The organism is Shewanella sp. A22, assembly GCF_053850585.1.
The window spans coordinates 1-44,576 of record NZ_JBSQBN010000018.1 but is presented as its reverse complement, the minus strand read 5'-3'; the positions used below and the strand labels follow the sequence as shown (position 1 = coordinate 44,576).

30 protein-coding genes are annotated in these 44,576 nt (G+C 41.2%); 13 read left to right on the top strand and 17 right to left on the bottom strand.

All coding sequences use genetic code 11. The features are described from left to right. The first annotated feature begins 364 nt into the window (after positions 1-364). The gene (locus ACWXWT_RS05385) at positions 365-1,084 is read left to right on the top strand and encodes a serine/threonine protein phosphatase (protein WP_456040593.1); all 720 of its coding nucleotides are present in this window, start codon (positions 365-367) and stop codon (positions 1,082-1,084) included. A 101-nt stretch (positions 1,085-1,185) separates the two neighbouring features. On the opposite strand, the gene ACWXWT_RS05380 is transcribed toward ACWXWT_RS05385, so the two are convergent. The 4 genes from ACWXWT_RS05380 to ACWXWT_RS05365 form a co-directional block, all read right to left on the bottom strand. Beyond that, positions 1,186-2,067 (bottom strand): MBL fold metallo-hydrolase, encoded by an 882-nt coding sequence (locus tag ACWXWT_RS05380; RefSeq protein WP_456040592.1) that lies wholly within the window; start codon positions 2,065-2,067, stop codon positions 1,186-1,188. A gap of 127 nt (positions 2,068-2,194) precedes the next feature. Continuing rightward, a complete protein-coding gene (locus ACWXWT_RS05375; RefSeq protein ID WP_456040591.1) occupies positions 2,195-5,269 on the bottom strand; it encodes an efflux RND transporter permease subunit in 3,075 nt (1,024 codons plus the stop codon). Then, positions 5,266-8,517 carry an efflux RND transporter permease subunit gene (locus tag ACWXWT_RS05370; protein WP_456040590.1) on the bottom strand — a complete coding sequence of 1,084 codons (3,252 nt, stop codon included), beginning with the start codon at positions 8,515-8,517 and terminating at the stop codon, positions 5,266-5,268. Before ACWXWT_RS05370 ends, ACWXWT_RS05375 begins: the two co-directional genes overlap by 4 nt. A 12-nt stretch (positions 8,518-8,529) precedes the next feature. Further along, complete coding sequence (locus ACWXWT_RS05365; RefSeq protein WP_456040589.1) at positions 8,530-9,603, bottom strand: efflux RND transporter periplasmic adaptor subunit; 1,074 nt, start codon at positions 9,601-9,603, stop codon at positions 8,530-8,532. Between the two features lie 320 nt (positions 9,604-9,923). Here ACWXWT_RS05365 and rhlP point away from each other — a divergent pair, with 320 nt between their 5' ends. Beyond that, positions 9,924-10,772 (top strand): rhombotarget lipoprotein, encoded by an 849-nt coding sequence (gene rhlP, locus ACWXWT_RS05360; protein WP_456040588.1) that lies wholly within the window; start codon positions 9,924-9,926, stop codon positions 10,770-10,772. A gap of 78 nt (positions 10,773-10,850) precedes the next feature. Here the strand turns inward: rhlP and ACWXWT_RS05355 are convergent, their stop codons facing one another. Next, positions 10,851-12,137 (bottom strand): citrate synthase, encoded by a 1,287-nt coding sequence (locus ACWXWT_RS05355; protein ID WP_456040587.1) that lies wholly within the window; start codon positions 12,135-12,137, stop codon positions 10,851-10,853. 411 nt (positions 12,138-12,548) lie between these two features. Between ACWXWT_RS05355 and sdhC the strand changes: the two genes are divergently transcribed. From sdhC to sucD, 8 genes are all read left to right on the top strand, one after another. Beyond that, positions 12,549-12,944, top strand: a complete 396-nt coding sequence (sdhC, locus tag ACWXWT_RS05350; protein WP_456040586.1) for a succinate dehydrogenase cytochrome b556 subunit — start codon at positions 12,549-12,551, stop codon at positions 12,942-12,944. Next, a complete protein-coding gene (sdhD, locus tag ACWXWT_RS05345; RefSeq protein WP_456040585.1) occupies positions 12,938-13,285 on the top strand; it encodes a succinate dehydrogenase, hydrophobic membrane anchor protein in 348 nt (115 codons plus the stop codon). Before sdhC ends, sdhD begins: the two co-directional genes overlap by 7 nt. After that, positions 13,286-15,052, top strand: a complete 1,767-nt coding sequence (gene sdhA, locus ACWXWT_RS05340) for a succinate dehydrogenase flavoprotein subunit (protein WP_456040584.1) — start codon at positions 13,286-13,288, stop codon at positions 15,050-15,052. 15 nt (positions 15,053-15,067) lie between these two features. Continuing rightward, positions 15,068-15,775: a succinate dehydrogenase iron-sulfur subunit gene (locus ACWXWT_RS05335; protein ID WP_456040583.1), complete on the top strand. Its 708-nt coding sequence runs from the start codon at positions 15,068-15,070 to the stop codon at positions 15,773-15,775. 202 nt (positions 15,776-15,977) lie between these two features. Next, complete coding sequence (sucA, locus tag ACWXWT_RS05330) at positions 15,978-18,800, top strand: 2-oxoglutarate dehydrogenase E1 component (RefSeq protein ID WP_456040582.1); 2,823 nt, start codon at positions 15,978-15,980, stop codon at positions 18,798-18,800. Between the two features lie 28 nt (positions 18,801-18,828). Then, positions 18,829-20,025, top strand: coding sequence for a 2-oxoglutarate dehydrogenase complex dihydrolipoyllysine-residue succinyltransferase (gene odhB, locus ACWXWT_RS05325; RefSeq protein ID WP_456040581.1), 1,197 nt, complete (start codon positions 18,829-18,831; stop codon positions 20,023-20,025). A gap of 75 nt (positions 20,026-20,100) precedes the next feature. After that, positions 20,101-21,267, top strand: a complete 1,167-nt coding sequence (gene sucC / locus ACWXWT_RS05320) for an ADP-forming succinate--CoA ligase subunit beta (RefSeq protein WP_456040580.1) — start codon at positions 20,101-20,103, stop codon at positions 21,265-21,267. Next, positions 21,267-22,139: a succinate--CoA ligase subunit alpha gene (gene sucD, locus ACWXWT_RS05315; RefSeq protein ID WP_456040579.1), complete on the top strand. Its 873-nt coding sequence runs from the start codon at positions 21,267-21,269 to the stop codon at positions 22,137-22,139. Before sucC ends, sucD begins: the two co-directional genes overlap by 1 nt. Positions 22,140-22,181: 42 nt before the next feature. Here the strand turns inward: sucD and ACWXWT_RS05310 are convergent, their stop codons facing one another. From ACWXWT_RS05310 to ACWXWT_RS05300, 3 genes are all read right to left on the bottom strand, one after another. Beyond that, positions 22,182-23,507, bottom strand: a complete 1,326-nt coding sequence (locus tag ACWXWT_RS05310) for an IS4 family transposase (RefSeq protein WP_456040578.1) — start codon at positions 23,505-23,507, stop codon at positions 22,182-22,184. Positions 23,508-24,116: 609 nt separating this feature from the next. After that, positions 24,117-27,992 carry an ATP-dependent RNA helicase HrpA gene (gene hrpA / locus ACWXWT_RS05305; protein ID WP_456040577.1) on the bottom strand — a complete coding sequence of 1,292 codons (3,876 nt, stop codon included), beginning with the start codon at positions 27,990-27,992 and terminating at the stop codon, positions 24,117-24,119. A 77-nt stretch (positions 27,993-28,069) separates the two neighbouring features. After that, complete coding sequence (locus ACWXWT_RS05300; protein WP_456040576.1) at positions 28,070-28,486, bottom strand: CBS domain-containing protein; 417 nt, start codon at positions 28,484-28,486, stop codon at positions 28,070-28,072. A 664-nt stretch (positions 28,487-29,150) separates the two neighbouring features. On the opposite strand from ACWXWT_RS05300, the gene ACWXWT_RS05295 reads away from it, so the two are divergent. Together ACWXWT_RS05295 and tamB are read left to right on the top strand one after the other, a co-directional pair. Next, positions 29,151-30,941 carry an autotransporter assembly complex protein TamA gene (locus ACWXWT_RS05295; protein ID WP_456040575.1) on the top strand — a complete coding sequence of 597 codons (1,791 nt, stop codon included), beginning with the start codon at positions 29,151-29,153 and terminating at the stop codon, positions 30,939-30,941. Continuing rightward, positions 30,938-34,786 (top strand): autotransporter assembly complex protein TamB, encoded by a 3,849-nt coding sequence (gene tamB / locus ACWXWT_RS05290; RefSeq protein ID WP_456040574.1) that lies wholly within the window; start codon positions 30,938-30,940, stop codon positions 34,784-34,786. Before ACWXWT_RS05295 ends, tamB begins: the two co-directional genes overlap by 4 nt. A gap of 83 nt (positions 34,787-34,869) precedes the next feature. On the opposite strand, the gene rplY is transcribed toward tamB, so the two are convergent. The 9 genes from rplY to ACWXWT_RS05245 all read right to left on the bottom strand — a co-directional run bounded on the left by rplY (position 34,870) and on the right by ACWXWT_RS05245 (position 43,739). Further along, on the bottom strand, positions 34,870-35,157 hold the full coding sequence (rplY, locus tag ACWXWT_RS05285; RefSeq protein WP_456040573.1) for a 50S ribosomal protein L25: 288 nt from the start codon (positions 35,155-35,157) through the stop codon (positions 34,870-34,872). A 116-nt stretch (positions 35,158-35,273) separates the two neighbouring features. Then, positions 35,274-35,825 carry a DUF882 domain-containing protein gene (locus ACWXWT_RS05280; RefSeq protein ID WP_456040572.1) on the bottom strand — a complete coding sequence of 184 codons (552 nt, stop codon included), beginning with the start codon at positions 35,823-35,825 and terminating at the stop codon, positions 35,274-35,276. 418 nt (positions 35,826-36,243) lie between these two features. After that, the gene (locus tag ACWXWT_RS05275; RefSeq protein WP_456040571.1) at positions 36,244-36,492 is read right to left on the bottom strand and encodes a hypothetical protein; all 249 of its coding nucleotides are present in this window, start codon (positions 36,490-36,492) and stop codon (positions 36,244-36,246) included. An 18-nt stretch (positions 36,493-36,510) separates the two neighbouring features. After that, positions 36,511-37,248, bottom strand: coding sequence for a DNA-binding protein (locus tag ACWXWT_RS05270; RefSeq protein ID WP_456040570.1), 738 nt, complete (start codon positions 37,246-37,248; stop codon positions 36,511-36,513). 28 nt (positions 37,249-37,276) lie between these two features. Next, positions 37,277-37,819 (bottom strand): core component of ECF transporter, encoded by a 543-nt coding sequence (locus tag ACWXWT_RS05265; RefSeq protein WP_456040595.1) that lies wholly within the window; start codon positions 37,817-37,819, stop codon positions 37,277-37,279. Next, entirely contained in the window at positions 37,812-38,498 is a 687-nt protein-coding gene (locus tag ACWXWT_RS05260) for an energy-coupling factor transporter transmembrane component T (RefSeq protein WP_456040569.1), read from the bottom strand. The genes ACWXWT_RS05265 and ACWXWT_RS05260 overlap by 8 nt, the downstream gene beginning before the upstream one ends. Continuing rightward, complete coding sequence (locus tag ACWXWT_RS05255; RefSeq protein WP_456040594.1) at positions 38,488-39,855, bottom strand: ATP-binding cassette domain-containing protein; 1,368 nt, start codon at positions 39,853-39,855, stop codon at positions 38,488-38,490. The genes ACWXWT_RS05260 and ACWXWT_RS05255 overlap by 11 nt, the downstream gene beginning before the upstream one ends. A gap of 1 nt (position 39,856) precedes the next feature. Further along, the gene (locus ACWXWT_RS05250; RefSeq protein ID WP_456040568.1) at positions 39,857-41,809 is read right to left on the bottom strand and encodes a TonB-dependent receptor plug domain-containing protein; all 1,953 of its coding nucleotides are present in this window, start codon (positions 41,807-41,809) and stop codon (positions 39,857-39,859) included. 511 nt (positions 41,810-42,320) lie between these two features. Then, positions 42,321-43,739: a L,D-transpeptidase family protein gene (locus ACWXWT_RS05245; RefSeq protein WP_456040567.1), complete on the bottom strand. Its 1,419-nt coding sequence runs from the start codon at positions 43,737-43,739 to the stop codon at positions 42,321-42,323. A gap of 254 nt (positions 43,740-43,993) precedes the next feature. Between ACWXWT_RS05245 and ACWXWT_RS05240 the strand changes: the two genes are divergently transcribed. Further along, positions 43,994-44,269, top strand: coding sequence for an HU family DNA-binding protein (locus tag ACWXWT_RS05240; RefSeq protein WP_456040566.1), 276 nt, complete (start codon positions 43,994-43,996; stop codon positions 44,267-44,269). The last annotated feature ends 307 nt before the right edge of the window (positions 44,270-44,576 follow it).

Here is a 44,576-nt window from a genome sequence, read left to right as displayed (position 1 = left end):
AGGGCTTCAGAGAGTTCCATAAAAAAATCCGATAATAAAGATTATCGGATTTTCGCAGACTGAAAAGATCGGTCAACCGATCTGTTCAGATTTTATAGCATTACCGCTTAACTGATCGGCATTACCCGGAAGGGCGTTTTTTTGTTGGCTAATATTTAAAAAGTGAATGTTATTGCAATTAATAACCGCGGTGAAAAATGTATATTTTGTGTTTTTAGATTGTATAAAAGGTATATATGGATTTGCTATTGAAAGCTATAAATTCATAAATAAGCATTAAAAAACATTAATTTAATTGAATTTTATAAAACTGAGGAAGATAATTTAGCAATCAGTAATAGTAAGTCGTTGACTAGGTTGTTTTATGGCTGAGAATGATAACTTCCAACAATATGTTGCTAAAGTCTTTCGCGAACATCGTGGCGAGCGAGTGGTGTCATTTGAGTTTCAGGGTAAGCGCTATTGGTTGAAACAAGTTGAACAGCTTGCTGGCGCAATGCGTTTATTAAAGCAAAACTCTGCAGCAGCATTGAATAAAGAGATTGGTGTATTAACTGCCTTAAGCCGTCGAGGCGCACCGGTACCTGCGGTTGTTGATTTTGGTGATGGTTATATGGTAGTCGAAGATGCGGGAGATACGATTAATCATCTGCTTGACCATATCAATAAAGCCTCATGGCAACCTATTTTAAATGATGCGAGTACTGCGTTAGCCAAACTTCACTGTATGCAGCTTGCACATGGTCGTCCTGCATTACGCGATATTAGTTGGCAGGCGGGGGAAGTTAAATTTATTGATTTTGAAGCAAATCAACAGCATAAATCACTTATATCACAACAGATTCGCGATTTATTGGTCTTTATCCATAGCCTATATCGTTATATTGGTCCAAATAATAGCGTGATTAACCAAGCGATCGATTGTTATCGCTCTGCTGGAGGCGAAGCTATATGGCAAAAAGCGAAACAGTTTTTAGCCTCATGGCAATGGTTATATTATTTTGCTAGACCGTTTCGCAACATGGGTGGAAAAGACTTGAAGCCAGTTTATTGGGTGTTGTGGCATTTTAGACAAACCCTATAATATTGACAGAAATGATTGATATCATATTTTAATGAAAGCTTGCCCTATTGGAGCAAGCTTTTTTAATGGCGAAACAAGACATGGATGATTAAAGCGGGACGTTAAGGTTGTGCAGATAAATCTTGATATAAGGTTTCAATCCACTTGTCGGAAGAAATAAATTTCCAAGACCAAGAAGCGTATTTTGCTGGTACGCCTTGTTTTTTGATGGTGGCTAAATCGTGTCCCATTTCTATTTCACCACGCATCCAATTTATGCTGTCATCAAGCATATGTTTAAATTTTAACAGTGCATTCTTATTCCCTAACGCACCATGACCCGGTATCACTTTCGTTTTGTTATCTAAACGATCGAGTATCATGCTGACGTTTTCTCTATAACCTTTTACAGAACCACCTGCGGCGAGATCTATGTATGGAAAGCGGTCTTTAAAATATAAATCCCCCATATGAATAACATTTGCTTTTTGCCATATCACAACACTGTCCCCGTCGGTATGGCCAGGTCCTAAGTGAATTATCTCTAAAGTATCTTGATTGAAATGAATGGAAATATTCTCAGCATATGTGATAACGGGTAGTGCTGACTCAGGTGTATTGCTGTCTGCTTTGAGACGCTGTAGTACATTATGGTGGGCTAATATCGTACCAGTTTCACCAAAATGGGCGTTTCCTCCCGTATGATCGCCGTGGTAATGAGTATTGATTATGTATTTAGGCAGTCCGGGTTGGATTTCATTAAGTGCGACGGTGATTTTATCGGCTAAAGGGGCAAATTGATCATCTATAATTAAAATACCGTCACTGCCAGCTGAAACACCAATATTGCCACCCGCGCCCGTAAACATATAGGTATTATTAGCCAATTTTTTTGATATAATAGTGACATCACTCATCGTGCCATCTGCAAACAGTGTTTGGCTAAACGTCAGTATTGCAAACGCACTTAATGCGATTATGTTCTGTTGAAATCTCAGTTTCATGTTCGTCCCTTATTTTACGGTCTCGGTGATAATCTATCACCAATACAGTGACATGAGTAAATTAGATCACTTGCCTATTTATGTTATGCCACAGCATGGTCACAATAGGGCTATCAATTTATCATTCTCAACGGCTGGTATTAGTCCAAGGTAGCAGTTTTTGAGCAAATGTGTTGGCTAAGCCTAATCTAATTGCCGCATTATGACGGATGAGATATAACGCTTGGTAACATAGTGGCACTAAATAAAGGCTGGTCACTGTCGAAAAGGTTAACCCACCAATAATAGCTATAGCCATTGGCGAATAAGGTGGTCCGCCACCGCCTATTTGGGTGTCGCCCATGGCTAACGGAACTAAGCCCAACACTGTGGTTGCAACTGTCATTAATACCGGACGCAAACGCGTAATACACACGTTGATTATAGTGTCACTTAGTTTATCTAAATCAGGTGTCATTTGGTTGATTTGATCTACCAGTACAATACCATTATTGACCACGATACCCATTAAAATAAGTATACCAATCATTGACATAACCGACATCGGCGTACCAGTTAACCACAATGCCCAAAATACGCCTGTTATTGAGAACATAATGGAAGTAATAATTGCTGTTGGTAATAGCAGTGACTCAAATAATGCCGCCATAACAATATAAATCATTGCGATAGCCAAAATCATATTCACCGCCATGATTGACTGGTCTTCGTCTTGGCGCTCGAATCCACCTCGGAGCGAGTAGCCGTATCCCTTTGGAAAATTGACTGAATCCATGACTTGGGTAATTTGGGTTTGCGCTTCTTCTGTGGTGAAATCTTCTAAGTTGGCACCGATTGATAAAGCCGTTTGACGATTAAAGTGACGAATAGTATCAAAGCGTGGAACCACGGTAGCTTCGGCTAAACTGTCGAGTGTGTAAACGCGATCGCCTTGGCGAATGATCGGTAATTGTTTAAGCTTTTCGAGCGAGTTTTGCCAGCTTTTGTCATAGGCTAATTCGATCCGTAGTTCACCACTGGGATCATGGCGGAACGAACGTAATTGCGAGCCTCTTAAGGCAATTGAAATGTTCGATGCTATATCACTTAAGGTTAAGTCTAGGCGGGCAGCCATTTCACGATTGATCACCACTACCACTTCTTGTTGGGCGCCATTCACTTCCGAACGTACATCGACCAAGCCTTCTATATTCTCAAGTAATGGCATCACTTGTTCACTAATGCGGATTAACTCTGTTGTCGAGCGTCCAGTGAGCGTCACGCGGATCCCAGTGTTTTCATTGCCCCAGCCAAATTGCGGTGTGGCAATCGAAAACTTAGGAAAGCCTTCACGGATGATTTTCTTTAACTCACCAATGTCAATCGGGATGTCTTTTTGCAATAAAATGGTCGATTGTGCATCTTGTGGAGCGTAGTAACTATAAACTGCATCAATATAAAATTTGTCTTTATTGTTGTATAAATACGTTTCCATGCGATTAATCATGGCTTCGGTCACGGCTAGATTATGGCGACCTTCTAATTGATAATTAATGTATAAACGGTCATTACCTTCACCATCACCTTGATCTTGCTGCACCATACTGAGTGGTAATGCAGTCGATAGCAATATCGCCACCGCGATAATCCCTGAACGTTTAGGTCGGGTTAAGATCCAGGTGAGGCTGCGTTGATAAAAGTGACCTAAGCGGTTATTTTCATTGACTGGCTCAACCGCAAAATGAAAGTGATTAAGCATAAGTGGAATAAGGGTCTTGGCAACTAACAGTGATGCCGCAAGTGAGATACAAATGGCGACAGCAACATGCTCTAAAAAAATTGTCAGCTGCACTTTAACGCCAAATATATTAGGTAAAAACACAATGGCGGTGGTTAATGTTCCTGCAAAAACCGCTAAAGAGACTTTTTCAACGCCCGTTAATACAGCTTGTTGATTGGCCGTTTTTTGACAAGTGTCGTCAATGTGTGCGGTTTGTTTCTCTTGCAGTACGCTTTCGGTCACCACCACCGCATTGTCAATCAACATCCCGACTGCCAATAGTAGGCCCATCATCGACAAAATGTTCAAGCTGTAGCCTAAAAAATACATACCAGCCAATGTCATACACAATGAAATCGGCACAGATGAAATAACCACTAAGGTCATTTTAAGGTTACGCAAAAACAGAAACAGCACCCCAAATGACAATACCGCACCCATTAAGCCAGACCGTAGTAAGTCTTTTAATGACGATTTAACGCCATAAGCTTGGTCTTCCATGATAAACAATTTAATACCATTAAATTGCTGATCTTGCTTAACTTGTTCAATAACGCTTAATACGCGATCAGACACCTCAACTAAATTAGCACCAGATTCTTTAAACACATCAATGCCCACGGCATATTTTTGGTCTAAATGGCGGCCTTCAGTTTTCTCGGGCAGGGCATAGTTCACCATGGCGATATCTTGCAAACGAATACCCGGTACAATGACTAAATTGTTAATATCATCGATACTGGTAAATTCACCTTTGGGGGAGACTTGATACACCCGTGAGCTTTCTCTTAAAGTCCCTGCACTGATAACAAAGTTTTCTGTCAGCAAACGGCTTCGTAAATCGAGGATATTAAGGTTTGCGGCCGCTAACTTATCCGCGTCAAGTCGGATTTCAATTTGTTTTTGTTCAACACCGTAAAGGGTGACTTTTGATACACCATCAACCCGTTCAAGTGGCTTACGCAGTTGTTTATCTAATAAATCAAACGCATTAGAAAGTTCGCGTTCACTCGATATTCGTATCGTAAGTACTGGCATATCGGCGGTAGAAAACTGTTGGATCATCACGCGTTCAACATCTTTAGGTAATAAATGTCTTATAGCGTCTATTTTCTCACGTGCTTCGAGGCTTTTTGTGGCAACATCTTGACCCCACTTCATGTTGAGTCGAATAAAAGCACCGTCTTGAGTTGAATCCGAACGCACCTCTTCAATACCACTCATGGTGGCAAGTGATTCTTCGAGTACTTTGGTGATGTCGCGTTCAACTTCTGCTGGACTCGAACCTTTATACGGGACTTGTACCATAATTTGCGGAATATCAATTCCTGGAAACATCTCTAAAGGCAGCATTCGGCTGGCTGCCATGCCAAATAGCATAATGGCTAAGAAAAACATGCAGGTGGTCACGGGACGTTTTATTGCCAGTTGAGTGATATTCATGCTGGCGTCTCCGTTGCATTAAGCTCAGTTTCATTTGGGACAAACTGTTTACGGTCAAACTGCGCATATAAGGCGGGAATAACCAATAATGTTAGCAGTGTTGACATGCTTAAACCGAAAATGACGGTAATGGCCATTGGCGCACGAACTTCACTGCCATCACCAATCCCTATAGCCATAGGCAATAAACCTAAGGTAGTGGTTAGGGTTGTCATCATGATAGGACGTAAACGGGATTGCGCTGCATCATTAATCGCAGTTAGCTTATCCTTGCCTTCTTGGCGTAATTGATTAATACGGTCGACTAATACAATCGCATTGTTGACCACAATACCAGCCAGCATAATTAGGCCTATAAATACCACCACACTTAAATGGGTACCGGTAATAAATAATCCAATAATGCTGCCTGCAACGGCCATTGGCACGGCAATTAAAATTAACAGTGGATGTAACAATGACTCAAACTGACTGGCCATCACTAAATATACTAAGAAGATAGCTAGAACCAAGGCTATTTTTAACGAATCAAATGATTGTTCCATTTCTTCATTTTGACCGCCAAATCTGGCTTGAATTGAGCTAGGGAACTGCTGTTTAGTCAATATCTGCTGAGCTTGAAGCACCGCTTCGCTTAAATCACCATAAGCCAAATTAGATGACACAATAGCAACTCGCTGTTGACTGATACGGTTAATCGCTGAAGGACCAATTTGCAAATCTATTGTGGCGATAGCACTTAATGGTATCGGTTGGGCGCTATTGGGATTAATAATTAACGATTCAATGTCGCTGATCTGATCGCGTTCGCTTAACTCACTGCGCACTAAAATATCCACTTTACGATCACGTACCGTAAACTGGCTGGCAATAGTCCCACCTACACGTTGGGCAATACGGTTAGCGACTGTCGGTGCATCCATTCCTAACGCAGCTAAACGGGCATGATCAAAGCGAATACTGATCTCTGGTTGACCATCGCGTAAGCTAGTATTGATGTCACTAAAACGGTCAAATTCAGACAAGGCATTGACCAATTGGTCTGCGCTTTGTTTGAGTTGAGCTAAATCGTAACCTGATAACTCAATTTCTAGTGGGGTTTTAAAACTGAATAACTCAGGATGTTCAATTTTAGCTTCTAGTTCAGGAATGTTTCTTGCTGTGTTACGCAATACCTGACTAACGGTATTAAAAGCTAAATGGTCAGCTAATACCACTTGTAGTCGGCCCCAGTTTTCACCGCCGCGAGCGGTATCTGATGTCATTAATCCACCGCTACCCGCCTGGCTATAAGCATGTTTCACATCTTCTCGGTCTTGAATCGACAGCGCTAGTCGCTGTAATACTGCATCTGTTTCACTGACTTCGGTGCCTGGCGGCAATAAAATTTCAACATAAAACTCACCTTGGTTCATCGGTGGGATTAGCTCGACGCCTAACTTAGGCAGTAAACTGCTTGACGCTAGAGTGACTATTAGTGCTAACACAATGGTGAGTACTTGGTGGCGTAAGGCGTAATGTAATACTCGGTAATAGATTGATTCTACTGTGCGATATAAGTAGTTAAATCCGGTACTGATGGGTCTGAGTAATAGCCCAAATACACTACTGACAAAATGGCTTATGACGATAATGGTGGTTAACAATCCAGCTGGTAAGTACTTAAATAGTAGCTTAAATGGAAAGCTCAATACAGCCAGTAAGTAGTAGGTTATTTTTCCTTTTCGGCTTGTTGGTTTAGGCTTTTGGGCTACTTCAGCCGGTTGTGGCAGGCTAGTAAAACCTTGACGGGATGCCAACATGGGAATGGCTGTTAAGGCAACAAATAATGAAGCAAGAAGGGCGAACGTGACGGTGAGAGCTTGGTCTGCAAATAGGGCTCCAGCAATACCGTCGACAAACACTAAAGGTACAAATACCGCCAACGTGGTAAGCGTTGACGCAAAAATAGCTCCAGAGACTTCTTTACATCCAGTGACCGCAGCTTCTATTTTACTCATGCCTTGAGCTTTATAACGGTCTATGTTTTCTAATACCACAATAGCATTGTCGACCAATAAACCAATCGCCAATGCAATACCGCCTAGCGACATAATGTTTAAACTGATATCAGCAAAATACATCATGTTAAAGGTGGCAATAACCGAAAAGGGGATCGAGATTGAAATAATAAGTGTGGCAATAATGTCCCGTAAAAACAGGTAAATCACCAGCATTGCCAATAAGCTGCCGAATAATGCCGCAGAAGTTACTTCATTCACTGCACTTTCAATAAACTCAGATTGGTCGTAAATAATGTTTAACTTATTTTGCCCATTCGCTTGATTGATTTTTTCAAGTTCAGATTGTAGTTTTTGCGCAACAGCAACGGTATTGGCGTCGCCTTCTTTGTATATTGCTAGCTCAATCGATTCTACCTCGCCGATACGAGTAATATCACTGCGTTCTTTGTAGGCATCACTAATCACCGCAATGTCAGATAATCTGACTAAAGTTTGGCCATCTCGGTAGATAATCACTTGCCCTAGTTCATCTAAAGAGTTGAATTGATTTAAGGTTCTGACTAAATATTCTTTATCACCTTGGATCACTTTACCTGCTGATAGGTTGATATTTTCTTCATTGATGCGGCGCTTAATTTGGTCGGCATTAAGGTTTAATTGACTTAGTTTTTGTTGATTTAATTCAATATGAACTTCTTGCTCTAACCCTCCGGAAAGCCTTACGGCAGCAACACCGGATAAGGCTTCTAAACGCCGTTTTAACTCTTCATCAGCAAAAGTTCGCATTTGCTTTAACTGCTCAGAATCGGCATTGGGTACAGAAAAAGCTAAGCGCATGATGGGATCAAGATTGGGGTTAAAACGCAGTAATAATGGTTTATTAATGTCTAAAGGAAGCTCAATGGTGTCGATTTTCTCACGTACTTCAAGGCTAGCCATATCCATATTGGTACCCCATTCAAACTCGAGTACAACATCAGACATACCAGAACGTGAAATTGAACTGATTTTTCGTAGTCCTTTTACCACCCCTACGGCTTCTTCAATAGGTTTTGATACCAGCTGTTCAATTTCAACCGGAGCAGCACCGTCATACGCTGTGCGTATTGTTACACTGGGATAGCTTAAATCGGGTAACAATTTTACTGCGAGGCGAGAAAACCCTACCATGCCAAAAAGCATCACTGCTAACATGAACATCCATACAGTGACGGGGCGTTTAACCGAAGTATTAATTATAGACATTATCCCGCTCCGTTATCGAATAGCTGCGAAGCTAAGTGGGGTAATAATTTCCACTAATGATTGATCTTTTAGGTTTTGTTGGCCGCGGATGACTATTTGCTCCCCATCTTCCACACCCGATAAGATTTCAACCGTATTATTTTCACGGTAGCCCAAGGTGACTTCACGTCGTTGTGCTTTGGTGTCTTTAATGACATACAACGCTTGGGTGTTATCTTGGTTGATTAATGCGTTATAAGGCACGGTCAGGACATCAAGGTGGGTGTCGTATTTCAGTTCAACGCGGGTAAACATACCTGCTTTTAATGTTGCATCTTGATTGGGTACCGCTAGTGTTACTTTAAACGTACCACTTTGAGCATCCACTATTGGACTGATGCGTAACACGTTAGCGGTAATAATTTTAGCGTTTGCAGTTTGATGTTGTTGAATAATACTGGCTTGCTGACCAACACGTAAGCTAGCAAGTTGTTGTTCTGGTAAGTGTAATATGCCGTGAAGTTGGTCTTGATTAACGACATAAAATAGTTCTTGGAACTCTTTGGCCATATTGCCGGTTTTTACATAACGCTCGGCAACGACTCCATTAATAGGTGAGGTAATTTGGCTTTCCTTAACTTGTAGCTCCGCCAAGTCACGTTGTGCTTTCGCCGCTTGTAGATTGAACTCAAGTTTGGCCATTTGATCTTGGCTAATAAACTCTTTGTTGTTCATTTTGTTTAAACGATTTAACTCTTGTTGAATAATTTGCACTTCGGCTTCTGAACGATTGAAGTCATAACGCTGACGCTTGGCATCGATAACGGCTAGCACTTGTCCTTTAGTAACTCGATCGCCTTCTTCTACATTTATTGTTTCAATTATCCCTGCAATCCTGCTCATCACATGGGACTCTTCTGGTGCCTCAAGTGTTGCTGTGGTGCTGTAAAAAGAGGATACATTGCCTGTAGTGACCAGTGCGGTTTCAACTGGGATAGCAAATTTTTCATCTTCTTTTGCTTGCTCTGTTTCGTCACCACAACCGCTAAGTGCTGCGATACAAAATAAAGGAATTGCCATTTTTTTTATGTTGATGAACCTGTCCATGGGAGTACCTGCAAATTATTATTTTTGAATTAAATGACGCTAATGTACTTAGTGTTATGTTTAAGTGGTTAAACGTCACGTTATCATTTGTAACCAATGTTAATACAATTCAATAAGCACTAACCATGCCAAAGTTTTTAATTGTTAAATTACAGTATCTTATGTATATTTGTTGTGCAAGGTTAGTGCTGTTGAATATGTTAAATTAGTGAAAACTATTAACTTTTGGTGTGATTAGTTATTCGTATCTGTTCGTGTTGCAGAAATAAACAGATTCATTGGTATCAATAAATGGAAAATAATCAGTAAAGGAATCGTAAATGAGAGCAACAATATGGTTATGTACATTAGCGTCAGTCATTTTATTGTCTTCATGCAGTATGTTGGTGAGCCAGCAATCTAATAAACAGTCTGTATCGAGCAGTTTAATGGACTTTTTGTATCCCAATAAAAAAGACCGGGCAGAGCATAGTGCCGAAGTTCCACTTCTTACATTGCCCGTAAAAGTGGGCATTGCCTTTGTGCCCTCTTCTGGAAGGCAAAATCAGGCAATTCATAATAAGGATCAATATGAATTGCTGGAAAAAGTGAAAGCAGCTTTTATTCAATATGATTATATTGACCGAATTGAAATCATTCCGAGTACTTATTTGGTTGGTGGCGAAGGATTTACAACATTAGAACAAGTAGGGCGCTTATATGATGTCGATGTGATGGCGTTGGTGTCATATGATCAGGTTACACAATCTGTCGAAAATAATGCTGCACTACTGTATTGGACGATTGTTGGCATGTATGTCATTCCGGGGAACGAAAATACCGTTCAAACATTTGTTGATACCGCAGTGTTTGATATTAAAAGCCGTAAAATGCTCTTTAGGGCTCCAGGTGTGAGTAAACTTGAAAAACGTACCACAGCAATTGGTATTGACGAAACCTTAACGGAGAAGTCAATGGAAGGCTTTAATATTGCAGTAACGGATATGAGCAAAAACTTAGATGATGAATTAGCACGGTTTAAAGTGAGAGTTAAAGAAGAGAAAATTGCCAACGTTGAACATTCAAGCAGCTACAAAGGAAGTGGTGGGGCATTGGATTTAACGGGTTTATTATTACTTATGTTAATTGCCATATTGAGTGTGTTCTTAAGACGTCGAAAAGTGCATTGATTTTCAAACAACATTCACTCAAAAACTCAAAATAAAAAAGCGCCTTTCGGCGCTTTTTAATCACGTTAATTAAAAAGATTAACGTTTATCAACACTCACAAATTCACGCTCAGACTCGCCAGTATATAACTGACGTGGACGGCTGATTTTGTGGCCTGGTTGATCTAACATTTCTTTCCAATGCGAAATCCAACCAACTGTACGTGATAATGCAAATAGCACAGTAAACATACTGGTAGGAATACCAATGGCTTTCATGATGATGCCTGAGTAGAAATCGACGTTCGGGTATAGCTTCTTAGAGATAAAGTATTCATCTTCAAGGGCAATACGCTCAAGTTCCATCGCTACATCCAATAATGGATCAACCACTTTCAGTTCTTTAAGCACGTCATGACAGGTTTCACGCATCACTTTAGCGCGAGGGTCAAAGTTTTTATAAACACGATGACCAAAGCCCATAAGACGGAATGGATCGTTTTTGTCTTTCGCTTTCTCGATATATTCAGGAATGCGGTCAACGCTGCCGATTTCTTCTAACATTTGCAAACAAGCTTCGTTAGCACCACCATGTGCGGGCCCCCATAACGAAGCAATACCCGCTGCAATACATGCAAATGGGTTTGCACCAGAAGAACCTGCTAAACGAACGGTCGATGTCGATGCATTTTGCTCATGATCAGCATGTAATACAAAAATACGGTCCATTGCTTTTTCAACAACAGGGTTCACTTTGTACTCTTCGCAAGGCGTTGCAAACATCATTGACAAAAAGTTACCCGCATAACTTAAATTGTTATTTGGATAGATAAATGGCTGTCCAGTTGAATATTTGTAACACATTGCAGCAATTGTTGGCATTTTTGACACCAAACGGTATGCAGCAATTTCTCTGTGCTCTGAATTGTTAACATCAAGGGAATCTTGATAGAAAGCAGATAATGCACCTGTTACACCACATAGCATTGCCATAGGGTGTGCGTCGCGGCGGAAGCCTCTGAAGAAGAATGCAATTTGTTCGTTAACCATAGTATGTTGTTTTACAGTGGTAACAAATTGTTGGTAATCAACTTTAGACGGTAATTCACCGTATAGAAGCAAGTAACATAAATCTAGATAGGTCGATTCAGTCGCAAGTTGCTCAATTGGATACCCACGGTGTAACAAGATACCTTGCTCACCATCGATATAAGTAATTGCTGACTCACAAGATGCAGTAGCTAAAAAGCCTGGATCGAAGGTGAAATACCCTTTTTTTCCAAGTGTACTGATGTCGATAACGTCAAAACCTTCAGTACCTTTCTTGATAGGTAGATCGATTGAATCGTTTCCTGGTAACTCTAATTTGGCTATATTATCAGCCATACCCCGTTCTCCTTACTTCATTCTTTTATATGAGTGCGGCATGTTAAGCGATGATTACTTTACAGTGGATCGGGATCACATTTCAATTTAAATAAGCGTTTAAATTTGTTAGACCATGGTATATGTCCGCTGAAAACCGCTCTGCGCTTGGATTAGAATAAAAAAATACTAAAAAAACTTATTTTGCATAATGTGAGGTTTGTATTTGACAATTCCCACGAGTATACTTGCCTTCGTCCCTAAGGGCGACGAGCGTCACAGTTTAGGAATGATGAATTTACGAACTAAATAGTGATTTCTCAACTGATTAGATGTTTGAGAGCAGTCTGTCTTTTGTTTAAAAAATGCTCTGCCTTGTGCAAGTATTTAGCATTTAAGCAAAGAATAGATTCATAACAAAAATAAAGCTCAATGGAGCTGAGTGAGCAGAACGTGAAAAAGCAAAGACCTGTCCATCTAGACCTGCAGACGATTCGCTTTCCTGCGACAGCGATCGCGTCAATCTTACACCGTGTTTCCGGTGTTATCATGCTATTTGCTATTGGTATCCTTCTTTGGTTGTTAAATTCGACTTTAACATCAGCAGATGGTTTCGCTAGCGTACAATCCTTGTTTGATAGTTTCGTGATGAAGTTCATCCTTTGGGGAATTCTAACCGCGTTGGGGTATCATTTATTAGGTGGCATTCGTCATTTAATTATGGATTCTGGCCACTGGGAAGAATTAACCTCAGGTACAGCATCTGCTAAGGCTACGTTTGCGTTAGCCGCGGCCTTTTCGATAATTGCGGGGATTTGGGTATGGTAGTAAATGCAGCAAGTTTTGGACGAAGTGGTGTTCATGACTATATTTTATTACGCGCAAGTGCAGTGATTCTCGCTTGTTATACTATTTTTTTAGTAGGTTTTATCGCGTGTAGTGCCCCGTTAACCTTTGAGATTTGGAATGGCTTGTTTAGTGCATTACCAATGAAAGTATTTACCCTAATAACGTTAGTGGCTTTGCTCATCCATGCGTGGATTGGTGTATGGCAAGTGTTGACTGATTATGTCAAGCATACTGCGTTACGCGGTGTATTACAGTTTACCTTTGTTGTGATCGCGTTTAGTTATTTAGCGTCAGGCATTGTAATAGTGTGGGGTGTTTAAGTGAGTATTCCAGTACGCGAATTTGATGCAATCGTTATCGGTGCCGGTGGTGCGGGTATGCGTGCAGCATTACAGATTTCTAAAGAAGGTAAAAGCTGTGCGCTTTTATCAAAAGTATTCCCAACTCGTTCTCATACGGTTTCTGCTCAAGGTGGTATCACCGTAGCATTAGGTAATGCGCACGAAGATCATTGGGAACAGCACATGTATGATACGGTTAAAGGTTCTGATTTTATCGGTGACCAAGAAGCCATTGAATTTATGTGTCAAACCGGTCCGGAAGCCATTATTGAACTTGAGCAAATGGGCTTACCTTTTTCTCGTTTCGAAAACGGTACTATCTACCAACGTCCTTTCGGTGGACAGTCTCGTAACTTTGGTGGTGAGCAAGCTGCTCGTACTGCTGCTGCGGCCGACCGAACAGGTCATGCGTTACTTCATTGTCTATATCAACAAAACGTTAAGCATAAAACAGATGTCTATTCTGAATGGTATGCATTGGATCTCGTTAAAAACGAAGATGGCGTGGTTGTTGGTTGTACAGCCATTGAAATTGAAACGGGTGATATTGTTTACTTTAAAGCCAAAGCGACGATTTTAGCGACTGGCGGTGCAGGGCGTATATATGCCTCAACCACCAATGCTCACATCAATACTGGTGACGGTGTTGGTATGGCTGCTCGTGCTGGTGTTCAGTTACAAGACATGGAGATGTGGCAGTTCCACCCAACGGGTATTGCTGGCGCAGGTGTTTTGGTGACAGAAGGTTGTCGTGGTGAAGGTGGATATCTTCTCAACAAAGATGGCGAGCGCTTCATGGAGCGTTATGCGCCAAACGCGAAAGATTTAGCATCACGTGACGTGGTTGCACGTTCTATGATGACTGAAATTCGTGAAGGTCGTGGTTTAGATGGTCCTTTAGGTCCGCACTGCTTACTTAAACTTGATCATTTAGGCAAAGAAACCTTAGAAGCTCGTCTTCCTGGTGTATGTGAGTTATCACGTACCTTTGCTCATATCGATCCGGCAGATGGTCCAATCCCTGTATTGCCAACGTGTCACTACATGATGGGTGGATTACCCACCAAAGTGAGTGGTCAAGTTGTTCGTATGAATAACGATGGTACAGAACAAGACGTATTAGGTTTGTTTGCTGTAGGTGAAATTGCCTGTGTATCGGTTCATGGTGCAAATCGTTTAGGTGGTAATTCTCTGCTTGATTTAGTGGTATTTGGTCGTGCAGCGGGGCAGCACTTAGGTAAAGCGTTAGACGCAACACCTGATCCCAAAGCGGCTTCAGACGTAGAAATTAGTGCATCGTTGGCTCGTCTTAATCGATGGGAAAGCAATAAAGACGGTGAAGATCCTGCTGTTATCCGTAAAGATTTGCAATTATGTATGCAGTTAAATTTCTCTGTTTTCCGTAGTGGTGAAGCCATGGCTGAAGGGCTAGAGCAGCTTCAAGCTATTAAGAAACGTCTTGATAATGCTAAGTTATCTGATAACTCAACAGAGTTTAATACTCAACGTATTGAATGTTTAGAGTTAGATAATTTAATGGCAACAGCGCTAGCAACTGCTTATGCAGCTAACTTCCGTACAGAAAGCCGTGGTGCACATTCTCGTGAAGATTATTTAGAACGTGATGATGACAATTGGTTATGTCACAGTCTGTTTGATCCAGCGACAAGTGCAATGAGCAAACGTGATGTCAACATGTCACCTAAATTACGTGATGCGTTTCCACCGATAAAACGGACCTACTAAGCAGGAGTTGCAAAGATGAAATTAACATTTGCATTGTATCGTTATAATCCTGATGTAGACACTAAGCCTTACATGAAGGACTACACCTTAGAAGTGCCAGATGGCTCTGATATGATGGTGTTGGATGCGTTAATTAAACTGAAAGAACAAGACTCAACGCTTGCGTTCCGTCGTTCATGTCGTGAAGGCGTGTGTGGTTCTGACGGTGTTAACATGAATGGTAAAAATGGATTAGCGTGTATCACGCCATTATCGACCTTTAAAGGGAAGAAAATTGAAATCCGTCCTTTACCAGGCATGCCGGTAGTTCGTGATTTGGTCGTTGACCTCACTCAGTTCTACAAGCAATACGAAAAAATTAAGCCTTATTTGATTAATGATGAGAAGGCGCCTGTTCGTGAACATTTACAATCACCTGAAGAGCGTGCTCATTTAGATGGTTTGTATGAATGTATTATGTGTGCATGTTGTTCAACCGCTTGTCCATCTTTCTGGTGGAATCCGGATAAATTTATCGGTCCTAGTGGTTTATTACATGCTTATCGTTTCTTGATTGACAGTCGCGATACGGCCACTGAAGAGCGTTTATCTGAGTTAGATGATGCTTACAGTGTGTTCCGTTGTCATGGCATCATGAACTGTGTTGATGTTTGTCCTAAGGGATTAAACCCGACTAAAGCGATTGGTCACATCAAGTCAATGTTACTTAAGCGAGCAGTTTAATGCACGAAACAGAGCAACCTAGTCTGACTAATTAGCTCTGCTAGGAGTCATCTTCAGTTATGAAGATGACTCTTTTGTGTGTTTATGTAATACCTCCTGTGATTATTTTGTTAAGATAATTTCAGTCTACGTGTGATGTAACTTAGGTTACTCACTGTTATGTTTATGGCTAGCACGTGTATCAAGTTTGAAAGGAATAACAATGCACCAAGGCATCATGAAAGCCTGGCTTGAGTCGTCACATTTAAGTGGTTCGAACTCGACCTACGTAGAAGAGATGTATGAAGCCTATCAAGAAGATCCGCAATCAGTCACTCCTGATTGGCAGCTTGTTTTTGATAATCTCCCACCAGTAAACGGTGCCTCAGTAGACGCGCCCGAAACTGCCCACTCTAAAGTTCGTGACTATTTCCGTAGTTTAGCCCTTGAAGGTCGTTTAAAAAATGCGAATAGCGTTAGCGACCCAGAGTTAGATGCGAAGCAAGTAAAGGTCCTGCAACTTATTAATGCCCATCGTTTCCGTGGTCATCAAAATGCCATTTTAGATCCATTAGGATTGTGGAAGCGTGAGGAAGTTCAGGAGTTAGACCCTGCTTATCACGGCTTAACCGTTGAAGACATGCAACGCCAGTTTAATACCGGTTCATTCGCGTTAGGCGGTGAAACGATGAAACTGGCCGATATTATTCATGCATTAAAGAGCACTTATTGTGGTTCGATTGGTGCCGAATATATGCACATTACCGATACCGATGAAAAACGTTGGATCCAGCAACGTCTTGAACCGACATTAGGTAAAGCCAATTATGATAAAAACGTTAAAAAGCGTATTCTTGAAGGGTTAAATGCAGCAGAAGGTATCGAAAAATACCTAGGTGCTAAATTTCCTGGAGCTAAGCGTTTTTCATTAGAAGGTGGTGATGCGCTGGTTCCTATGATGCGCGAAATCATTTACCGAGCTGGTGAAGCGGGTACAAAAGAAATCGTTGTGGGTATGGCTCACCGTGGTCGTTTGAATTTACTGATAAACGTGCTTGGTAAACGTCCTGCTGAATTGTTTGACGAGTTTGCTGGCAAACATGCCGACACACACGGCTCTGGCGATGTAAAATATCATCAAGGTTTTTCATCTGATTTTGAAACGCCAGGTGGAAATGTCCATTTAGCGTTAGCTTTTAACCCTTCTCACTTAGAAATTGTGAATCCAGTGGTCATTGGCTCAGTGCGAGCACGTCAAGATCGTCGTGGTTGTAAAGATGGTTTGCAGGTTATGCCCATTACCATTCATGGTGACTCGGCTATTACTGGGCAAGGTATTGTGCAAGAGACGTTTAACATGTCTCAAACTCGTGGTTTCAGTGTGGGTGGTAGCATTCGGATTGTTGTCAATAACCAAGTTGGTTTTACTACATCTAACCATGCAGACACCCGTTCAACCGAATATTGTACTGACATTGCTAAGATGGTTCAGGCGCCGATTTTCCATGTTAATGCTGACGATCCTGAAGCGGTTGCGTTTATCTCTCAACTTGCTGTCGATTATCGTAATGAGTTCAAACGTGATGTGGTTGTAGATTTAGTGTGTTATCGCCGCCATGGCCATAACGAAGCTGATGAGCCAAGTGCGACACAGCCATTAATGTACGCTAAAATTAAAAAACACCCAACACCACGAAAAATCTATGCAGATAAGTTAATTGCAGAAAACAGTATTCCAGCCGATGAAGTGACAGGTTTGATAAATCACTATCGTGATGCATTAGATGCGGGTGATTGTGTTGTGAAAGAGTGGCGTCCTATGACGTTACATACAGTTGATTGGACACCGTATCTTAATCGCGAATGGGATGAAGATTATGCGGGGGCGATGTCGATGGAACGTCTGCAAAACTTAGCCAATAAGTTAGTTGATATTCCTGAAAATCATACGCTTCAATCTCGTGTTGCCAAGATTTATGGCGATCGTACCGCGATGGCTAAAGGCGAAAAATTATTAGACTGGGGTTTTGCTGAAACCTTAGCGTATGCTTCAATCCTAGAAGATAACAAGCGTGTTCGTATCACCGGTCAAGACTCTGGTCGCGGTACATTCTTCCATCGTCATGCGGTATTGCATAACCAAAAAGACGGTACTACCTATTTACCTTTGCGTAATGTGGCAGACGAACAAGCGCCAATTGATATTATTGACTCAGTATTATCAGAAGCCTCAGTATTAGCGTTTGAATACGGTTACGCGACTGCAGAACCGGGTGGCTTAACCATTTGGGAAGCGCAGTTTGGTGATTTTGTTAACTGTGCCCAAGTTGTGATTGACCAATTCTTGTCATCGGGTGAGCAAAAGTGGGGCCGTTTATGCGGTTTGACTATGCTGTTACCTCATGGTTATGAAGGTCAAGGTCCTGAGCATTCGAGTGCACGTTTAGAACGCTTCTTGCAATTATGTGCTAACCACAATATGCAGGTGTGCGTGCCATCAACTCCGGCGCAGGTTTACCATATGTTGCGTCGCCAAGTTGTACGCCCTATGCGTCGTCCATTAGTGGTGATGTCACCTAAGTCTTTACTTCGTCATCCATTGGCTGTGTCTAGTCTAGAAGAGCTTGCTGAAGGGACTTTCCAAAATATTATTGGTGAGATTGACACCTTAGATGCAAGTCAAGTTGACCGCGTTGTATTTTGTAGCGGTAAAGTTTATTTCGAATTACTTGAAAAACGTCGCAAAGAAAATATCACCAACGTTGCCATTGTGCGTGTTGAGCAGCTGTATCCGTTCCCTGATGTGGAACTGCGTGCGGCATTAGCGTCATATCAACATGTTACTGATTTTGTTTGGTGTCAGGAAGAGCCACAAAACCAAGGTGCATGGTACTGTAGTCAGCATCATTTCTGGGCTAATATTCCGTCAGGCGCTCAATTAACTTATGCGGGTCGTGAAGCGTCAGCTGCACCTGCATGTGGTTATCCTGGGTTGCATGTACAGCAGCAAGAATCATTAGTTAATAGCGCATTAAAACTGTCGTAATAGATAATTTATATAAGGGAAGCTTTCCATGAGTATCGAAATTAAGGTACCCGTATTACCAGAATCTGTTGCTGATGCAACTATTGCTACTTGGCATGTTAAACCTGGTGAGCAGGTGACTCGAGATCAAAACTTAGTTGATATCGAGACTGATAAAGTTGTGTTAGAAGTGGTTGCACCAGAAGACGGTTCAATCTCTGAATTGTTATTCCAAGAAGGTGATACCGTTTTAGGCGAGCAAGTGATTGCAACGTTTGTAGCGGGTGTAGTGTCTGGTCAAGAAGTGACTAAAGCTGAAGCGTCAGCGCCTTCGGCTACGACCGCCACTGAAGTTGCTAACGATGAATCTAATGATGCATTAAGTCCTTCTGTTCGCCGTGTTATTGCGGAACATAATCTTGATGCCAGTAAAATTAAAGGTTCTGGTGTTGGCGGGCGTGTGACCAAGGATGATGTTGATGCATTTCTGAAGTCTGCTCCTGCTAAAGCCGCAGCGCCAGTTGCACCAGTTGCAACATTAGAAGGTCGCAGTGAGAAGCGTGTGCCAATGTCACGTCTTCGTAAAACTATTGCTTCACGCCTCCTAGAAGCTAAAAATTCAACGGCAATGTTAACAACGTTCAACGAAGTTAACATGAAGCCAATCATGGATATTCGTAAGCAATACCAGGATATCTTTGAAAAGCGTCACGGCATACGTTTAGGCTTTATGTCTTTCTATATTAAGGCAGTGACTGAAGCGTTAAAACGTTTTCCTGAAGTTAACGCTTCTATTGATGGTGATGACATTGTGTATCACAACTATTTTGATATCAGCATTGCAGTATCGACACCACGTGGCTTGGTTACACCAGTATTACGTGATACCGATACCATGAGCTTAGCCGAAATTGAAAAAGCGGTACGTGAACTCGCCATTAAAGGTCGTGATGGTAAGTTGTCTGTTGCCGATATGACCGGCGGCAATTTCACCGTGACAAATGGTGGTGTTTTCGGCTCACTAATGTCTACGCCCATTTTGAATTTGCCACAAAGTGCAATCTTAGGCATGCATGCCATTAAAGATCGCCCAATGGCTGTTAATGGTCAGGTTGAAATCCTGCCTATGATGTACCTAGCACTCTCTTACGATCACCGTATAGTTGATGGTCGTGAGTCAGTTGGATTCTTAGTCGCAATTAAAGACTTCTTAGAAGATCCAACTCGTCTGCTACTTGATTTATAAGTTAGTAGATAACCCCTCGTCGCTGGCTCATATTGAGCCAGTTGGATTTGATTAGAAGTATATGGATAGATCATCATGAATTTGCATGAGTATCAGGCAAAATCTTTATTTGCCGAATATGGTTTACCAGTCTCTGAAGGCTTTGCGTGTGATACTGCTCAAGAAGCAGTTGAAGCGGCTGGCCACATTGGCGGAAACTTATGGGTTGTTAAGTGTCAAGTACACGCAGGCGGCCGTGGTAAAGCTGGTGGCGTAAAAGTTACTGGTAGTAAAGACGAAATCAGAGCATTCGCTGAAAACTGGTTAGGCAAGAACTTAGTAACGTACCAAACTGACGCTAAAGGTCAGCCAGTTGCAAAAATTCTTGTTGAAAGCTGTACTGACATCGCCAATGAATTGTACTTAGGTGCAGTTGTTGATCGTAGCACGCGTCGCGTTGTGTTTATGGCATCAACAGAAGGTGGCGTTGAAATTGAAAAAGTGGCTGAAGAAACACCAGAACTTATTCATACTGCTATCATTGATCCGTTAACCGGTCCTCAAGCTTATCAAGCTCGTGATCTTGGCTTCAAGTTAGGTTTAAACCCAACTCAAATGAAGCAGTTCACTAAGATCTTTATGGGTCTTGCGAACATGTTCAACGATTTTGATTTTGCATTATTAGAAATCAACCCGCTGGTTATCACTACCGAAGGCAACCTTCATTGTTTAGATGGCAAAATTGGTATTGATGGCAACGCATTATTCCGCCAGCCTAAAATTAAAGCGATGCATGATCCATCACAAGATGATGCTCGTGAAGCCCACGCTGCTAAATTTGAATTAAACTATGTTGCTTTAGACGGTAACGTAGGTTGTATGGTTAACGGTGCAGGCCTAGCAATGGGTACAATGGACATCGTAAATCTACATGGTGGCAAGCCTGCTAACTTCTTAGACGTTGGCGGCGGAGCAACCAAAGAACGTGTTGCTGAAGCGTTTAAAATCATTCTTTCTGACAGTAATGTTAAAGCCGTATTAGTTAACATTTTTGGTGGTATCGTACGTTGCGATATGATCGCTGAAGGTATTATCGGTGCGGTTAAAGAAGTTGGCGTTAAAGTGCCAGTGGTTGTTCGTCTTGAAGGTACTAACGCCGAATTAGGTCGTGAAGTATTGGCTAAGTCAGGTCTTGATATCATCGCGGCGACAAGTCTAACTGACGCGGCTGAGCAAGTTGTTAAAGCTGCGGAGGGCAAATAATGTCTGTTTTAATTAACAAAGATACCAAGGTAATCTGTCAAGGTTTCACTGGTGGTCAGGGTACTTTCCACTCTGAACAGGCGATTGCTTATGGCACGCAAATGGTGGGTGGTGTTTCTCCTGGAAAAGGTGGTCAAACACATCTAGGTCTTCCAGTGTTTAACACTGTTAAAGACGCGGTAGCAGCAACTGGTGCAACAGCATCGGTTATCTATGTACCCGCCCCATTTTGTAAAGATGCTATCCTTGAAGCAATCGATGCTGGCATTGAGCTGATCGTTTGTATCACGGAAGGTATTCCAACACTTGATATGTTGCAAGTGAAGGTGAAGCTTGAAGAAACTGGCGTTCGCATGATCGGTCCTAATTGCCCAGGTGTAATCACTCCTGGTGAATGTAAGATTGGTATTATGCCTGGTCATATTCACAAACCAGGAAAAGTGGGTATTGTTTCTCGCTCTGGTACACTAACGTACGAAGCTGTTAAGCAAACTACTGATGAAGGTTTCGGCCAATCTACCTGTGTAGGTATTGGTGGTGATCCAATTCCTGGCACTAACTTCATCGACGTATTGGAAATGTTCCAAAACGATCCACAGACTGAAGCGATTGTGATGATCGGTGAAATTGGTGGTAATGCAGAAGAAGAAGCCGCTGAATATATCAAAGCTAATGTAACTAAGCCTGTAGTATCTTACATTGCTGGTGTAACAGCACCAGAAGGTAAGCGTATGGGCCATGCTGGCGCTATTATCGCTGGCGGTAAAGGTACTGCTGCTGATAAGTTTGCTGCTCTAGAAGCTGCTGGGGTCACTACTGTTCGCTCTTTAGCTGACATTGGTAAAGCACTGCGTACTAAAACTGGTTGGTAATATCAGTTGAGTTAATGAAAGGCGCCTTTAGGCTAATGCCGTTCACTTAAGGTGAGCGGCACTTTTTCTTTTTGCTACCGGATACTTGTTTTTACTGACTTTTAAGCAGCGTGGATAACTCCTCTCTCGCTTGCCTTCTAACTTAAATTGTTTGGCATTTCTTTCTATATCTAGGATCAGCTTAGGCACATTTCCTGGTGCATATAACGGCATATGGGTCAGTTTGTTGATGATATGAGAAGAAGCATCTCTAAAGCTAAGTTGATTTGGAAAGACACTTTTAAGGGATTTTGCCATCAAGATCATTTTGTATCTAACCAAATTATAAGCCAATAATAACCCCCATAATTCTTGGTGTATTAACTCAGGTAGATTACTTCTGAGCGTAAATCGACTTTCTAACAAGTACTGTTTCATCTCACGATAACCAAGTTCTATTTCCCACCGATGTGCATATAAATCAACTATTTCAGCACTCGGATATGCCATTGGGTCAAGCATCGAGCTGAGGATGCTTACTTGTTTTCCTTTCACCAGACGGGTGGTTAATCTCGCTTCTATTGTCAATGGAAGTTCAGGGCGCTTCTTTCTTGATTGTGGCGTGGTACTTAGCCTCACGAGTTTATCGTGCTTACCTAAGCTGCGAATTTCCTCATACTGAGTCCCTTTTTTTAACGGCAGCAACCAATGAGTATTTGCGCCTTTTGACCGCCAATCATGCAATAAACCTAAAGAGTAAAAGCCTTTATCAAATAGCGTCAGGCTACTATCGGGGACACGCTCGATGAGCTTGGCAGCTAAGTTCATTTCATTTTCTGCAACGCTGTCAAAGGCGCTATCAACGAGTAAATGGCTACTGAGCTCCATCATACAAACCATGCGTACTTGTGGGTAACCTGACTCACACGCTTTGTTTGCTGTACGCGCAAAGGCAGCACTGTTTTCTTTGGTTTCAGGCGTGCGCCATACCACGCCATCTACACCAAACAGATTCAACCCGCACCAATGTGGATGTTCAGCCCGTTGATGCCAAGTGGCAGCAGAACGATGAAATATATCGCGAACCACATTACTGCCTAGCTTTTTTCTTGCCTGTGTTACAGCGCTTCGAGCGACATAATCAACCTCTTGTGGCAATACAATATCGAGCTTATTAATCAATTGGCGTACGGATTCTGAGCGAAATAGAGACATGCCTATTACAGCCCAAATCATTGAGTCCATAGGGAGTTTACGTCGTCTTAGTGTCGCAACGCCGTTCGACTCAAGGCAAGATTGAATAATATCGGGTTCAAGGACATCAGCGAGAGATGAAAACTCAGTAAGGCGATTAATTGAAGTGCGAGCAAGGGCTTCAGAGAGTTCCATAAAAAAATCCGATAATAAAGATTATCGGATTTTCGCAGACTGAAAAGATCGGTCAACCGATCTGTTCAGATTTTATAGCATTACCGCTTAACTGATCGGCATTAGCCTAAGCTGCTATTTTTATTTTCGGTCTCGGAGTATTAAATGCGATAACGGGGTAGTCAAAACATCAATATGCTCGTTCAATCGTTTTATTCTTCGTCACAAGGTAAAGATTCTAACACATCATCTTTTACTTGATAGTAAGCATTTTCGTATTCATGAACTTCCATAATAACTCCAATCTTTTTAGGTCGTTTTGTAGGGGAAGGCCTGTCTTATTTTATTCAGCAGCATCATGTTACGTAACACTTAACATAACACCACACTGAATCTGGGGATGACATTTACCTTACAGAGAGAAGATTACCAATCACGTTCTTCTTGCTGGCGAGTATATCAATACTCGCCACACATTAAAATAAAAATTACAGAAAACTTTCAGTTACGTATGTTATTTGGTGCAAAAAATGAGAAAATAGCATTTTACCTAGGAAAAAACTGAAAGACTTTCAGTTTTCAATACACAGTCAATGCTATAAACATCGGCTGTGTATTGATTTATCGAGGTTAAACTTGGCTGATATGGTTGAGTATTCGCTTTTCCGATATAGGGTAAGCAGTACCAAGCACTTGAGCAAAACAGGATACCCGATACTCTTCTACCATCCAACGAGCTTCAATCAATGCTTCAGGGATGGGTTGTGAGCGTGGCACTTTGGTTAATTGTGCAGTTAATGCCTCTTGCACTTTATTAATACTGTGCATGTGTAATCGATCACGAGTTGGGTCAACCGGCAGCTTGTCTAGTCTATTTTCAATCGCTTTTAAATAACGGGCCACATCAGTTAATCGTTGCCAGCCACAGTCTTCCACAAATCCTTTATAAACAATGCTATCAAGTTGAGTTTGAATATCACTCATTGCAAAAGCGATGTCTAAGCTTATTTTGCCTTTCAAGCGTTTTTTAATGCGCTGGTAAATTGTTAAGATTTGTTCCACATTGAGAGAAATAAGCTCTGCAGTGGGATTCAGCTCTTGGCGAACCCAGTCTTTCGCTTGCTCAAATTGAGTTTCGTTGCGAATATCTAATTGTTTTTGATCTAATAACTGCTGTACCGCTGCATTAATGATGTCTTCAATCAATATTTGCACTTGCCCGAAGGGATTAAAATACATCGCTAATTTGGCTTTATTGGGCAGCGCTTGTTGCAAATGCTTAACCGGTGACGGAATATTGATCAATAATAAACGACGTAAGCCAACTCTATGATGACGCATGGCCTCATGCTCATCATCAAATAGCTTTATCGACACATCGGTTTTATTGTCAATTAAGGCCGGATAAGCTTTAACTTCATAATTACCTTTGCGTTGTTGATATTGCACAGGTAAATCACCAAACGACCATGTGGTTATCGCCTGCTGTTCAATACCTTTGTCGGCAACTTTACGAATCGCTTTGGCAACAACACCCTGTAATTGGCCTTTCAATGTTTCGAGATCGCGGCCTTGTGCAACTAAACGGCCTTGGTCATCTTCAATCTTGAAGTTCATTTTAAGATGTTCTGTCAATTGAGTTAAATCAAAATCATCTGCTGATATCCGCACACCACTCATGCGTAATAACTGCTTACACATGGAGTCAAGCATCGATAATTCAAATGGTTTCATTGCTTGGTAACAGGCTCTGGCATAATCTGGAGCAGGAACAAAATTCCGGCGTAAGTTTTTAGGTAAAGACTTAATCATGGCCACTAGCTTTTCTTCGCGTAATCCAGGTACTAGCCAGTCAAAATCACTGTCGTCAATTTGATTAATTAATGCCACGGGAATGTGAACCGACACCCCATCATCAACATTACCTGGTTCAAAGTGGTAACTGACTTTTAAAGCTAAATTGGCTTTATGCCACACATCAGGAAAGTCCAACTCTGAAATATGGTCAGCACTGCGTTGCATTAATAACGCTTGACTATAATCGAGTAGGTCTGGTGTTTGTTGACGAGCTTTTTTCCACCAGCTAAAAAACAATGGTGCGTTATAAATGCCTGCAGGTATCAGCGGCTCGTAAAAATCCACTAGAACTTGCTCATCGACCAAAATATCGCGACGACGGGATTTATGTTCTAGCGACTCAATGTCGTTAAGCAATTTTTGGTTATTAACAAAAAATGCTTCTTTTGTTTTTAGTTGCCCTTCAGCTAACGCGCTACGAACAAAGATTTCACGAGCTTCGACGGCATCAATTGGACCGTATTGTATCCGACGACGATTAACGATAGTTAAACCGTACAAAACTTGATTTTCAAGTGCGACTACACTGCCCGCTTTGGTTTCAAAATGTGGCTCTAAGTAGTTCTTTTTCACTAAATGCGATGCTAATGACTCTAACCATTCGGGTTCAATTTTGGCACAACAACGCGCAAACAAACGCGATGTTTCGGTTAACTCTGCCGCCATAATCCACTTAGGGCCTTTCTTGGCGAGTGGTGAACCGGGAAAGACAAAAAACTTACGATTACGAGCACCTAGATATTCGTTATTTTCGCCCTTAAAACCAATATGACTTAATAAACCGGCTAATAAGGCTTTGTGCAGTTGCTCGTAACTGGCAGTATTGTCAGTCACTCGCCATTTAAGATCATGCACAGCCTGTTTAACTTGGGTATATAAATCTTGCCATTCTCGCACACGTAAATAGGCTAAATATTCATCGCGGCATTGCTTCCTAAATTGACTAGCTGACAGCTCGCGTTTTTGATCTTTAACGTGATCCCATAACTTAACCCAACTGGCAAAGTCAGAGTCTTTATCGGCATAACGTCGATGGCACTCATCAGCAGCTTGTTTTTTATCAATGGGTCGTTCACGAGGATCTTGAATCGACAATCCTGAAGTAATTACTAATGCTTCGTGTAAACAACCTGATTTATTGGCTTCTATAACCATTCTAGCAAGTCGTGGATCCAGCGGTATTTTGGCTAAATCTTTACCCAGTGGTGTTAGGACTAAATCTCCACGGTGTTTTTTAACCGCTTGCAGCTCTTCAAGCAGTAAAAAACCATCACGAATATGTTTTTGATCAGGTGGTTGAATAAACGGAAAACCAGCAATATCACCTAACCCAATGGCCAACATTTGCAAAATAACTGAGGCTAAGTTGGTGCGTAGTATTTCAGGGTCGGTAAATTCAGGACGTTGAATAAAATCCATTTCATCGTATAAACGAATACAAATACCGGGTCCTACACGACCACAACGACCTTGACGTTGATTAGCACTGGCTTGTGAAATCGGCTCAATCGGCAAACGTTGTACTTTTGTGCGGTAGCTGTAACGGCTAATACGTGCAGTACCAGGGTCAATCACATAGCGAATACCAGGTACTGTTAACGAGGTCTCAGCCACATTGGTAGCCAATACGATGCGGCGACCGATATGACTTTTAAACACTTTAGATTGCTCACCATAAGATAAACGCGCATATAAAGGCAAGATTTCAGTATCTCGGTATTGCTGTTTTCGCAGTAAATCAGCGGTGTCACGAATTTCTCGCTCACCGTTCATAAAGATCAAAATATCACCGGGACCGGCAGCCATTAACTCATCAACAGCAGCAAAAATACCATCACTAACATCTAAATCTTCGTCACTGTCGCGCACTAACGGACGATAACGGGTGTCAACTTCAAAGGTTCGTCCTGAAACTTCAATAACAGGGGCATTATTAAAGTGCTTAGAGAAACGTTCAACATCAATAGTTGCGGATGTAATAATTACTTTTAAATCGGGGCGTTTTTTAAGAACCTGCTTCAGATACCCCAAAATAAAGTCAATATTAAGACTCCGTTCATGCGCTTCATCAATAATAATGGCATCGTACTGATTTAAAAATCGATCTGAGGTAAGTTCCGCTAACAAAATACCGTCGGTCATCAGTTTGATATAACTGTTGTCGCTCATTGCATCAGCAAAGCGGACTTTAAAGCCAACGACGTCACCTAATGGGCTATTAAGCTCATCAGCGATACGGTTAGCCACACTTCGCGCTGCAAGGCGCCGTGGCTGGGTGTGACCAATTAACCCTCGGGTACCTAACCCTAATTCAAGACAAATTTTGGGTAACTGAGTCGTTTTACCAGAGCCCGTTTCACCTGCAACTATCACCACTTGATGATTCACAATGGCAGAGGCAATATCGTCGCGCTTTTGCGATACAGGCAGTTCGTCAGGATAACTGATGCTAGGTCTAGACTGTAAGCGCTGTTGCGCTTTTGCATAGGCTTGTTTAGCAGCTTCAGCAAGCTGAGTTAATGATTGGGATTTTTTTTCAGACTCGGGTTCTTTATTAACACGATACAAACGACGACGAATTTTAGCCGCATCGGTTTGATAACAAAGATTGAGATACGCCTTGGATAGCGGGTGAAGGTCCGAATTCAAATCTGATTCCCTTGCTTACATCAAAAAAAGCGATCCTAGCAAGGAAAACAGTAGAATGGTATTGATTTTAACGATTGTTATGCTGGAGATAAGTAACACTGTTGCATGTAAATATTCATCGCCTTGAGTACATTAGTGCGATTTATAGTACCTATCACTTTTCCGTCACTTAATACTGGATAAATTTTGGGCTTAGCCCCTAACATTTGTTCGGCTAATGCTAAAATACTGTCATCTGGTTCAACCGTCAATACTGGGCTTTTCATGCAATCTTGAACAGTACTAGTCATGTCACAATGATAACTGCTTTTTAACATTACAGATAAACAATCTTGTTGAGACAAAAAACCAACTAACTTGCCACCACGGTCAACTACAGGCGCACCATTTTTATTACTGTCTAGCAATTTTTCAACGGCAATTGCCAGCGACATATCAGCGCTTAATAGTATTGGACGTCTATCCATATAATCTTTAATTTTTATTGAATCCATATTGTCCCCTAATGCGCCTTGATTAATGACGCGCTTAATAAATCTTATTAGTCAATCTGTGGTGAGCCAACATTCAAGCACTCACTTATTCAGTCTAGTCAATAATGGCTCAGTAGATAGAAAATAAAACCGATTACATTAATCGACATAGATTAAGAGGTTAATAGCCTAAGCGTTGATTGATGGCACCATCAACAGCTCACATCATCAAAACCCATCAGTATTTCACTTTAGCACATATGTCACACATCATTATTATCAGAACTTTTCGTGCAGACCAAACACAATAGCATCTATAGATGTCTTCGCTTCATCTCATACTGATACCCTGTGTCAGCAATTTGCAGTTTCATTGGTTGTCTATTTGCAGCTGGTAATGACTTTTTACGCCACCAAGAATGGTGTGGGATCTGATACAACATTCGCTGATGACACAAGGCAGAAACAGAACACAATTGTTAAATATAATTTATTCATGTTAGGCAAGCCCTTGAAAGTGGTTTATCTTTGTCATTATTTATGCAGATTATTTCACTCATATCATTGCCACTTTTATGCTTTGTAGCGACAATGGTCACCATCATCAATTTGAGAAAATTAGCTTAACTTGTCAACAAAATGCCTTAAATTTAGTCAATTCCTATTCTTATCGTTGGCCTTAGTGATGTCAGGCTATGCGCTGGCCGACAATAATTGGTTAACGATAAAAGTGACAGGCGTTAACAAAAAAATTGAACAGAATATTTTTGCTCATTTAGGCACATTGCCAGAAAACGATGTTCAACGGCGAGCCTTTTTATTCACCGTTGACAATAATACCCATGATGCACTCGAATCTCTTGGGTATTATCATGGGATTTTAGATATTGATGTTAAAGAGAATGACAATGGACCATGGGAACTAGACCTGAACATCACCCCTGGAGAGCCCGTAATAGTTCAATGGGTAGATATACGTTTTCAAGGTGAAATGCTTCAAGACAATACCTTTTCACAATGGCTTAATCGCCTGAAAATAAAACCTGGTGATACCTTAAACCACGGTGCATATGATTTAATAAAATCACAACTTATAACATTGGCATTAGCACGTGGTTATTTCGATGGACGATACACTAAAGCAGAAATTAACATCAACCGTGATGTAAATACCGCCCAAATTAACTTACAGTTTGATTCGGGAAAGCGGTATTTATTTGGTGATGTTAACTTTGAAGGTAGTACACTTAATAATGATATCGTTGAAGCATTAATTCCTTTTAACGCCGATGCGCCCTACGCCACTCAGCTACTAACCGAATTTAATCGAAACTTATTAGATACTGGTTACTTTAGTAATATCAAAGTATTACCGCAACTAAATAAAATCAACACTGGTTTGGTGCCAATTAAAGTTGAACTTACCCCGCGGCCTAGCCATCTCATCGAAGTGGGTTTAGGTGCAGATATTGGCAATAGCACTGAAAATACTGTCGATCCACGTGTACGAGTTACATGGAGAACTCCGCAAATTAACCGTTATGGTCATTATCAAGAAACCAGTGCAGAGTGGTCACCTGAAAGACCTAAGATTTTAACAACTTATACGATTCCATTAACCCATCCTTTGGACGATCAACTCAAAATCAAATTAGGATTATTACGTGACACATACGGCGTTACCCAAGATTATGATGCCGACAAACGTGAATTTAATAATACTGGACAGCTAGAATCTAAAAAGTACTTAATCGGCTTAACCCGCCAAAGGCGCTCTAAAAGTAATTGGTTACATGGTTATTCAATTGAATCAATTAGAGAGTTTTATAATCAACTCGATACCGATTATGATCCACGCTTTTATTTATTAAGCTACAACCTGACAAAAACCGTACGTGGAGACAACACATTAGATCCCAAATCTGGTTATCGTCAAACATACAGCATTGAATACGCAGATCCCTCTTTGGGTTCCACCATCCGCCTTGCCCGTTTACAAGCTCGATTTAAATGGGTCGATACCTTATTTGATAAGCACCGTTTTGTCGCAAGAATGGACTTAGCGGCCAATTTTTCTAGTAAAAATGATATAGATAATATTCCCCCTTCTTTACGTTATTTTGCTGGTGGGGATCAAAGTATACGAGGTTACAGTTATCAAGAATTAGGCCCTTATATCGACTATACCAACACAGATGGAGGCTTATCTCGACAAGTCGTCGGTGGGCGCTATTTGGCCATTGGCAGTGTAGAGTATCAATATTACCTTACCCCGACTTGGCGAGTTGCCACCTTTGTTGATGCCGGTAATGCTTTTGACACACAAAAGTTCGACCCGGTGATATCGGTTGGTGGTGGCCTTCACTGGATTTCACCCATTGGCCCGATCCGAATGGACTTAGGGTTTGGCTTAAAAGAAACCGAAACAGTGGCTCGCACATATCGTTTCCATTTAACCATGGGAACTGACTTATGATAGATAAACATACCGCATCAGCTCATAAAAAAGCACATGATTCAACTAGCCTATCCACAAAAATCTGGCGTAGCGTTAAGCTTTATACCCGAATACTGATTTATGTCCCTCTGGTGCTATTAATGTTATTTGCCATCATTATGGGCACGCCATTTGGCAGTAAAATGGGAGTCATGTTAGTCAACCAATTTGTCAGTGATATTGATGTAAAATATGGTTCTGGCACCTTAAATAGTGATATCACACTTGCTCACCTATCTTGGTCAATGCCTGGCATGAGTGTCGAGGCAGATAATTTAACTTTGGAATGGGTACCAACTTGCCTAATTAACAAGCAGCTTTGTATCACCAATCTCGTGGCATCGAGTATAAATGTAAACATTATCAGTGATGATATTCCTGTAACAACAAAAACCGGTATCGACGATCCCCTTGCCGAGCTTGAATTACCCATAGGCATTAATTTCAGCCATGCCCAGTTAGCCAATATTCATGTTGATATCAACGGTATGAAATTTCATGCCGACGATTTAGCGACACGAGCGATTTGGAATAGTGCAGGTCTTGTTGTCGATTCACTAACCAGTCAAGGCCTAATCGTCAATATTCCTGATACAACTTCAGCGGGCAAAGCACATCATCAAGTAGATAAAAAAACCACTACTCAATCCAATACCACCAAAGCAACGCCATGGCCTCTGGCTAATTTACCTCAGGTGTTTATGCCTTTCCCTGTCAATGTTAAACAATTTAATGCCACCAACAGCCAGCTCATTATTGGCAAACGTAAAGAGCATTTTAGCCATATCGCGTTAGCAGCCAGTTTTCATCAATTCCAACTTGGCATTACCCAACTAGACATTCAACATGATGATGGTGATGTTAGCGTTATCGGCGACATCAGTTTGCACGACCATTACCCTCTAACGATAAAACTACTGGTTAATATAGAAAGTCTGCCTGAACTGCCCGAACTTAAGCAGCAACAACTCCGTGTTGAGCTAACTCAAGATTTAAGCCAATTAAATATTAATGCCACCGCTAAAGGTAGCAATCATTTCAATCTTGCTGCTGACATTAATCTCACCACAGCAGCGCTCGAGTACCAAATCACACTTACTGATGCGGCATTACAGTGGCCCTTGAAAAACCCCCAATACACTAGCAACATTAGCCGTTTTACCAGTAAAGGTAATATTAAAGATCAAGTCGCACAGTTTAACGGGCAACTGACTTCACCTTACCACCCTACTTTGGCGATTATTGCTGATGTTGTTAACCGCGAGCAAATGCTCACCATCAATACACTCAATGTACAGTCAATTGCAGGAAATCTAGACCTCACAGGACAGCTATCATATAAAGATAAATTATCATGGCAAGCTAAGGTTCGTACCAATGATATGCAGTTGCAATACATTGATTATATTAATCAGCAGAGCGCTATCACAAGTCACTTCAGTGGCCACTTTAACAGCGCAGGCAGCATTGCAGATAAGCAATGGCAAGTGGCAATTCAAGACGCCAACTTAACGGGTCGTTTAAATGGTTACCCATTGAATCTACAAGGCGATATTTCTCTAAATCAAGATATTGCGATTAATGCGACAAATCTTCAAGCTAATGCACTTGGGGCTCAATTACTCATCAATGGTCAAGCCGACAAGACTTGGGACATCGATGCCGAACTGAGCGTTCCCGATGTCAGTCAGTGGCTAAAAGGCGGCCGTGGTACTATTTTTGCTAAAGTTGATGTTACAGGTAATAGTGCAGAGCCTATAGTGGATATTAATGCACAAATGAGTAAATTCAGTTATCAAGGCAGTAAAATTGATAACCTTGATTTACTTGCTAAGTATCGTCCTTATACACAGCATCAATATCGAATAGAACTGCGCAATAGCAATCTGGTATGGGACAGCTACAAGCTAACCGATATCGCATTCGTCAGTGAAGGTAATCAAGAGCAACAACACAGTAAACTCAATACTCAAGGTGATCTGGTCATCAATACACAGATGACCAGCAATAGTAATATCGATAAACAGCAATTCAATGCCACATTAACAGAATTCAATATTAGTAATGCACTTGGACAATGGCAGCAAGATAAACCCATTACTGCCAGCTGGGATCAACTCAACCAAAAAGGCAGTGTGAGCCGCTTTTGCTTAGTACATCCACACAATAAATTGTGCTTAATCAATGATGTTAGTTTGGGGCACACTGGCCAAGCTAATATCACTTTTACCGGAGACCCAGGTAAATCATTGGCATCTGTTTTGTCTAAAAAAATCTCCTGGAGCGGTGAAGCAGCGCTAACAAGCCAAGTTAATTGGGCTAAAGGTAAAAAGCCCACAGCTAATGTGCAGTTTACGCTTTTACCAGGAAACATTAAGTTAAGTCGTACCAAAAACAACACCATTAGCATCGACTACCAGCAGTTACTTTTACAAGCATCTCTTGATGAAAAGCAGATTAATAGCTCTTTGAGTTTTGATTCGTCCGGTATCGCCAGTTGGGAGAGTCAACTAAGCGTTAACATTACTCCCGATCACACCCTCCAAGGCACAATCAACGTTAATGAACTCAATCTGGCTCCTTTTGGAGAATTCTTCCCAAGGCTCGAAACTTTAGAAGGCATGTTATCCAGTCGATTAAATTTATCCGGTACTCTTATGGATCCGAGTGTATCGGGTAATATCAAACTCAATGACGGTGCATTTGCCTTATCAACAAATCCAACACTCATCGATAAACTCTACTTGTCGCTAGCATTAGATGGCCAACAAGGAGAACTCAATGGTCAATGGCAAATGGGTGAAGGACAAGTTAGCGCCAAAGGCTCCCTCGCTTGGCCACAAGGCAAATTTAGTGGTGACATGGATATTAAAGGCGAAAATTTAGCGGTAATTCAGCCACCGATGGCAATCTTAAATGTGTCTCCAGATATTAATATTACGTTTGATGAGCAACTATTGGCAATAAAAGGCAAAGTAAACGTGCCATCAGGACAAATAAAAATTACCCCATTAGCAGAAGGAGGCGTAGCAATATCAAACGACGTGGTATTTAACGATTCCGTCTCTGAACAAACGGTTAAAACAAGTCCGTACGCTATCAAAGCAGATCTGAATATCAATGTTGGTAATAACCTCACCATTGATGGTATGGGACTTAAAGGAAAACTAGAAGGTGACCTGGTACTACAACAACAAGCTTTTAAACCGCCAATGCTCTTTGGTGACATCAAAGTCAACAAAGGCACATATAAATTTATGGGGCAGACCTTAAGTATTAATACGGGCGAAGTTCAGTTTATTGGCCCAACAGCATTGCCTAACCTAAACATAGAAGCAACGAGAGAGATTAAAGAGAATGACATTACCGCAGGTGTTCGTGTGACAGGAACACCAATGCGTCCCGTTGTGACCTTGTTTTCTAATCCTGCAAAAGAGCAGGCTGAGGTGTTATCTTATATCCTGACAGGTAAAGGCTTTACCAGTACAACTAACCAACAAAGCAACTCATTAATGATGGGAGCCGCACTCAGTTTAGGTTCGCAATTTGATGGTGGTGCGATGAATAGCATTGGCAGTACAGCATCAGGTTTAATTGAAAAGTTTGGTTTTTCCAACGTACAACTTGATACCAACGACGACGGAAAAGTAGCTGTAAGTGGTTATATTGGAGAAGACTTGATGATTAAGTATGGCGTGGGCGTATTTAACCCTGGCTACGAGATGACAGTACGATACTATTTATTATCACAACTGTATTTAGAAAGTGTCTCGAGCACCTTAAGTCAATCTCTGGATATCTACTATAGCTTCGAAATTGATTAAGCCTTTATGCCAATGGGGATATAATCCAGTAAAAAGCCGTCACAAAAAAAGCGCCCTTAGGCGCTTTTTTATCAAATTAGCAATTATGCAAATTTAAAGTCAATATGTTCAACCAAAGGTTTGAAAACGTGACGTTGGATAGCTTGTGCACGAACTTTAATTTCTTTACCTTCTAAAACGATGGTTAAATCAGTTGTATAAAAGTCATCATTTAACTGGATGTTGATGATGTCTTTATGTGCAAACTTGATTGATACAGGCTCTTTACCTGGACCATATATTACTGCAGGAACTTTACCAGCATGACGTAGGCGGCGGCTCGAACCTTTCCCGATTTCAGTGCGGGTTTCTGCGTTGATTGTGTAAGACATAAGTCACTCACTTAATAATTAATAAAATATGAAGGCGTCATCATTTTCGACCAACGATGACTCAAATAAAGCGCGCGGATATTACCACAGCCATAACCAACCCACAAGTAGATTCATTACCCCCAACGCCTTACAGGGCCACAGTCAATATGTACAAACCCATCACGCGGATAAAATCCTACCCCGCCCAACTTGAGTGAAACTGCAGCATCGCGTAAATGCTTTGTTTTTACCCCTGGTAAAGCAATATCCATCGCCATACCTTTCATGTGATAACTTTTTTTGGCAACGCCATTGCTACGAGAAGCAAGCATCTGATTTGTTTTAGGTGAACGATAAGCTGAAATAACATTGATTTCATCATGATGATCTAATGTAAGTTGTAATTTATACAAATATTCGAATAACCGTTTATCAATAGGTGCGGCAACGTTCTGTCGATGATCACGCAATACTTGATTAAATTCGGTCAGAGTTTCAGGTTGATATTGACCATCAACCCAAAAACTTCCTTGGCTTCTTTCACCTGTATGCAGGTTATAAAAACGTAAATCTTTAACCCCTAGAGTAGAACGGCTTGCTTGCGCCGTATGAGGTAATAAGGTTGCCACAGCGGCTCCGCTTAAACCTAATAATAACTGTCGACGAGTGAGGCACTCTATTGTCATGTAAACACCACTTTAATTAACTGAATTTCGATATTTATCGGCTTTTAGAGCTCGATTTCATCTTCACAATGCAATTATGCCATTGTTGCTTTTTTATCCAACTGGCAAACAAATTAACCATTAATGCTGATAAATGCAAGTCTGCCTAAGTAAAGTGGAGGCTTAAACTCACGCGTATAGGTAATAGAGTGATGTAGCTCAAGCCCTTAGATAAAATATGATCTGCAATTAACTTTTCTTCATCAACTAAGTTTTTACACAATGCCTTTACTATTGACGTGATGACCCAATAGGCAAATCGATTCCGCAAGTACCGACCAATAAGTGGCACCTTTAGATGGGACAATCATTTTCGAAATGATGTTATTCCACTAGATTTAATTTAATTTCTTGCAATGATGGCAACATCTCAGTGCCATCACTTTATTGACGAACTTAGCTGTTGAGTTAACGCCACGCATTCAAAGCTCTCCATCATCCAACGGCGATATTGGCAGTTGTAACAAGAACGCAGTTCATCATCGATTTGCTCATCTTCATCATCGGCGGTAAATAAGTCACATTGCTGCGCGACTGTTCTAGCAGCCACATATTGACCCAATCCAGCCTTAAATACCCATCGAGATCCATTTTGTTGAAACTCGTTCTTTGTCCATGTTTGATTCATTCTGTTCCTCAAGATTGATCAATAATGCTGTAAAACTTGCTTACTGACATTTCGCCACACATCCACATCTCGATGTACTAATAATACAAACTTGTGTTCAAGGTATACTGCTTTCACTTTACCTTTAAGTTGAACCCTTTCATCAAGTTTGAGGTGATACTGGTCAGTGCTCACCACGGCATCAAGTCCTGTCTGAGTCAGAATATCCGCTACACTCTGCTCAAGTGGAACATCATCAAGTTGGCCTAATCTAATTTTCCCTTTAACACGTCCATCACAGCCCATTAAACGCAAACCTAAACCTGCTAATGCGCCAATCACGCCCTGTCCCGTTCCGCCGTGTTCGGTCAAACTGAGATTCATTTTTTCAGCCAATGCATAAGCGGTATCTTTTGTGATAACTTCTGACTTAGCCTTACGGCCAAAGTCTATTAATATTGATACGTCATTGGCAGAGTCTAGGTTAAGGATCGCAATGCCTGGATCCGCAGCGGGAGCGGATTCCGAAACTAAATGAGCAACGGCATGTCGAAGAATTTCATCTTGAGACAACGGCGAACACAACGAAAAGCACATTGAACTATTATGTGAAGTATAAGGTATGTCGGGATGCACAAATAATTGATGGCGCGTAATAAAAGAGGCTTTCCCCCCTGAAATGTCAGCAAGAATTTGCGCGATTTCTTCAGCAATCTCGCCAGTCCCTTTAGTCCCTATATCATCGGTATCGTCGATACTAATCAGCCAATTGTTCATTTTCTATCCTAATTTTTTGTTAATTTATTCAAAATTTATCACTTTTTAATAAGTCATGGGCTTTAAGCCTCGCGAGAACAGGTGGCACTAACAATGACCCTAATATGGCAAAAAAACCGCCCTTAAATATACTGATTATCCATTGGAAAAAGACAATATCCAGCGCCATACCAGCAAGCATATTAGATAGGGCAACTTTTCCTGCCCAAGCAATACAACCACACATACCTAAAATAACGCAGCGCCAATGAAGGTTCATACTTAGGGGTAACAGTAAGGCAACCAAATCCATGGTAATAGCGGGCAATATAAACTTAAGCAGGATCATCGGGCCGCCCTTACCTATACCCAGCGCCATGGCAACAAATCCAGCAATAGCACCACAAGCTGTAATACTGCCAAAACGACCTAATACGCCATAACAGATCAAATAGAAAAAGCATGTAAAGAACATAGTGTGGCCTGACAAACCAATTTTGAGCCTTAATAACCCCGTTAATACCACCAACAAGGTTGCACAAAAGCCTACAAATAAAGAATCTTGCAGACTCAAAGAATGTTTTTTATTCATCATTGTCTCTCGGTGAATGCCAATGTGTCGGTTGCTGATATTGACCAAAATGGCGGCTCTTAGCCGCGACCGCCATTTGGTGAGATAATTTTAACAATAAGATGAGTACAGGAAAGAGCACGCAATAAACGAGTTCTGGCCAATTTTTGGGGTTACGCAGAGCTTTTGGGGTGATACGTGCGCCTCGCAGGCACTGGATCTGATATATTTCACGGATTTCTTCTAACATGTAAGGCAACAAACTTAGCGAAGCCGCGACAACAAAGGCCCATTTTCGAGGTAAAAATGCACTTAACACTTGACCAATACGCTCGGAAGCTACTGTAATACAAAGCCACCAACTTGGGATCGTTGCCAATAAAATGCGCGCCACCACCACAGATCCTTGAACCAAAGATGCTGTACCGTAGAGCATCAAATACAAACTAAGGGTAAAAATAAGTTGTATTAATCCAAATCTGATGACCCCATAAATATTGCCACGGCATATCAAACCATGTATTACTAATAGCGCATTTATGCCTGCCAGAAAAACTAATAACGACGCAGGCAATACAAAAGCACAAGCAGATAACACGCATACTAATATTAATGACATTGCACATATCGCGGTGTCCCGCTGTTCAAAGCCCAGCCCACTTAGCCATGGAATTCGAAACTTCAGTCTCTTAGATTTCATATTTAGCTTCCATGCCAATGGACTCTTCCTGTAACAATCCATTACGAATATTTAATTGTCGCGAAACAGCATGATGCTTAATGCTTCGATGACTACTGAGAAAAATAACGCTCCCTTTCGATTTTAAACGTTCTAACAAGTACCACACCTTGCTGTAGTAATATTTATCCATTCCCGCAAGAGGATCATCTAATAGCAACACTTTAGGTTGTAAACATGCTAATGATGCCAAGGCAATTAAATGTTGCTGACCATAGGATAATGTATGTGGCGACAAACGAGCTAATGATGACAATGCTAGATCATCTAACATCTGCGTCGCGCGACTTTCTGGGAGGTTAAAACGTTTTAGGCTAAATTGCATTTCTGCTAACACGTTCGTTTCAAATAACTGGCGACTTGGTCTTTGCATTAAAAAACCGAATGCAGATCCATACACACCCAGTTTTGGGGCTCGTTGTAATACAGTAATAGGCAGTGGCGGCTTCAAACTTAGCACCCCTGCTAACGTTTTCAATAAGCTGGTTTTCCCCGAGCCATTGTCACCAATTAACGTAACAATTTCGCCAGCATGTAACTCAAAACCTTGTGGACAGGTAAATAACGTTGAGCAACCATCAAAACTAAACTCAAACGCATCGGCGCAGACAAGTGCATCAACCATTGTGCTAACTCCCAACCTGCTTTGTTGCGACTCGAGTTGCGGTTGTGAATGGTAGTTTACATCGTTTGCGGCAGATAAATGACCGGCTTCAACCTGCCAGTAATATTGAATAATGTCTGAGAATGCATGAGGGTTATGTTCTACCAACACCAGCGCCATACCGTCTTGTATAAGATGATATAACACGGTCAACAGTTCGCTTACGCCACGGTCATCTAATTGTGCCCAAGGCTCATCTAATAAAAGTAGATTGGGCTCGCACACCAACTGAGAAGCTATCATAAGTCGGTATTTTTGACCTAAAGAAAGGGTGTTAACTTTAGTGTCGAGATGCATATGTAACCCAACGCGCTGCAATGCTAATTGAACTTTGGGTAACATATCTTCGCTGGCGACACCGATATTTTCTAAGGTAAAGGCAACCTCTGCACCAACAGTATTACGTAATATTTGAGTTTGTGGGTCTTGAGTAACAAGGCCCACGAGAAGTTGAGATTTAGTCCAAATTTTACCATCATGCTGGTGTGTTAACACACCAGCAAGCAAATTTAATAAACTGGATTTCCCTGAGCCTGTTGGTCCACTCACACAATGACATTGGCCAGAGCCGATCGTCAAATCGACATCTTGCAATACCATAGGAAAATGGCGTCCATAGCTAAAACTAACGCCTTTGAGCTCAAGTAATTTAATATTATATCTGCCAGTTCACACCAATAAAGACTTGTCGTCCCGCCTGCGGCAAGGATTCACTCTGATAGTAATTTTCATCCAAAAGATTAGTCGAACGAAGGTATAAGTCTAACGTCTGATCAATCAGCGGATAAGCGAGATTAACGTCAACTAATGTATAATTATCAAGTGACTGTTGCTGATATTGACTCTTACCATTCACTTTTACCTTCGCCGCATATACTTGATCTAATATACGCTCAACATTTACATTCATCTTGATTTGCAGCGGAAGCACATAGTTCACCTGCCAACGCAGTTGATGTCGAGGGCGATACTGTAACGAATCTAAAGTGTCATCTCCTTCCATTTCCTCTGAATCAAGGAAACTGTAGGAGAAACTTACATCCAACGCATCAATGCTATTGTTATTAATTTGAAAATCAATCCCTTTAAATTTATAGCGATCCATATTTTGGTAAAAGTCATCGTTATCTTTGGCAATATAATTTTTTGCATCTGTGTAATAACCATAAAGCGAAAAATCAGTCTCCCATGGCAAATCCTGCTCTAAACCAAGCTCTATATGCTTAGACTCTTCTGCTTCTAAATCACGGTTGCCAGATGATAATGAATACAGGTTTTCCATTGACGGAAAACGCACTTTACGAGCGACACTCAAACTTAGGCGAGAGTCTTGAGCAACTTGCCAATAACTCGACGCCATAGCAGAGTAGTTATCGTCAGTACGGTCTGAGTTATCAAGAGAATGAAAAGCTGCGCCAAAAGTAAATCCATACTGCAGATCAGAATGATACTGATATTCAGCCGCCGCAGTATATAACCAAGCAGAGTCATCAATGTTTGCAGGGTCGTCAATAGCTACTGTGGATTCCCAGCTTTGCTCTTCTGCGATGACAGACGTTGTTAACAAACCTATATCTTGCAAATCTGTAATCAGCTGTAAATTAATCCCTTGGACAACTGAACTGCTATCTTGAGATTCCTTTGTTTCGAGATAGGTTTCATCTTTATAAGTAGCTTCTAAAGTATCAGTCTGATTGTGATAACCAAAACCGCGTAAAATAAACCTATCGTTAAACTCGTGAGCTAAGCCAAGTTGAATGGTATGAGCATCATAATCATCAACACGCTCAAATTTCACCTTACCTGAGCCAGTACCATCACGGGAAGGCTTGCCCCACTCCCCACTACGTAAAGCCATGTTAGTCATTAACTGTGTCTTGTCTGATAACCAATAACTACCCTGAGCATAAACATTGGTGACTTCCTTATCAGAATTGGCGCGTAAATTGTCATCTTGATACGTTGTAGGCTCAAAATCATCAGACATAGGAAAACCATCAGTTTGCTGACGACTAACACTCACTAAGCCCTGCCAATCAACTCCCGAACCAGCAGCACTAACGTCACCATTAAAAGTATCATTCTCACCCGATTCAAGACGACCAGATAATGCAGGGGCAGTATTACCTTGCTTGGTAATAATATTAATTACGCCGCCAGCCCCACTTGGGCCATAAAGTACCGACGTCGGACCAACAGACACTTCTACAGATGCAATTTGGCTTGTAGGAATAACACTAGGATTAAACTGCCCATCGCCAGCACTCTCCATAGGTACACCATTTACCAGTAACGTGACATGTCGCGTTTTAAAACCACGAATATCAACTCTAGGAGTTCCATCGCCCCCCACACGGATATATACACCAGGCACATTTTTTAGCACTTGCTCTAGCGTCTGGGCGCCTGAAACACGAATGTCTTCATCATTGATGCTCCAATGAGTTGTGGCCATATCTCTAGGTTCGGCCCCGTCGCCATGGACAACAATCACTTCATTCACATTAAGTAAAGGGTCACGGGTGATCTCATCAGCCTGAACGGCAAAACAAAGGCTCAAAGCCAACGTTAAAGATGACACTCTAAAGGTGGTGTTTCTGGGAAACATATTATTACTGCCATGTCTATAATTTAAATGTTGTGACATATTAAGCAGTTACCTACCAACATCAATTACAAATCAGCCCATAGCAGACTTAGATCAAACAATAGAAAAATACATGACCGACATCACAAACCAAGTTTAACAAACCATTAAATAAATCATTACAACCGGCTTCGTTTATATTAATAGCGGGGAACATCAATTGGTTAAAGTACAACATAAACAATGCATTATACGAATTTAATATCTTTAGCTAACATAGATTATCTTTTGATACCGCCAAAATTAAAAGGTAAAACCTTGTCAATACAACAAAGGACAAATTAGAGAAAAATAGATTACATTTTGGTTGTGGCCTACCTATCCCCCTCCATAAGATTGAATACCGATAAATTAACAGATTGAATATCTCTTCTGTGAGGATTCATTGTGACGAGTTACCAATTAACATCTAACAACTAACTTGTAACAACAAGCAGTGGTGTCACCAATGAGTATTTTGTACTGGCTGATGTTATTGTACAGGCTCTTTAAAGTTCAACTGATGACTTAATAAGGTGGTCGATTCGGCTGGCGTTAACTGGTAAATATCATCACGATACTGAGCAACGTGTTGTTCATCCACCCAAGCTCGCCAATACACCATGTGTACAGGTAAAGATGACGATAAGGCAAACCATTGCGTTTGGTTATAATTAGACTGCAAACGCTCCCAAGTACGTTTATCAATCACCAAGTGTTTGGCAAACCAATCTGCCAGTTGCTGCACTTTCTCGATACGAACACAACCCGATGATAAATCTCGTTCAACGCGAGTAAACATTTCTGGGGTTGGCGTGTCATGTAAATACACACTTTGATCATTATTAAAATGAAATTTATAGCGGCCTAATGCATTGCCACCGCCAGGGCGTTGCACCACTCTATAAGGAAATGTCCCTGCTGCGGCTTGTTGCCATTGTTGAGGCGTTTTATCAACACGCACGCCTTCTCTATCAAATACATCAAAATGCCTTTCGGCAAAGTAATTACCATTTAATTTAATTTGCGGCAGAATGTCTAAGCGTAATAACTGTCTAGGTACGGTCCAAGTTGGGTTAATCACAACATTTGAAATTTGGCCTGTCATCAATGGCGTTTGCCGATAAGACTTACCCACAATCACTTTAGATGACAACACCACTTGATTATTATCTACTAACACCATTTGAAAAGCGGGAATATTAATCAGCAAATATGGCTGAGGTAATTGGCTTAGATACGCCGTTTTTTCAACAAAACTTTTTGCCGTTAAAGCGGCGAGTTGTTGCGGAGTTTGATTTAACCAGAATAAGGTTTTAGGGCCTATTACGGCATCAGATTTTAAACCATGACGAGACTGAAAACGCTTCACACTTTGTGCTAAAGCCGGCTTATAAACCACTTCATCATGGTACTCGGTTGCATCACCTAATAACCATAAGCGTTGGCCGATTTGCTTAATGCTAGAATGCCCGTCACCCGGTCTCAATAAGCCACCGGGTTCAATAGCAGACCAATCTTGAGTTTCCGCTAACCACATTAATTTACGCAAAGCATTAATTACCCCAAGGTAATCATCTACGCTAGGTTCTAAAGCAATATTTTTCTCTAACAATGAGGTGTTGTCGTCGAGTAAATCATAGGCCAGCGGCACGTGCTTATTATGCCAAAACTCAGCAACACTAAGTTGTATTTTGCCAATATATTCTAATTTTTTAGCCGCCGAACCAGTTTGTAATATCGCTAAGTATTGTGCACGCTGAGCACTTGGCTCAGCCAAATACTGTAATTGCAGATGCTGAGTCAAATTAACGTATTGCTCTTGAGTGCTGGCCAAAACAAATGGCGACATACACAAAAGTAATATGCCCAAAAGACTCAAGTTGAAAGACTGCATCGGTTTATTAAACATACTGCCCCCCATTTGCCTCGTTACCTTAATACTGTCACGTTTATCAAACAAGAGAAATGCATAACGTTATTATGGCAAATAATAAACAAAGTTGAACGACAAACATTAACATCAAATACTCTCTAGGCGAGCAATATTCAATCAGTTATATAAAAAATAATCACTTAACATTAATTTATTGATAGACAACTAGGAATGCTGATGTCGAGTTGATATAAAGAGGCGCTTAAAGCACTGACGCGGTAATATCACCCATGAATAAAAAGCAACTCATTCAATCAATGGCCACTAAAATGGGCATATCTCAAGTTCAAACTAAACAACAGCTTGAACAAATATTAGCGGTTATCCATCAAGGTTTAACTGAAGGTGAAAAAATTTATATTCCTCAATTTGGCACCTTCGAATTACGTTTCTATCTGCCTAAAACCGGTCGCAACCCACAAACAGATGAAGCGATAGAGATTGAGGGTTTTAACCAACCTAGTTTCAAAGCATCACCGGGATTAAAAGCGTTAATTAACAATTAACAATTAACCCAGGATATAGAATGTTTTGTGGCGAGAGGCTACAACTGTAGTTAACCTATTTCACTCAACACCCAGCCACTTCAGTCAAAAAAAGCCGCGGAGCAAATCAGCAGGACAACCTTTAGGCAGATCGCTTTTATCACTGTCACCAATTCTGCGGTTGTTACCATTCACAACCCTATTTCAGACGTAAAAAAGCCCCAACTAATGTTGAGGCTTTTTTACACCACTCTCTATTGCTAGAGATGATAATGGTACCCGAGGCCAGACTATTCTTGATAACAAAAAGTGGCGCGCCTAATGCTCA

What these genes read in the sequence shown, in the direction of transcription:
- ACWXWT_RS05355 (WP_456040587.1), bottom strand. Translation starts at nt 12,137, where the DNA reads ATGGCTGATAATATAGCCAAATTAGAGTTACCAGGAAACGATTCAATC.
- sdhC (WP_456040586.1), top strand. Translation starts at nt 12,549, where the DNA reads ATGGAGCTGAGTGAGCAGAACGTGAAAAAGCAAAGACCTGTCCATCTA.
- ACWXWT_RS05300 (WP_456040576.1), bottom strand. Translation starts at nt 28,486, where the DNA reads ATGGATTCAATAAAAATTAAAGATTATATGGATAGACGTCCAATACTA.
- ACWXWT_RS05250 (WP_456040568.1), bottom strand. Translation starts at nt 41,809, where the DNA reads ATGTTTCCCAGAAACACCACCTTTAGAGTGTCATCTTTAACGTTGGCT.
- ACWXWT_RS05245 (WP_456040567.1), bottom strand. Translation starts at nt 43,739, where the DNA reads ATGTTTAATAAACCGATGCAGTCTTTCAACTTGAGTCTTTTGGGCATA.
- ACWXWT_RS05275 (WP_456040571.1), bottom strand. Translation starts at nt 36,492, where the DNA reads ATGAATCAAACATGGACAAAGAACGAGTTTCAACAAAATGGATCTCGA.
- sucC (WP_456040580.1), top strand. Translation starts at nt 20,101, where the DNA reads ATGAATTTGCATGAGTATCAGGCAAAATCTTTATTTGCCGAATATGGT.
- tamB (WP_456040574.1), top strand. Translation starts at nt 30,938, where the DNA reads ATGATAGATAAACATACCGCATCAGCTCATAAAAAAGCACATGATTCA.
- ACWXWT_RS05380 (WP_456040592.1), bottom strand. Translation starts at nt 2,067, where the DNA reads ATGAAACTGAGATTTCAACAGAACATAATCGCATTAAGTGCGTTTGCA.
- odhB (WP_456040581.1), top strand. Translation starts at nt 18,829, where the DNA reads ATGAGTATCGAAATTAAGGTACCCGTATTACCAGAATCTGTTGCTGAT.
- rhlP (WP_456040588.1), top strand. Translation starts at nt 9,924, where the DNA reads ATGAGAGCAACAATATGGTTATGTACATTAGCGTCAGTCATTTTATTG.
- rplY (WP_456040573.1), bottom strand. Translation starts at nt 35,157, where the DNA reads ATGTCTTACACAATCAACGCAGAAACCCGCACTGAAATCGGGAAAGGT.
- ACWXWT_RS05385 (WP_456040593.1), top strand. Translation starts at nt 365, where the DNA reads ATGGCTGAGAATGATAACTTCCAACAATATGTTGCTAAAGTCTTTCGC.
- ACWXWT_RS05310 (WP_456040578.1), bottom strand. Translation starts at nt 23,507, where the DNA reads ATGGAACTCTCTGAAGCCCTTGCTCGCACTTCAATTAATCGCCTTACT.
- ACWXWT_RS05260 (WP_456040569.1), bottom strand. Translation starts at nt 38,498, where the DNA reads ATGAAATCTAAGAGACTGAAGTTTCGAATTCCATGGCTAAGTGGGCTG.
- sdhD (WP_456040585.1), top strand. Translation starts at nt 12,938, where the DNA reads ATGGTAGTAAATGCAGCAAGTTTTGGACGAAGTGGTGTTCATGACTAT.
- ACWXWT_RS05365 (WP_456040589.1), bottom strand. Translation starts at nt 9,603, where the DNA reads ATGGACAGGTTCATCAACATAAAAAAAATGGCAATTCCTTTATTTTGT.
- ACWXWT_RS05370 (WP_456040590.1), bottom strand. Translation starts at nt 8,517, where the DNA reads ATGTCTATAATTAATACTTCGGTTAAACGCCCCGTCACTGTATGGATG.
- sucD (WP_456040579.1), top strand. Translation starts at nt 21,267, where the DNA reads ATGTCTGTTTTAATTAACAAAGATACCAAGGTAATCTGTCAAGGTTTC.
- ACWXWT_RS05240 (WP_456040566.1), top strand. Translation starts at nt 43,994, where the DNA reads ATGAATAAAAAGCAACTCATTCAATCAATGGCCACTAAAATGGGCATA.
- ACWXWT_RS05375 (WP_456040591.1), bottom strand. Translation starts at nt 5,269, where the DNA reads ATGAATATCACTCAACTGGCAATAAAACGTCCCGTGACCACCTGCATG.
- ACWXWT_RS05270 (WP_456040570.1), bottom strand. Translation starts at nt 37,248, where the DNA reads ATGAACAATTGGCTGATTAGTATCGACGATACCGATGATATAGGGACT.
- ACWXWT_RS05295 (WP_456040575.1), top strand. Translation starts at nt 29,151, where the DNA reads ATGTCAGGCTATGCGCTGGCCGACAATAATTGGTTAACGATAAAAGTG.
- sucA (WP_456040582.1), top strand. Translation starts at nt 15,978, where the DNA reads ATGCACCAAGGCATCATGAAAGCCTGGCTTGAGTCGTCACATTTAAGT.
- ACWXWT_RS05335 (WP_456040583.1), top strand. Translation starts at nt 15,068, where the DNA reads ATGAAATTAACATTTGCATTGTATCGTTATAATCCTGATGTAGACACT.
- ACWXWT_RS05265 (WP_456040595.1), bottom strand. Translation starts at nt 37,819, where the DNA reads ATGAATAAAAAACATTCTTTGAGTCTGCAAGATTCTTTATTTGTAGGC.
- ACWXWT_RS05280 (WP_456040572.1), bottom strand. Translation starts at nt 35,825, where the DNA reads ATGACAATAGAGTGCCTCACTCGTCGACAGTTATTATTAGGTTTAAGC.